Source organism: Gardnerella sp. c11Ua_71 (assembly GCF_055818025.1).
In genome coordinates this window covers 1-57,671 of the sequence record NZ_JARFVR010000003.1, presented here as the reverse complement: position 1 = coordinate 57,671, position 57,671 = coordinate 1, and the positions used below count along the sequence as shown (strand labels likewise).

Annotated in this window: 28 protein-coding genes (1 of these 28 running past the window's edge); 4 read left to right on the top strand and 24 right to left on the bottom strand. The window is 40.9% G+C overall.

The genetic code is table 11. From position 1 onward, the window contains the following. A protein-coding gene (locus P0106_RS02900; RefSeq protein WP_473730414.1) for a Rib/alpha-like domain-containing protein crosses the window boundary here: on the top strand, positions 1–4,423 show its final stretch. It extends 5,129 nt beyond the left edge of the window; the window shows 4,423 of its 9,552 coding nt (coding positions 5,130–9,552); the start codon falls outside the window, past its left edge; its stop codon occupies positions 4,421–4,423. Positions 4,424–5,627: 1,204 nt separating this feature from the next. Here P0106_RS02900 and pulA read toward each other — a convergent pair. The 4 genes from pulA to P0106_RS02880 form a co-directional block, all read right to left on the bottom strand. Beyond that, on the bottom strand, positions 5,628–11,663 hold the full coding sequence (pulA, locus tag P0106_RS02895) for a type I pullulanase (protein WP_473730457.1): 6,036 nt from the start codon (positions 11,661–11,663) through the stop codon (positions 5,628–5,630). A gap of 595 nt (positions 11,664–12,258) precedes the next feature. Further along, on the bottom strand, positions 12,259–21,807 hold the full coding sequence (locus P0106_RS02890) for a fatty acid synthase subunit beta domain-containing protein (protein WP_473730413.1): 9,549 nt from the start codon (positions 21,805–21,807) through the stop codon (positions 12,259–12,261). Between the two features lie 171 nt (positions 21,808–21,978). Continuing rightward, positions 21,979–23,631 carry an acyl-CoA carboxylase subunit beta gene (locus P0106_RS02885; protein WP_473730412.1) on the bottom strand — a complete coding sequence of 551 codons (1,653 nt, stop codon included), beginning with the start codon at positions 23,629–23,631 and terminating at the stop codon, positions 21,979–21,981. Continuing rightward, positions 23,628–25,475 carry an ATP-binding protein gene (locus P0106_RS02880; RefSeq protein WP_410309774.1) on the bottom strand — a complete coding sequence of 616 codons (1,848 nt, stop codon included), beginning with the start codon at positions 25,473–25,475 and terminating at the stop codon, positions 23,628–23,630. Before P0106_RS02880 ends, P0106_RS02885 begins: the two co-directional genes overlap by 4 nt. 150 nt (positions 25,476–25,625) lie before the next feature. On the opposite strand from P0106_RS02880, the gene P0106_RS02875 reads away from it, so the two are divergent. Then, complete coding sequence (locus P0106_RS02875; protein ID WP_473730411.1) at positions 25,626–26,291, top strand: biotin transporter BioY; 666 nt, start codon at positions 25,626–25,628, stop codon at positions 26,289–26,291. 503 nt (positions 26,292–26,794) lie between these two features. On the opposite strand, the gene P0106_RS02870 is transcribed toward P0106_RS02875, so the two are convergent. The 8 genes from P0106_RS02870 to P0106_RS02835 form a co-directional block, all read right to left on the bottom strand. Beyond that, positions 26,795–28,123 carry an ABC transporter substrate-binding protein gene (locus tag P0106_RS02870; protein WP_064623451.1) on the bottom strand — a complete coding sequence of 443 codons (1,329 nt, stop codon included), beginning with the start codon at positions 28,121–28,123 and terminating at the stop codon, positions 26,795–26,797. A gap of 114 nt (positions 28,124–28,237) precedes the next feature. Then, positions 28,238–30,373: a glycoside hydrolase family 43 protein gene (locus tag P0106_RS02865; protein WP_473730410.1), complete on the bottom strand. Its 2,136-nt coding sequence runs from the start codon at positions 30,371–30,373 to the stop codon at positions 28,238–28,240. A gap of 22 nt (positions 30,374–30,395) precedes the next feature. After that, entirely contained in the window at positions 30,396–31,166 is a 771-nt protein-coding gene (locus P0106_RS02860) for a carbohydrate ABC transporter permease (RefSeq protein WP_225622792.1), read from the bottom strand. 49 nt (positions 31,167–31,215) lie between these two features. Then, positions 31,216–32,199: a carbohydrate ABC transporter permease gene (locus tag P0106_RS02855; RefSeq protein WP_020759438.1), complete on the bottom strand. Its 984-nt coding sequence runs from the start codon at positions 32,197–32,199 to the stop codon at positions 31,216–31,218. Between the two features lie 296 nt (positions 32,200–32,495). Continuing rightward, the gene (locus tag P0106_RS02850; protein WP_473730409.1) at positions 32,496–33,524 is read right to left on the bottom strand and encodes a LacI family DNA-binding transcriptional regulator; all 1,029 of its coding nucleotides are present in this window, start codon (positions 33,522–33,524) and stop codon (positions 32,496–32,498) included. A gap of 409 nt (positions 33,525–33,933) precedes the next feature. Continuing rightward, on the bottom strand, positions 33,934–34,956 hold the full coding sequence (locus tag P0106_RS02845; RefSeq protein ID WP_004114441.1) for a linear amide C-N hydrolase: 1,023 nt from the start codon (positions 34,954–34,956) through the stop codon (positions 33,934–33,936). A 46-nt stretch (positions 34,957–35,002) separates the two neighbouring features. Further along, a complete protein-coding gene (locus P0106_RS02840) occupies positions 35,003–35,974 on the bottom strand; it encodes a DMT family transporter (protein ID WP_004114440.1) in 972 nt (323 codons plus the stop codon). 65 nt (positions 35,975–36,039) lie between these two features. Next, a complete protein-coding gene (locus P0106_RS02835; RefSeq protein ID WP_004114439.1) occupies positions 36,040–36,783 on the bottom strand; it encodes a glutamine amidotransferase in 744 nt (247 codons plus the stop codon). 275 nt (positions 36,784–37,058) lie between these two features. On the opposite strand from P0106_RS02835, the gene P0106_RS02830 reads away from it, so the two are divergent. Further along, entirely contained in the window at positions 37,059–38,045 is a 987-nt protein-coding gene (locus P0106_RS02830; RefSeq protein ID WP_116692303.1) for a LacI family DNA-binding transcriptional regulator, read from the top strand. Positions 38,046–38,355: 310 nt separating this feature from the next. Here P0106_RS02830 and P0106_RS02825 read toward each other — a convergent pair whose 3' ends face one another. The 3 genes from P0106_RS02825 to P0106_RS02815 form a co-directional block, all read right to left on the bottom strand. Next, entirely contained in the window at positions 38,356–39,210 is an 855-nt protein-coding gene (locus P0106_RS02825) for a hypothetical protein (RefSeq protein ID WP_101887708.1), read from the bottom strand. Between the two features lie 170 nt (positions 39,211–39,380). Next, complete coding sequence (locus P0106_RS02820) at positions 39,381–40,673, bottom strand: hypothetical protein (protein ID WP_473730408.1); 1,293 nt, start codon at positions 40,671–40,673, stop codon at positions 39,381–39,383. 493 nt (positions 40,674–41,166) lie between these two features. Further along, positions 41,167–42,402, bottom strand: a complete 1,236-nt coding sequence (locus tag P0106_RS02815; protein ID WP_102720818.1) for an ROK family transcriptional regulator — start codon at positions 42,400–42,402, stop codon at positions 41,167–41,169. A 235-nt stretch (positions 42,403–42,637) separates the two neighbouring features. Here P0106_RS02815 and P0106_RS02810 point away from each other — a divergent pair, with 235 nt between their 5' ends. Then, a complete protein-coding gene (locus P0106_RS02810) occupies positions 42,638–44,146 on the top strand; it encodes a xylulokinase (RefSeq protein WP_473730407.1) in 1,509 nt (502 codons plus the stop codon). 195 nt (positions 44,147–44,341) lie between these two features. Here P0106_RS02810 and mmsB read toward each other — a convergent pair whose 3' ends face one another. From mmsB to P0106_RS02765, 9 genes are all read right to left on the bottom strand, one after another. Beyond that, on the bottom strand, positions 44,342–45,571 hold the full coding sequence (gene mmsB, locus P0106_RS02805) for a multiple monosaccharide ABC transporter permease (protein WP_004116257.1): 1,230 nt from the start codon (positions 45,569–45,571) through the stop codon (positions 44,342–44,344). Between the two features lie 66 nt (positions 45,572–45,637). Further along, positions 45,638–47,182, bottom strand: a complete 1,545-nt coding sequence (locus P0106_RS02800) for a sugar ABC transporter ATP-binding protein (protein WP_032834003.1) — start codon at positions 47,180–47,182, stop codon at positions 45,638–45,640. Positions 47,183–47,313: 131 nt separating this feature from the next. Next, on the bottom strand, positions 47,314–48,426 hold the full coding sequence (locus P0106_RS02795) for a substrate-binding domain-containing protein (RefSeq protein WP_032836459.1): 1,113 nt from the start codon (positions 48,424–48,426) through the stop codon (positions 47,314–47,316). A gap of 220 nt (positions 48,427–48,646) precedes the next feature. Further along, on the bottom strand, positions 48,647–49,996 hold the full coding sequence (gene xylA, locus P0106_RS02790; RefSeq protein WP_473730406.1) for a xylose isomerase: 1,350 nt from the start codon (positions 49,994–49,996) through the stop codon (positions 48,647–48,649). 757 nt (positions 49,997–50,753) lie between these two features. After that, positions 50,754–52,874 (bottom strand): glycoside hydrolase family 36 protein, encoded by a 2,121-nt coding sequence (locus P0106_RS02785; protein ID WP_285060154.1) that lies wholly within the window; start codon positions 52,872–52,874, stop codon positions 50,754–50,756. 49 nt (positions 52,875–52,923) lie between these two features. Beyond that, the gene (locus P0106_RS02780; RefSeq protein WP_004116267.1) at positions 52,924–53,973 is read right to left on the bottom strand and encodes a LacI family DNA-binding transcriptional regulator; all 1,050 of its coding nucleotides are present in this window, start codon (positions 53,971–53,973) and stop codon (positions 52,924–52,926) included. Positions 53,974–54,057: 84 nt separating this feature from the next. Further along, positions 54,058–54,831, bottom strand: a complete 774-nt coding sequence (locus P0106_RS02775) for a carbohydrate ABC transporter permease (protein WP_020760477.1) — start codon at positions 54,829–54,831, stop codon at positions 54,058–54,060. A gap of 128 nt (positions 54,832–54,959) precedes the next feature. Continuing rightward, positions 54,960–55,847, bottom strand: coding sequence for a carbohydrate ABC transporter permease (locus P0106_RS02770; RefSeq protein WP_004116271.1), 888 nt, complete (start codon positions 55,845–55,847; stop codon positions 54,960–54,962). Between the two features lie 133 nt (positions 55,848–55,980). After that, on the bottom strand, positions 55,981–57,324 hold the full coding sequence (locus P0106_RS02765) for an ABC transporter substrate-binding protein (RefSeq protein WP_119676137.1): 1,344 nt from the start codon (positions 57,322–57,324) through the stop codon (positions 55,981–55,983). Positions 57,325–57,671 lie beyond the last annotated feature (347 nt).

Below are 57,671 nucleotides of genomic sequence, written 5' to 3'. Positions count from 1 at the left end.
TGTGGAAGAGCCGTATGGCACTGGTAAAGAAAAGACCAAGAAAGCTGTTACGGATGCTGTAACTGTTCCTGATTTTAAGCCAAAGAAGGATGGCGATAAGCCAAAAGTCACCATCACCAGCAAAGATGAGGATATTCCAGACGGCACAAAGCCTGGCACTTATCACGTTAAGGTTAAAGTCACGTACCCGGATAACACAACTGATGAAGTTACTGTTGATGTGACTATTAAGAACAAGCAGTCGGATACTTTCGAACCAAAGGTAACACCTGTTGTTAAGCCGTTTGGCAAGCAGGTTACATCTGATGATGTAACAGGCAATGTAACTGTTCCTAATTGGTCAAAAGATTCAAAGGAACAACCAAAGATTGAGTTGAACGAGCCTAACACAAAGCTTCCAGATGGTAAAACTCCTGGAAACTCTACTGTTAAGGTTAAAGTCACCTACCCAGATGGCACAACTGACACTGTTGACGTGCCAGTAACTATTAGCAATAAGCAGTCTGAACTTTACCCACCTAAGGCAGATAATCTTGAAAAAGATAATGGTCAAAAGCCTTCGGACGACGAAATTATTGGCAAAGTAAGTGTTCCTACCTGGCCAACGAACGAAACAAATAAGCCAACTTACTCTATTGCTGAGGGAGATAAGTCTAAGATCCCTAATGGAGATAAGGCTGGAAAGTTTGAGGTGCCTGTAACAGTTACATATCCGGATGGATCAACAACTGTTATCAACGTGCCTGTAACTATTAAGTCTCCAACTGCTACAGCTAAAGTTGTGACTGTGCCAAAGGGCGTGGAGCCTAAGCCAGAGGACAGCATTGCCAATAAGGATAAGTTCCCTAATGGCACTAAGTTCGAGTGGGATAACAACGGAAAACCAGACACATCTAAGGAAGGTAACAGCGTAAAAGGCAAAGTAAAGATTACTATTCCTGGATCTGATACTCCTCAAGAAGTTGAAGTAACGGTTAAAGTTGTTGACCCAAGTGCATCTGAAGTCAACGTGCCACAGGGCAAGGATTTGCCAGAAGCTAAGGATGTTATTAAGGATTCTCACGATACTAGTAAGTTCCCTAATGGCACTACGTTCGAGTGGAAACCTGAAGATAAACCAGATACTAACAATCCTGGCGCAAAGAATGGCAAGATTATTGTTACCCTCCCAGGTCAATCCCCTGTAGATGTTCCTGTAACAGTGAACGTTTTGCCAAAGCCAGAAGCGAATGTTGTGAACGTTCCACAAAATGGCACACTGCCAGAAGCTAAAGATGCTATTAAGGATTCTAGCGATAAGAGTAAGTTCCCTAATGGCACTACGTTCGAGTGGGAAGATAGTGGCAAACCAACTACAGATACCGTTGGAGAAAAGACAGGCGGTAAAGTAAAAGTCACCATTCCAGGCGTAAATGGCAAGTCTGGTTATACGATTGATGTTCCTGTAACAGTGAACGTAAACCCTGCGCCTATAGCAAAGGTAACCACCGTTGCACAGAACAGCAATCCTGATCCTAAGAACAGCATTGATAACAGCACCAAACTCCCTAAGGGAACCACCTTCGAGTGGAAGAAAGATGCTGCTCCAAAGACCGACAAGCCAGGCACTGCTAGTGGCACAGTGATTGTCAAGATTCCAGGGCAAGCACCTCAAGAAGTGCCAGTAACAATTACTGTGACACCAGAACCTGTCGCAAACGACGTAACTGTGTTGCAAAAGAAGAATGGTGACACAACTGACACTACTCCTAAGCCAGAGGATGTTATTAAGAATCATAAGGATCTACCTAAGGATGCTAGTATTTCTTGGAAGAAGAAGCCTGATACATCAAAGACTGGCAACCAACCAGGCGTTGTGACCGTTAAAGTGCCAGGCGAGCCAGATGTTGACATTTCAGTCAATGTGTTCGTTGTGCCAAATCCAGCCGGTAAAACGGTGAGCGTACATGTTGGTGATTCTCCAAGCGCAGAAAACAGCATTGCCAATAAGGATGAGTTACCTAACGGAACCAAGTTTGCTTGGGCAACTAACGGTACTCCAGATACCAAGACAGCTGGAAACAATAAGAGCGGCACTGTCGTGGTAACTATTCCGGGTATCGCAAATCCTGTGAACGTACCAGTAACAGTAAACGTTGTGGCACAGAACAAGCCATTTATCAACGATGGTAAAGCCGAAAACAAGCCTGGTGATAAAGGTTCTGCAGATAATGGCAAGACAACTATTACTGGTAAGGGAACTCCTGAAGCCACTATCAAGGTTCAAAACAGCAATGGCACCGCATTGAAGGATGGCGATAAAGAAATAACTGTCACTGTAGATAAAGATGGCAACTTTACCGTTGATGTTCCTCATCAGACCCCTGGCACAACACTCAAGCTTGTTCCAAACAAGGGTGGAGTTGATGGTGATGCAACTACTGTAACCGTCACTGCTAAACCACAAAAGCCAACGATTACGGTACCAACCGACAACCAGAAGAACGACGGAAACGTAACTGTAACTCCGCCAACTGATGACACAACGGTTGTAAAGATTGAAATCAATGCTAAGCCAAATTCAATCAATGGTCCAGAACAGCCAGTTCGCACAATTATTGCTAAGAAGGATAACAATGGTAAGTGGAAGATTGACGGAGACGCTCCAGAAGGCGTAACCGTTAATCCGCAAACTGGCGTTGTTACGATTCCAGCAAAGAATTTGGAGGATGGCAGTACTATTACTGCAGTATCTAAGAACAAGACGGACAAACCATCTGATCCCGCTACTGCTGTAACTGGCTTTAAGACTCCACAGATTAGTGAGCAAACGCTAAAAGACAATCCAGATGATTCTACTAAACAAATCATCACTGGAAAGACTCTTCCGGGCGCAACAGTAACTGTTACCGATAACAATGGCAATCAAATCGGAACTGGTACCGCAGATAAAGATGGCAACTTCACTATTACTATCGACAAGCAAAAGCCTGGTGCCATCGTCACCCTCACACCAACCAACGGTAAGGGTGATGGTGCAAAGACAGGCGATAGCGTAAATATTACTGTCAACGGAAATATAACTAAGCCAAAGATTGACACTCCAGCCGAGGGTGGTGCTAGCGTGACGCCTGATCTCACGGATACGCGCGTGAACAAGGTTGTAGTTACTTACACTCCAGAAGGCAGTGAAACAACCGCAACGATTACTGTTGTTGCTGAAGGCGACAAGCATGAGTGGAAGATTGACGGAGACGCTCCAGAAGGCGTAACCGTTAATCCGCAAACTGGCGTTGTTACGATTCCAGCAAACAAGATTAAGCACGGTAGCACTATTACTGCGCAATCAGAAGACAGTAGCGATAAGACTGGCAAGAGCAAGTCAGAAGTGGTAACTGCTAAAGTTGGCGAAAAGGAGAAGCCTGCACCAGAACCAACGCCAACGCCTGCGGGTGAGCCGACTATACTCACGCCACAAGATGGTGTTGAGCAAGGTTCCGCAACTGTTACCCCACCAGCAGATGCTGATACTCTAGAAATCACGTATATTCCAGAAGGCGATACAACGACTCCTGTAACAATTACCGTGAAGAAAGATAAGAATGGTAACTGGACTATTAACGGTAATACTCCAACCGGCGTGACTGTTGATCCTAAGACTGGTAAAGTCACCATCCCTGCAACCCAAATCAAGGATGGTAGTACGATTACCGCGCAAGCCAAGAAGAATGGTCAACCATCCAACAAGGCAAACGGTAAAGTAGGAAATAACCCAACCAAGAAACCAACACCAACGCCAACGCCTGCGGGTGAGCCGACTATACTCACGCCACAAGATGGTGTTGAGCAAGGTTCCGCAACTGTTACCCCACCAGCAGATGCTGATACTCTAGAAATCACGTATATTCCAGAAGGCGATACAACGACTCCTGTAACAATTACCGTGAAGAAAGATAAGAATGGTAACTGGACTATTAACGGTAATACTCCAACCGGCGTGACTGTTGATCCTAAGACTGGTAAAGTCACCATCCCTGCAACCCAAATCAAGGATGGTAGTACGATTACCGCGCAAGCCAAGAAGAATGGTCAACCATCCAACAAGGCAAACGGTAAAGTAGGAAACAACCCAACCAAGAAACCAACACCAACGCCAGAACCGGCACCGACACCGGAACCAGCACCTGCGCCAACCCTAGAACATGAATCTGGTTCTCATGATTCTGATGAACACACTGGCAACAGTGAAAACAACAGGAATAAGAGCAATAACACTCAGTTACAAGCTCCTAAGTCTCCTGCACATCACTCCTCCGGTCATGTTGCGCAATCAAAGTTAACCAATACAGGCTCTGCAATTGCTGCAGCAAGCACTGTTGCTGCACTCGCAGGCGCAATAGGTGCTGCACTCGCAGTCATTATTCGCAGGAAGAAGCGCGACTAAACGTTGGTGGTGCAACAAATATTAAAATTGAATAAATAATATACATATGCTCCGTGATAAAAGGGTTCGCAAGATTTACGACAACTCTTCAACCACGGAGCATTGTTATATCTGTAAAGCTATAGAACTGTAGGCTACAGAGGTATAAGCTACAGAGATATAGGTGCGACAAATAGATGCCGTTAAATGATCTGGGTACTGGTAGCGTGTACTGGTAGCGAAATAGCATACCACTGCGATAATGACAGCGTACTACTGGCATTAGGTAATATCAGGCGACATACGCAATGCTACACGTACTAAATATGGCATACTGAACTACAGAGCTACTTACGTAATTTTTAACGCAACTCCAATCGCCTTACATTTTTCCTGCAAATGTGGTCAAATAAAGCCAGAGCGAAAACAGATGCCGTGGAATAACACAGCAAATGTTTCCACATAACGCCAAAACGACTACAAACGCCGGAGAAAATTCCCCGGCGTTTGTAAGTAAGCAGCAGCTCAGCAGTAGCAGCCGCTGGCATCTAGGCGAGCGTCTGGGTTTAGAGCGTAGTACGGTTTCCTTACTTGGTATTGCGCGAGGTTTGAGTATTTCTCTCCTCGCAAATCCCGTCGCTACTCTCCTCTTTTATTGCTCGTATAGAAATACATCAAACCTTCTGAATATCTAGAACTTTTGCGTGGTTTTTATCACCGAGATTCTCGATTTTTCTTGCTACTTCAGCGAATCACCATCAAAGAGCTGCGAATCGACTTGCTTGAGCGCTTAAAGCGTAGCGCGCGAATGCACTTCGATTCGCTGAGCTTGCTCAAAGTTGAAAGCACAGTGTGCTTTCAACGCAAGCGAAGACGTGAGCGCGCTGTAACGCGCGAGCGATACGCTTCATTCAGTGCGAAAAATCTCGAATCTATACCTAACTTGGCGCAACCTTGTAGTGCGTTTGTACCTGATTTACGGCGTGTCGTCATACAATCGCACTACAAGGTTGATCGTCGTTCGCGCGGATTAGCCGTGTGATTCCGAACGTCTATTAGTAGCCGCTCGGCTGATCTGGCGCGTAAAGTCCACTGGACTTTACGTTTAAGCCAAATCACGCTTTGAAGGAGCTTGAAATGCGTTATGAAATTTCAAGCTCAGTCAAAGCAAACGCACTACAAAAGTGCTCTCGCGCGCGACGCTTTAAAACTCAAAGCCACAAATCTATCTAAATGCAACTTTATAACGAGCAATAGCTGCAACAAATGTAAGTATAATGAACAGCGCAAAAGTATAAACAATGTTGCTTCCTGTTTGAAGCATAGATCCACCACGCTTTGAAACACCATTATCTACAACAGTTACTTCAGTCCATGCGATTTGTTTGCCACTCTCGTCTACAAGTAGAACAGTGTGTTTACCAGAGTATCCAGCTGGGAATATTGCATCGAATTGAGGCACGCCATTCACCATTCGTACAGTAACATACTTTGAACCGTCGGAGCCTTTAAGCAATCGCGGAGACGAGTAGATGTATGCGTAAGCATATGCAATACCTTCACGATTCAGACGTTCAATAAACTCGCCGTTTTGAATGCGAATGTTTACTTTGTTCACAACTCCAGCATTCGCAACATTATTGTCTCGTACTAGCAGAGTTCCTCTTAGCTCTGACTTAAGCTGCTGCACTGTTGCCGGTGCAGTAGGAGTTGGAGCAGCTGATGATGGCTTAGCAGGCGCAGATACAGCAGAATTTGAGGAAGATTCAGGTTTTGTTTTAGCTGGTTTAGACTGATCTGAATTTTCATGCACATTCTGCTTAGGTTTTGAATGAGTTTGATATTCAGAAGTAGAGTGAGACTCAGCATTAGGCTTAGATTCAATACTATTATTAGGTTCATGAGCAGGCGTATTAGACTTAGAGCCTTGCTGGGATGCAGAACCTGATTCGGAATTACTAGGAGCAGTACCCACATCTGGGACTAAAGTATGTGGAGCAGGATGATTTTCAGTATCAGAGTCTCCAGGAGTTTGCTCACGACCAGGCGTAGATGAATTTGGCTCATGAGTTCCAGGATGAGTTTCTCCAGGAGTTGGAGTTGGAACTGGCGCTGGCTGAGGAGCCGGATTCACAGGATTAGAACCAGGCTGAGGATGAGGGCCAGGCGCTGGAGCCGGATTTGGCACTACAGGACCAGGAACAGGTGGCTGAGGTGATGGAGTAACAGTACCAGGAGTTTGTTCATGCCCAGGAGTAGATGGATTCGGCTTCTGCGTACCAGGCTTAGATTCATCCTTCAACTTATTGATATCCAAAGGATTCATCTTATATTTGAGAACATCATCAACATTAATATTTGCAAAAGGATTGTCGTTCTTCTTTTCAGCATCCTTCACAAGTACTGAAGTCGAAAGAGCAGAAACCTTGTAATTTCCATTGTCATCTACAGATGCTTCAGGACACACTGACTCATCATTGCTGTTAGCTTTCCCATCAGCAATGCGCACGCGATACTTTCCTTTGCCAATATTCACAGTAAATTCACCACTATTAGCATTGAAAATAAACACATACGTTTTACCGTTGTTGTCAACACTAAATGCGTTAATACCATCGCTGCTCTTAATCCAATGCATATTATTGTTAACATCAGAATATTCAGAATCTCGTAAAGCTGGAATCTCGTTTCTTAGCTTTATCAACGCTTTGAAGTACTCGACAGCATCTTCATTCGTTTTAACTAGATCCCACTTAACGGAATTGTCACCGTCGCCAGCATTGTAACTATTAGCATTACCATTCTTGCTTCGTAAGAACTCTTGACCAAGCTCAAAGAATGGCATGCCATGCGCAAACATTACAAGCGAATTAGCAAGCATTACTCGCTTCTTAAGATTCTCTTCTGTCTCATTAGGCAAGGATTTCTTCAACTTATCGTAAAGATTAAGATTGTCGTGAGCTTCAACATATTGCACAGTCTGACCAGCATTCGCGTAGCGCCTACCAGTGCAGCTTGCGTTTCCAGGCTGGCAACCGTAAAGATTTTGCATTACAAGATTGTCGCTGCCTCTGTTTCCAGACACGAATCCAGCAACATCATCATCTCCTTGACCCTTTACAGCATCACGGAAGGAATCGTTAAAGAACGCAACGCCATTATTTTCAGCAAGCTTATACGCATTAGGCTGAATAGTGCGGTTTCCATAAGGCAATTGGCTCATATCCCAGCCTTCGCCAAGAATAATCGAGTTCGGGTCAATTGCATGAACAGCTTCACGCACTTCCTTAATGGTTTCAAGGTCAATCAATCCCATCAAATCAAAACGGAAGCCGTCAATACCGTACTCTTTAGCCCAATACTTTACAGAGTCAACAATATACTTTCGCATCATTTTGCGCTCTGAAGCAGTATCGTTTCCGCAACCAGATCTATTAGACAAGCTGCCGTCATCGTTGTAACGGAAGTAGTAGCCTGGCACAGTCTGTCCAAAAGCGTTCTTTTCTGCGTTATAAACATGGTTATAAACCACGTCCATAATCACGCGCAAACCAGCCTTATGTAGACCTTCAACCATTTGCTTTAGCTCAGTAATGCGCGTAGCAGGATTTGCTGAATCAGACGCATAGGAGCCTTCTGGAACGTTGTAGTTTATTGGATCATAGCCCCAGTTTTGATGAGGATTATCTTTGTCGTTCTTATCAACATAACTCAAATCTCCTGCTTCATTAACAGAACCAAAATCATACATTGGCATGATTTGCACATGAGTGATGCCGAGGGACTTCAAATAATCAAAGCCAGTTGGCTTGCCATCTTTTTTAGCACCAGATTGAATTACACCAAGATACTTTCCGCGCTTTGCAACATCTACGCCAGAACTTTCATGAATCGAAAAGTCGCGAATATTCATTTCTGCAATAGTCGCATCAGTTGGACGCTTTCCAAATGATGCCTTACGAGATACAGGTGTTGCCATATTGCCACCGAATACAACGGATCTCATTCCATTTCGCACAGCAGCTTTTGCATAAGGGTCTGGAGAATTATTAACAGTGCCATCTGCAAAATAAACCTTGTATGTATAAGCAGTGCCAGCTTTTGCATAACTCGTAGTAATACTCCACACGCCAAGCTTTCCATCTTCTGTGCCAAGAGTCATATCTTGCTTTTTATCTTCTTGCGCTTTTTCATCAGTTGACTTATAAGTTACTAACTCCACTTTTGCAGCAGTTGGCGCCCAAAGCTTGAAAGTCGTAGAATTACCATTTACAACAGCACCCAAGTCATCGCCTATGTACGCATACTTTTGATCAAACTCATCAGTGCGAACAATCTTAGAGCCTTTAACAGTTGAAGCAGAAACTGTCTTAGGCATTCCACCAACACCCTTAATGTTGATTTCATACATTTTCTTAAGATCTAATTCGTTCTTTGCAGTGATTACGATCCTATTATCCACAACAGCAACTTGTGAGATATCTATTGGTTTATGACTGTCTTTCTTTGAATCTGTAACATCAGTTACGGTAACGCTATCTTGTTTTACTTCCGAAGGGTCGCCGCTCACATTTACAGTAAATTCCTTAAAAGACGTAATATCAGCGCTAAAAGCATTGGCCTTAGTATTGATTACATTTGGGCCTAAGTAAACTCTACCATCGCCCTGCATAAGCCAGATTTCAGCGTTACCAGTGTTACCATCTTGGCTTAAAGTGATTGCCTTTGCAGGAATCGAACGATCGCCTTCACCTGGATCTTTAGCAACCCAATCGTTTCCTTGCATGGAATAGCGCACAATAAACTTCGGATCTTTTATGCCAGAATCATTGTGGAACGTATATTCTGCAATCTTTCCGAAATCATCCGATGCTATAAAATCTCGCTTTACGCCCTTCTCACTACCGTACCAAGTCCAAAGATTCCAACCAGCGTAATCCTTGTTTGTTCTGCGATAGTGAACAGTAACGTTTAACGTTTTAATGTTATTAAGCTTGTTAGAGACTTCAGATGGAGGTTCGGCAAAAGTATTCGAATCTCCTCCGTAAACCCAAGCTTCGCCAACACCATCTTCGATTTGCCAGATCTTACGATCTCCGCCGTCCTTCTTATCATCACTCCAACCATTTGATATGTCTTCAACGATAATAAATCCGACTTTCCCGCTCTCGTAAGTGCCATCAGCCTCAACTATGTAAGTCTTACCAAAAGCGTCTTGACCATTGAACTCATGCCAAGCACCATCTATTTCCTTACCTTGAGCATCTTTAAGACCCCAGATATAGACTCCCATATGGCGATTGTCACCAGATTTTTGCTTATAGTGAATAACAATCTTCGTCTTTAATGCAGAAGGCTTTGAAGATGTGTCCTCAACCTTGCAAGGAATGCTAGCAGATTCAGAACCTTTCAAATCGGCATCTACTACATAAGTTTTCGAACCAGCTTGAATTTCAAAGTTTGCTTCAGGCTGATTGTTATACCAATTACTTCCACCGTCATTAAATACAGCAGTAATTTGCTTGCCATTATTAGGAATTGTTCTTGCAAACCAATCATTGCAAACTTTGCGCATTGGCCTACCAGGAACTGCAGTCCAAGATCCATTGCCGATTTGATAATGAATATTTACAGAACTTGGATTACCTGCTTTATTTTTAGCATTAAAATAGACAGTTGTTGACTGGTCTTTAGCATCGTCAACATTGTATTTTGGATCAGATTCATCACGTGCTGGACCAGCTTTACTAGCGCTATCTGCTTTAGAATCCACATGCAAAGCAATTGCAGAATAAGGAGCAATAGTCGCAGCAACCTTGCCATCTGTAACTTTAACAGTCTTAGAGCAATTCCCCGCAGCATAAACGTTGCAATACTCACCATTTGGCAAATCAGTAGTATACAAAACTTTCTTTGCGTTTGGAGTATTGTTAATTGCTAAGAAGCCCTTGCCTGCGCGGCTAAATGCAATGTTATTATTGTCACTCTCCTGCCAATTAGTGACTTGAGCACCATTTACAGCATTAAAGAAGCCAACCATTCCACGAATCGAAGTCCAACGCTGAGTGCACTGCCAACCAGTTATTGGAGAACAATCTACATCTTCAACTTTATCTTCAGTCGCTCCAGGCGCACCATCATCCTTATGACCATTCTCAAACCTATACCCCGAGTAAATGTTTGGGTTTCCATATGGGTAGCCAAGCATAAACGCGTTTGCAAGCTCGTAGCGAGGACCATCCTTATAGGTAAGCGTGCGCACATAATTTTCGCGAGGAGTATCCCAATTAGTAACAAAAATCGAAGCTTTATCACTTGGAACAAGTCCATTAGTAATATTCTTTAGATTCGAAATTGAACCATAAAAATTGCTCTTTAATCGGTAGGAATACTGGAATTCGTTGACTTCACCTTCCTTTAAATGCTGATCTGGCTGTATTTCTTTAGCTTCAGAAGGATCACCAATCGTCTCCTGCATCCACCAAATCTTGTCAGGCGTAGTGTGCGCAGCATCAGCAGCAGCTTTCTTAATCGCAGCCATATCTGTTGGAGAAATATGCTTTACTGCATCGATACGGAAGCCAGCAACACCAAGCTTGAGCAAATGAGCAAAGTACTTACCTAAAGTCTCTCGCACATGCTGCTTTGACGTATCCAAATCAAGCAAGCCAACAAGCCTGCGATTCCACACTTCCTCCGCATTGTTATAGTGCTCAATATTCCTAGCATCTTGATGGAAATCATCCTTCTTATATCCAGCATCTGGGAAATATTCTTTAGCAGCGCTATATTGGCTCCCACCAACACCCTCTGTATGAGTATCACCAGCACCAGTCATGTGATTAATAACAGCATCCGCAATAATTCCAACACCTGCAACTTTGCAAGTGTCAATCATGCTCTTAAACTCATTTTCAGTACCGAGTTTTGACTTTAATTTATAGCTCACAGGCTGGTAAGAAGTCCACCACTGAGTACCCTTTACATGCTCATTTGGAGGAGACACCTGCACATACTTAACACCCTCAGGACCATAAGTTGTTTTGCATTCTTGAGCAATACTCTTCCAATTCTGCTGGAATGCAGTAACAATAACGCCCTTACGGTTAAGAGTTAGATTGCTAGATTGAGGATTACTAGATTCACTACTAGACTCACTACTAGCGCTTGCATTGCCAACAACAGCAAAACCTGTTATTAACATTGCACTCGCTGCAATCATAGAAACTATTTTCGACGCAAGGTGGCGATGAGCGACCATCTGCATATCCTTTCCTCCGTTGGCACAAACATGCTTCTATATTGTTTTATTCCATGCAAAACATGAAAACTATAGGTGACACAACTATGTTTCACTTCTTATTACAACCAACTTTGGTTTACACATAAGATTGCTTATTTTGAACGCAAATCGCCATAAGCACATTGAATTTTTCGCAATTTTGCACGTAAGGAGCTATTGTAACACTTTTGCAATTTTTACAAAAGTCAAAAATACAACTGCGATATTAGTTGCACATGTAGTGCGAACCCGCACAAGCTTGTGTGCGAATCGACTTGCATGGGCGCTTTGACTGATCTTGAAATTGCATAACGCATTTCAAGCTCCTTCAAAGCGTGATTTGGCATGTAAAGTCCAGTGGACTTTACATGCCAAATCAGCCTAACGGCTACTAATAGCCGTTAGGAACAGCGCGGCTAATCCGCGCGAGCAACATTTCCGCATTTTGTTGTTGATTTTGCCGTTTTGAGCAACATTCTCGGGAAAAATCTCCCGACTTTGTAGCTCAACACGCCGATTTGAGCAACATTCTCGGGAAAATCGCTATTGCAGATTAGCCACACTCATGTCTACGCTAGCAATAGTAGCCGCTTGCATCTAGGCGAGCGTCTGGGTTTAGCAGCATAGCTTTTTCTGCTTCGTGACCATCGTAGCGAGTGCCATCCGGAAGGCGCGTGCCATCCTTCAGCAAGTGACGATTCTCAACAGGCTCGAACAAAGCAGATCGACCCATCATGCCTTCCTCAAATCGCCTCTGGCCCGCAGCCAAACGCGCATTCGCCTTGGTACGCCAATTCTTAAGCGCATCCGCACCAGCGCTAGCTGCCACAGCAGCCTCAAACGCACCAGGGTGAACTAATGCCACAAATCCGCTAACGTGACCGAAGCCGAGCGAAGTTGCGAGAGCAACCTTCACTGCACAAGAACCTGCACAATCGCCAATGCGCATCGGCTCACGCAACCAAACCATGTGGTCGTCGCGCGCAAGCTTAGGATCCACGCAGTCAAGTGATGCGTTTCCAGGGATTACGCCACTTCTAAACAGTTGTGTCAAACCGTTGATTTGGAAGATGCACGCACCACCCTTTGCATGTCCGGTCAGCGTCTTTTGGCTGATTACGAACAGTGGATTTCCGTCCGTGCGTCCGATTGCGTGCGCAAGAGTATTGTGCAGCTCGGATTCGTTCGGATCGTTTGCATTCGTAGAAGTATCGTGCTTAGAAACCACAGCAATATCGTCCGGAGTAACGCCGAGAGCTGCCAAATCACGCACGAGCTTAGACTTAGCTCCACCCATGCCCGCAGCCAAAGCACCCAAGCCCGGAGCAGGAATAGAAGTGTGAATGCCGTCAGCGTAGGAGTGAATGAAACCAACCACACCAGCAACAGGCAAGCCAAGCTTCAACGCAATATCGCCGCGCGTAACCAAAATCGTACCGCCGCCTTGAGCTTCAAGGAAGCCGCCGCGTCTGCGATCGTTTGCGCGAGAGAAGAATCGTGGATCGATGCCCTTCGCATACATTTCTTCGCTATTGGCAGTTGCGTTCATATTGCCGAAGCCAACTACGGATTCCACGCCGATATCGTCAATTGCGCCAGTTACTACGAAGTCAGCTTTGCCGAGAGCAATCTTGTCGACGCCTTCTTCGAGCGAAACCGCCGCAGTTGCGCATGCAGACACCGGCTGAACCATATTTCCGTAGCCGCCGATATAGGTTTGCATTACGTGAGCTGCAACAACGTTTGGAAGTGCCTCTTGTAATACGTCCGTAGGAATTTCGTGGTTAAGGAAGCGATCCAAATACAGTTTTCGCATTGAGCTCATGCCGCCGAAACCGGTTCCTTGCGTGGAAGCAACCATTGACGGATGCACAGATTGCAAAATCTCCGAAGGCGTGAAACCAGCAGAAATATAAGCGTCTACAGTTGTGACAATATTCCACAGCGCAATCGTGTCAACACTTCCAACCATTGAAGCTGGAATACCCCACTTCAGCGGATCGAAGCCCTTAGGGAATTGTCCACCGACGGTTCTGGTCATTGCAGCCCTACGCGGCACGCGAATCATAGAACCTGCCTTGCGCGTAACAGTCCATTCGCCAGATTCTGCATCGCGAGCAATCTCAGTGTGCGATTCGTCAAGCGCCACGTATTCGCGCGCAATTGTTTCTGTTGGAACGCTGAAACTCACGTCGTGATCGAGGAAGATTTCTGCTTCTTCTTCGTTCGCTCCATCCTTGTAGTCGCCGCCCATGCCGGTTTCGAATGGTCGAATACCGGAGCGCGCCACTACTTCATCGCGATATTTCTCTGCAATATCTTCTTCTGGAACAAGCGTGCCGTCCGCATCATACCAGCCTGGCTTTGGTGAATCCTGCCAAGTAAGCAAGCCCATATTCCAAGCCAATTCCAGTACTGCTCCTGCAGAAAGCTCCACGGATCCATCTTCGCGAATTCCAAGTTCTGCTTCGAAACGAGTACGTCCAGAACCCCATGGTCCAAGTTCGCCGACTGAGACGATTACAATTTCGTCTTCTGGACGCGCTGTTACGTTCTTCCAATCAGCCAAGTTGACTCGCGGCTGAGTTGGCACGTAAGGCGTTGGAAGTGCTTTGTTGGTTGATTTAGCAGTTGATTTAACAGAAGATTCTGCAGCTTCTTCTGCAGCTTCCGCAGCTTCAGCACGCTTCTGATCTTCCAGTGCTTCTGCACGAAGAGCATTCAAATCAAGAGGCTCCTTGCCTAATCCGCCCGTAAAATCAACATCCAAAGGCGCAATTGCTGCCTGCTCTCGCGCTTCCTTCGTGCACAAATCGAGCAAACGATCTGCCATTTCTTGCGTAGAGTAGGTAGTTAATCCGTGACGCTCAACTACAGCCACAAGCGGATCATTTCCGCCCATTAAGCCGGTTCCACGCACCCATCCAATCTTAGGATGCGCGAAAGTCACGCGATCCGACCACACGCTTTCCGCATGCGCACGGTTCACAATAGCGTCAAAAGCGCTCTTGACTTCGCCGTAGGCACCATCGCCGCCGAACATACCGCGGTTTGGAGAGCCAGGCAACACAACGTGCATACGATGTTGTACATCCGTATCTGCTCCAATTTGTGCAAATCCGGCGATTGCACGCTCCACACCCCACAGCATCAAGCGCGATTGCGATTCAAAAAGCGAACCAGAATCAGCCAAAGTACCGTGAACTGGTGGAGCTGCAAACGGGAAGAACATGCTCGGCTCGTAAGCAGGCTTCAAAATAGTAGTAGTTGCGCCGCTAACTTTCTTCGAAACTGTGCCAACCCACTTTACAAGCGCATCGACATCGCGATAACTAGACAAGTTTGCTGGCACAAGCCACAACTTTGCGCCCATTTGAGCGTTTTCGCGATACGCTTTCTTTGCCCAAGACTTAACGCTCGGCTTGAAACTGTGCGAAGTTGCAATAACCGTAGCTCCACCCTTAAGCAAGCCCATTACTACGCGAGCAGCAATCGAGTTAGGAGCAACGCCTGTAACTACTGCAACTTCTCCTGCAAAACGAGTTGCTTGAGCAGTATCGACGTTGTTTTGCGCAAGTTTAGTGCGAGAATCGCGAGCAATACCATTAAATACTGTTGCAAGATTGTTTAATTCGCGAGATTTAGAAAGACTTGCAAACCACTCAGCTTCCGAAGCTACTGCTTCCCCTGCACCAAGGAAACTACCAAAATCATTTAAGATTTCAGAAACTTCATTTACCTGAATATCAACATTCTTTCCAGCATACTTGTAGTACAAGCGAGCAACGTCTTCGCGAGCCGAAGCCCAGCGGTCGTCGAAAAGAATTGCCTTTCGCTCATCAAATCGAGGAGCCACCTGCTTTGGCCAATCTGCACCAAGCTCAGCTTCAACAGCAGATACAACAGCAGCATTTTCGTCACTTTCAGTTTCTGCTTTAGGAGCCTCAACACCAAGCTTTGCTAGCACAAACTTAGCAGTTGCAGCAAGTATGCCATCTGCGCCAACAACCTGCTGAGCGAAAGCGTCAAGAGCTGCAGAATCAACAACAGCACCGCCGGCTGCGCCAGCAGCACCAGGCTGAGAAACGCTAACGCCGTGAGCTTGAGCAACTTGTGCAATTGCTGCGTCGATTAAAGCGTCAGCTGCAGCAGTATTCTTTGCAGGATCAGTTGAAAGTTGCGCAAGATTTTCACCGCGCACGCTAGCACCTTCACGCGTTTGCAAAACCAAAGCCGCAAGAACGTGCGCACGCCAGCCTTCTCCAAGTTGCCAGACTTCAGAGATTCGCTTGTCAATTTGCGCTGGTTTCACACCGGCTGCACCGAAAAGCGCACGCAAACGTTCGCGCACAATATCGGAAAGCACGGCACCAAAAGCTTTATAGCGAGGAGCAACCGAATCAACTAACTTTTTAAGCGCACTCATTGGAGCTTCTGCAGCACCGTCCACGCTTGCCACGCCAAGCTCGGAACTAATATCCATAAGAAGCTGGTTTCTGCGCGAAGATACGCCATTTGTAAGCGTATCAGTTGTATCAGTGTCGCCGATTTGGTCAAGACGGATTTTTGCACTATACGCAATAAGCATTGAGATTGCGTCGGATGCTTTGAATGGCAAGTCTGCTACAGGTCCGCTTGCGGCTGCATTAGCTGCAGGAGCAGCAGAGACAACATTTGCTGCAGGAGCTGCAGGAGCAGTAGTCGCATCAGCAGTGCTACTTGCTTCTTGACTATCTTCCTCAGTAAACACTTCAGGCACAAGCGAATCAGTGTCAGTCATATAAACGCGACCTTCGTCACGACCAACGTTGTAAACAGTCACTTTTTCGCCACTAAACTCCGGCAAAGCAAGAGTTTTAGCACCAAGATTTGCCAAAGTTGGCGCGTTTCCTAAACCAACTTCAACGTACTCTTCAACGCCAAGACCACCGCGAGCGCGATCGGCAAACATAAGAGCCTGCGTTTCAATCCAACGAACTGGAGAAGCGAACTGCCATGAAAGAAGCTCCGTAAGAAGCAATCTACCGAGCTTCTGCTCATCCTCTGCATAAGATTTCCACGTAGTTTCATCTTCCAAAGCTGCTTCAATGCGCTCAGATGGCACAACATCCAAAATCTTTTGCGCAAATTCTCGCGTAAGCTCAAACGGGCAAGCCACGAGGTTTGGAATGTAACGGCCTACAAGCACAGAGTAATCAATATGCTTCGGCAGCAGCGAATCGAGCTTGTCGCGGAATTCTGGCACACCCTTTCGAAGAATTCGAGAGTGGAACGGCACGTCAATTCCTGGAACAAGCATAAATGGAGGCTTACCGCCATACTCTTTAGCCCTCTTGGCAGAATCTTGAGCCAAAGCTTTCAAACCTTTTATTGTGCCTGCTATTGCGTATTGTTGACCTGCCAAATTGTAGTTTACGATTTGCAAGAATTCGCCAGTTTGCTTAGAGATTCCTTCAACGTACGCGTTTACACCATCATCGTCCACACCGAACTGGTTTGGACGCAAAGCGCCCATTCGATAGTTGGATCGTCCTTGCGCATCTCGCTCAATCAAGTGATGCATTGTAGATCCGCGGTGGAATACGAGTTCCAACACGGTTTCTAGCGGAATAATTTGAGCGAAAGAGCTTAGCGCATTGTATTCGCCAAGCGAATGACCAGCAAAATACGCAGGCCAAATATCGCATCCTGCTTCTCTTAAACGCGCGGTTTGCGCAAAAGCAACAGTAGCGAGCGCAACTTGAGTAAATTGCGTTAAGTTGAGCAAGCCTTCTGGATGACGATATGTTACGCCATTTGCTGTTAATTCCTTAGGATTATCTCGCACTACAGCAAGAATTGAGAATCCTAGTTTTTCGCGAGTGAGTTTGTCTGCGCGCTCCCAAGTTTCGCGCACAGCTGGCGATTTGGCGCGCTCATCCAATGACATTCCTTGTTTTTGAATACCTTGACCTGGGTATACGAATGCTGCACGTGGAGCGCGAGTAAGTGCGCTTGCTTTAGACACGATTTGCCCATCAACTCTGCACGTAACTTCCAAAGCAAGTCCGCCGCGACGAACTTTTCCAACGCGTTCAACTGTGATTTCTACTTCGTCATCAAGCTGCACCATGCCGTACATGTTGTACGTCCAGCCAACAAGATCATAGCGTGCGCCTTTTTCATCCAATGCTTGAGCAACATGCTGAGCTGCTGCTGAAAGCCACATGCCGTGTACTAGAGGTGCGGAAAGTCCAGAGATTGCGGCTCCTCTTTTGGATGTGTGTATTGGGTTAAAGTCACCTGATGTGCGCGCAAAAGCTGTCATGTCTTTAGGTGCGCGAATTACGACGCGTCTAAGCGCTCTTCTAGGCGTGTTGTCTACGCTAAATCCGTGTAATTCTGCCGCATCTCCGTATTCTGGAGCAGACTTTGGTAGTGCTGCACTGTAGCTTCGCCCACGAATCGCGAATCGTTCTGTTTCGTGCGCGATTTTTGTTCCGTCTTGCGCATTGTGAATTATGTGTATTGTCACTACTCGCCCAGAAGCTGATTCGGCGTAATCTTCTGCCCAACCAGTGAGGTTTATGCGTGTTCCAACATATTTTTGCAGGTCGTCTGTAGATAAATCTAGTTCTATTAGGTGGTCTAAATGTACTGCGTTGAGTAGTCCTTCAATTACTGGGTATCCGTCTACCATTACGGATCCTAGTGCTGAGTATATTGTTGGCCATGCTGGACCTACTAGCGCGTCTGGCACGATTCTTGATGCTTGCAAACCTTCTGGCAGGCGTCCAGCTGTAGCAGATTCGTGGTCGATTCCTAGGTTTCTAGAAAGCGTGTATGCTGATTTAACCACGCCAAATGGTATTTCGCAGGCTGTTTCACATGTTGTTTCACAGGCTGATTTGTTAGCTTTTCCACAAGCTATTTCTTTTTTAACTTGCTCGCACGCTTCTTGGCTTGCGTCTACTTTTGGCATTTCACTTAAAACATCTCCAGTAATCGCAGTATTTCCAATGCCTGCGGTTGCTGCCAACATGTTATAAACGTGTTTTGGTAGTCGCTCGCGGTCGACTACTGGTATGCTTCCAGCACGCTTTGCATCTACAATAAGCGGAATTACGATATCTCTAACAGCATGATTTTTGCCGCTGTTCTTTACGCTATTTTTACCACTATTTTCATTGTCGACTTCGTGCTCATCCCAGAACGTGTCTAGTTTAATGTCTAGATCAAGCTTAATTACGCTATTTTCTTCACTTATTACGGTTATAACATAGTTTTCACTATTATTTTGCGTCTTATAAGCAGGATTATTGGTTACGTGACCAATCCAAGAAATATTCGGACATGAGCGCACATATTCTTCAACATTTTGCGCACAGTCTATTTGGCTAAACGCGTTTTGATTAAAGCCCAGAGGCAAGTCGCCAGCAACCGAACGATTTATAACCGCAGCCTCAAATCTTCCTAAAATATCCGCGATTGGTTCATCCATTGTGGTTATGCCTGCAACAGAAATAGGTCCTGGAATTACTCGCACAGCATCCGCAGAATATCGCGAATCTTCCGACTGCCAAAGCTGATCCTGACCCCACCAGCGAAGAAGATCATTGTCAATTACTGGCACAAATGGCATTGGCTTAGGATATTCACGCACCAAGGTTGGGAACCACGCAGCATCCATTGGAACAACGTTCATCGTGCTCGCATTAGGAAAAACTTGCACAAGAGAATCGAGAGCAGACTGAGGATTTTCAGCAACCTGCTTAATATCTGGCAAAATCGAAGTAAATTCGCCAGAATCTTGGCTTATTAAACGCGCTTCAATTCTCTGCAACAAATGCAGGTAGCGATCCGCGTAAGTAGGATCTGCCCAAGGATAGCTTAAATCAAGGAATCGCTGCGCAAACTGGGTATATGTCATATTTTCAACATCGCCAAAATATGGCTTTGCTGTAGAGTTAAGCGCGCGAATCACTTCATCTCTGCGGCTAGAAAGCTCTTCTGGATGCTTCATCATATGAACAAGAAGACGACCACAGCGCGCGGACGCATTCTCAATCTCGTAAATATCCGCGTGCAAATGGCTTAATCCGCTTGTTACTCCGCCAACAACCTTTCCAGAAGGTACCCAGCGCTCTCCAATCGGAGCAAACGGATCTTCACTCGCGCCAAGACCTTCCACACACGCATCATTTGCTTCTGTGATTCCAGGCGTTTCCACCAACATGCGCTTAACTTGCGCGCTTGTGTGCGCTTCCTTTGCCGTCATTGCTGCAGTGCCAATCATCACAGCATCTACAGGCATATTTGGCAAGTCGTACTTATTGGACCATTCGCCACTAATGTAATCGGCAGCGCGCGAAGGGGTGCCGATTCCGCCACCTGCTACAAGCACCAAATTATTGCATTCGCGCACTTGAGCATAAGTGCTAATCAGCAAATCATCTAGCGACTCCCAAGAGTGGTGGCCACCTGCAGATCCGCCTTCTACTTGCGCAATAATTGTTGCTGGCTTAACAGCTTTTGCAATGCGAACTACTTGGCGAATCTGCTCTACTGTTCCTGGCTTAAAAGCAACATACGGGAATCCGTCGGCTTGAAGAGTTTCAACAAGTTCCTTCGCTTCGTCTAACTCTGGGATTCCTGCAGAAATTACTACGCCGTCGATTGGCGCTCCAGAAGCACGCTTTTTTGGAACTATACGTTTGCTGCCAAATTGCAAATTCCACAAATAGCGGTCCATAAACATGGCGTTGAATTCTACGGTTGCTCCTTCTTGCAATTGCTTGCTCAAAGAGTCCATGTGCCTGTCGAATACTTCTTCTGTTACTTGTCCACCGCCTGCAAGTTCTGCCCAATATCCTGCGTTGGCTGCGGCGGCTACAATTTCTGGGTCTACTGTGGTTGGAGTCATGCCGGCAAGAAGCACAGGAGCTTTGCCTGTTAGCTTGCTGAATTTTGTTACAACTTTCTTTCCAGCTGGAGTATCGATTACTCGCGGCGCAAAATCCTCCCAGCAGCCAGTACGTAATAATTCAGCTTCTGCAGCGCTAGTTGTGCTTGCTTTTGCGCGCGCGTTCATTGTCCCGACTTCTACTACGCCAGCTCCGCTTCCTTGTAGTAGCACGTTTGTTAGCTTGCCAAGCACTTCTCCTGGACCCATGTCTAGTACGTATAACTCTCGCGCATTCACGTTATTTAAAACTTTTGCTATTTGCTTCGCCCAATCTACTGGCTCTACTAGCACAGCGTTTGCAAGCTTTAGTGCAAGTTCAGCATCTAATCCTGCGTCCTTTGCCCAGGCTTCAACTTGCTCTACAGCAGGTTTCATGATTGGAGAATGGAATGGCACTGTAACATCTAAATACTCTGCAATTGGCGCAAAAACCGATCCGCCTCGTTCCTTCATTTCGCGCATTTTTTTGGAGCGCTGCGACTCTTTCTGTGCCTGATTTTGCACGGCTTCCATGTCTTCTGGATATCCTGATAGCACAATGTGATTTCGCGAGTTTTTAACTGCGATTGATATAACGCCTCTGGTTCTTTCTACTCGCTTAATCAAGGCTTTTGCCTGTTCAAACGTAACGCCTTTTAGCGATAGCATTGGTGTTTTTTCGCCGTTTCCACTGATTTCTAACATTCGCGCTTCGCGGTCTGCTGCTGCTCCGATTATGTATGCGATTGCTATAAGTTCAGCTATTTGGTTTTGCGCGTTTTGCCATGACCCTGCTTTTATACGAGCTTCTACTATTTTTGCGGCTATTATGCCTTGAGAGTGTCCAAGGCTTGCAATTGGCTTGTTTACTTCAAAGTTGTAGCCTAGGTTTGTTAAGTCTTTTACGCTTGCAAGCTGAGCAATTGTGATTCCTGGTACGCTTAATTGTGCGCTGGCTGTGTTGATTTTAGAATTTTCTAAAGCATCGAATACGTTTATGTCACTTCCAGCATTTGCTAATAACTGTGGATATATGTTTGATAGTAAAGTTTTTGCTAATTTGTTATATTCGCGTAATTCTTTATTTAATTCTGCATCGTTTTGTGTTTCTTTTAAGGCTTGCACCCATGGTGTGGATTGTCCTGCGAAGGTAAGAATGTGTGGTGTTTGTGCGAGCTGGTCAAATAAGTATGTTGTCATTTTATTTTCCTTTGTTCGTGGGTTTAAGTTTTATTTTTAAAATTTATTTGTGCTTTTTGGATTATTTGTGTTTTTTGGATTTATTTATCTTTGGTCGCTTTATGCGCGGTTGCTGGCGACTTTTGAGTGCTTTCCAAATCATTCCCAAATTATTCCCGAATTATTCCCAAATCACATTGGCTGGTTTCCATGATGCTTCCCCGTTCTCGAAACACGTTTTTTACTTCTTAAAATCTTCAAAGAATTAGCAATAACATCTCTTGTTTGCTCTGGATCTATCATTGCGTCAATCTGACCAGTTTCCAGCGAAAGATTCGCGTTTACAGTGGTATTTTCGTAATTCTCAACAAGCTTTTTTCTTAAAGCGTCAACATCTTGACCGCGCTCTTTTGCTTTTTGCAAATCCTTGCGATGAATAATGTTCACAGCTCCTTGAGCGCCCAAAACCGCTATCTGGCTAGTAGGCCAAGCGTAGTTAAAGTCTGCTCCCATAGACTTTGAGCCCATTACAATGTACGCTCCACCAAAAGCCTTGCGTAAAATCACAGTAACAAGCGGAACTTGCGCGTTTGCATACGCGTAAATCACTTTTGCACCTCTGCGAATAATTCCAGCATGTTCCTGATCTGATCCCGGCTTGTATCCAGGAGTGTCTACAAGAGTTACAACAGGAAGATTAAACGCGTCGCACAATCGCACAAATCGCGCTACTTTTTCGGAAGAATTAACGTCTAGAATTCCAGCATTGACTTTAGGCTGATTTGCCACTATTCCAACAGGATGACCTTCTATGCAAGCAAAACCAACTACTGCGGATGCCGCGTAAAGCTCTTGAACTTGCACAAATTCGCCATAATCTACGATTGCGCGAATAACGTCTAAAACGTCGTACGGCTGGCGATCATTGCTTGGAACAATAGTCGCAAGCTGCTTAGCGGTTTCTCTGTCTGCGCGCGTGGCAGCGTATGCGAATGTTGGCGGATTTTGATTGCAATTTTGCGGCAAATAAGCCAAGATTGTGCGCGCATAGTCAATGGCGTCTGCCTCGTCTTCGCCCAAATAGTGAGCAACGCCCGAAGTGGAGTTATGCACATATCCACCGCCTAAATCGTCCATGCTAATCGACTCGCCTGTGGCAGCCTTAACAACATCTGGACCAGTTACAAACATGTTGGAATGTTCGCGAGTCATGATTATAAAATCCGTAAGAGCAGGGCAATAAACTGCACCACCAGCGCAAGGTCCAAGAATTAGTGAGATTTGCGGAATTAAACCGCTTGCTTCACAAGTTTTTTTGAAGATTCTGCCATATTGCGTAAGCGCGTTAACGCCTTCTTGAATGCGAGCGCCACCCGAGTCGATTAGCGCAACAACTGGAACTCCAAGCTGCAACGCCATGTCTAGAAGATGACAAATTTTCTGACCTTCAGTGTGTCCAAGCGTGCCGCCACGAACGGAAAAATCCTGCGCATAAACTGCCACTTTTTTGCCGTACACTTCGCCAAAGCCAGTGATTACAGCACATCCTGCAATATCGTTATTTATGTCTCCACCGTTAAAGCGGCCGATCTCTTCAAACGTTCCCGTATCAAAAAGCAAATCCAAACGCTCTCTTGCTGTGGATTTTCCCTTTGCATGCTGGCGCTCTAAAGCATTCTGCTCGGCGTCTCTAGCAAGGCGAGCCGCGTGTTCTACGGCTGCTTTTCCACGCTGAGGCTGCGTATGCTGCGCATTTTGCATAGTTTGTGCGTCTTTACTAACTTGCGCAGCATCTTTATTAACATCTTTTGCAACTTGTGTAGCATCTTTAGTAAGCGCACTCATTTTGCACTACCGCCTTTAGTCACGTCAATTGTTACAAGCTTTTCGCCTGCTTCTACACCATCTCCAGGCCCCACAAAAATGCCAGTAACTACGCCAGCTGCAGGTGCATAAACGTAGTTTTCCATTTTCATAGATTCAAGAACAGCAAGTAAATCGCCTTTAGCTACGTTCTGACCTTCCGCAACGTTTACGCGTGTAATCACAGCTTGCATTGGAGCAGAAATCACGCCAGGAGCATCCTTTGGCGTTTCCGACTTGTGAGTATCTCCTCTTAATCCTCGTCCTCTAAGCGGCTGCGATGCGCGAACTGTGCTTCTAACTCGCGCAGAGCCAGTAAGATTGTCTACAATATCTTGCGGAATCGTAAGTTTTACGCGCTTATTGTCTACTTCTATTACAAAAGACTCCATTTTAGTTGGCTTATTTTGCGCGTCTTCACCAGACTTATTGGAATCCAAAGAAGCAGGCTGTCCGCCATTTGCCGCTGCAGCAGTGCGGTTCAAATACTTGCGTTCAAGCCATTTTGTAGAAATATCAAAATCGTGATCTTGCGCTGTAAAATCAGGATCGTTAAAAATTTGCTCAAAAAGCTTAGCAGGAGTAGGCACTCCCTCGATGCAAAGCTCCTTAAGCGCGCGTCTTACGCGAGCAATCGCCGCATCGCGATTTTGAGCCGTAACAATAAGCTTGCCCATCATGGAGTCGAATTTTGGAGACACACTATCTCCAACTTCTACTCCAGAATCCACACGGATTCCAGGTCCAGATGGCCACTCGATTTTTGTTAGTGTGCCTGCGCTAGGCGTAAGATTCGTTGCTGGGTCTTCCGAAGTGATTCTAAGTTCAAAGCTATGCCCGCGCGAAGGGTGATTTTGCGTAAGCTCACCGCCATCGGCAATCGTAAGCTGTTCGCGCACAAGATCTAGTCCGCTAACTTCCTCACTAACTGTGTGCTCCACTTGCAATCGTGGGTTCACTTCCAAGAAGTAAACTTTGTGTTGAGATGTCACCATATATTCGCACGTGCCCAAACCAACGTAGTCAACAGCTTCAAATAGGTTACGAGAATATCGGTGAAGCTGCGCGTTCTCGTCATCGGTAAGGAATGGCGCTGGTGCTTCCTCAACCAACTTTTGGTTTCGGCGCTGCACCGAGCAGTCGCGCGTGGAATATATGGTGAAGTTTCCATGCGAATCGCGGCCAACCTGCGTTTCCACGTGGCGCGCCTTGTCTATAAAACGCTCAATAAAGTACTCGTCAAGGTCGCCGCCTTGCAAAGCGTCGTGGTTCATGTAGAATCCGCGAAGCTCGTCATCGTTGTGCACAACGGTTATTCCTCGGCCACCGCCACCATCTGTGCGCTTCATCATAACCGGGTAGCCGTGTGTTTGCGCAAAAGTCAACAATTCTCGAATGTCTTTTACAGGCTCCGATATGCCTGGTACGGGCGGCACTTTAGCGCGAGTTGCCACGCGCCGAGCGGTTATCTTATCCCCTAAATCAATAAGAGCTTCTGGCTTCGGGCCAATCCACACAGCGCCAGCATCAATCACCTTTTGCGCAAAACTCGCTACTTCCGATAAAAATCCATAGCCAGGGTGTACAGCATCCGCTCCGCTTTTATGCAAAATGTCTATAATCGCGTCTTCATTTAAATAAGTGTCTCTATACGTGTCTCCAGAAAGCGCGTACGCTTCGCTTGACATCTCAACATACTGTGCTTGGCGGTCGGATGCCGCATAAATAGCTACAGTTTGTATTCCCATTTCTTGAGCAGTGCGAATCACTCTAAGCGCGATTTCGCCGCGATTTGCAACAAGTATTTTTTTGATATTCGTAACCATACGTTACAAGTTATAGGAAATTTGGCTTATAGTATCCGTGAATTTGAACAAAACATTATGCGATTTTTTGTAAACTTCTCCAACGCGCAGCTGGTGATTTTTGTCTAATCTTTGATTCAGCAACGAAAAACAATACGAAAGAAGGATATCGTGGCTAATTTTGAATCTAACTCTGGCGCAAACTCTGGCGCAAACTCTAGCGCAGTTGCATCTAAGGCTTTTGGCGTTAATCGTTTGGCTGTTCCATTTGCTAAGGCGTTTTTGTTTACTGTTCTTATTAGCGCTGCTACTATGGCTGGCGCATTGCCGATCCCTGGAACTCCTGTTCCTGTAACTTTGCAAACTTTGGTTTTGGCTTTGGCTGGTCTTACTTTGACTTGGCGCCAAGCCGTTAGCTCTGTGCTTATGTACCTTGCGATTGGTGCTGCTGGAATGCCAGTGTTTGCAGGCGGAAAGAGCGGCGTTGTGGCTTTTGCAGGTCCTAGCGTTGGATTCCTTGTTGGATTCGTGTTCGGTGTAGCTGTGATTGCGCTTGTAAAGTCTGCGCTCGAAGGCGTTGTTAATGCCGCTATGCCAGAGGATTCTGTTGCTAAGAAATTTGCACGATTTGGCGCGTATTTTGCCGCATCTGTTGTTGGTTCTCTTGTGATTTACGCATTTGGATTTGTAGGCCAATCGCTTATGATGCACTTGCCTGTTTGGGCAATCGCCGTTGCTTCTACTGGCTTTATTGTTGGCGATATTATTAAGGCTGCAATCGCTAGCGCCGCTTGCGCAGGATTGTATGGCGCGTTTAAGCGCAATCACAATGCGTGATTAATCGTAATGCGTTATGCGTTATGCGCTAATCGTAATGCGTTATGCGTAATGCGTAGCGCGCTATTCGTGATGCGTGATTCGTAACGCGCTAACTATCTAAGACCGCAGTCTCGTCGCTGCGGTCTTTTTTGTTCTAAACGCTAATCGCGCAATCCCTCCTCCCGCGTTTGTTCCCTTTTTAAGCAAATATGACTACAAACGCGGGCAAAAATAAACGATACTTAATACGACGCATACCCTAACTATTCATATGCTATAGGAAAATTCATCGATTTTGTAGAAACTAGATAATAGTACCTATTATGCTTTCTTGAACTATTTTATCTCAGGTACAGTTATACGTACAAATGCCAAAATAGATATTGTGCAATGAACAAAATATCTTTCAATATGCGTATTGCCAACTACTTCATATTTATTTCAAAACATGTAAGGCGCCACATTGCATATGCATGAAAGCGCCTTACAATTTGAAAATATATATAAAATGAAATCAGAATTTACCGACTAACACTCTCACTTACTGTCTGAATTGCTTTCAACGCAGATTCTACAGTAGCGTCTCCTGTATAGATTTTCTGCATTTGCACTGCAATTTCATCATTAATCTCCTGATAAGCTAACTTTCGCGCAAGTTTTGAACGAGCCTGACCTTCAGTGACAAGATCAATAGAAATCTTAGCCGATTGTGTCGCATCATCTGGAATTTTGACCTTCATGTCTTTATCTACTGGAGCGCCTTGCAAAGTGTTAATCCACTCCTGTTGTCCATCGCCAATAGTCATAAACTCAATGAATTTCATTGCAGCTTCCTTCTTTTTGGAGTCTTTGTTAACACACAAACCGAAGTCAACGCCAGTAGTGGAACCAGAATTTTTATTTCCTATTGCAGGAAATTCAATCATACCTAATTCATCTTTCTCAATTGCAGTTCCCTTAGTCTCTTCATTTGGTAAAACAGCAGAAACATGCCAAGAACCTGTAGGGAAAAATGCGGTTTTACGAGCATAGAAGTAATTATCACGAGCATCTGGATATGTGGATGTTCCTACAGCACCATCTTGGAACAATCCATCAGCTATCATCTTTTTCCAAGCCTTCATGGTTTTAACAAAAGTTTTGTCAGTGAAAGATTTCTTTCCAGCTGCTGCAGAATATATGTCACCCTCTCCATACTGATTTGACAGCCATACAAAAATGTCATCAAGATGCCACCCATCTTTAGCACCAAGAGCAAGAGGCATTAATCCTTTGGATGTAAGAATTTTATTTGTTTCCAAAAGTTCATTGTATGAATGAGGAACCTTAACACCATTCTCGTCAAGAAGAGTTTTATTGTATAAAATATACTCAGATCCAGACGTGATTGTAGGCATTGCAACCATTTTTCCGCTCATATTGGTTGTTTGTTCAACAGCTCCTTTAGAAACTTTAGAATCCCATTCTGGCATGTACTTGTTAGCGAGCTTTTTCATATCCGCAGCAAAACGACCATATTGTTCAACAGTAGACCCAGCCTGTACTCCGAATATATCTGGGCCATCGCCCCCTGCCATAGCTGTTTGTAGTTTTTTCTGATAATCAGACATTTCAGAGGTACGCCACCACTTGATTTTAATATTCGGATATTTCTTATTAAAAACAGAATAAATTCTCTTCCATTGAGCATCAGTAGGCTGCCATGTCCAAAATGTCAAAGTGATAGGCTTATCAGTTGTTCCTAACCCCTCATCAGATTTACTAGCAGAACTTGAACCGCATCCAGCAAAGAGTCCAATTGACATGGCAACTGCTCCTAAAGCTGCAATAATCTTATTCTTTTTAAACATAGTATTCTCCTTGTTTTATTAGCGTCTTTCATCAACGCAATAGTTTTCACTTCTTTGTGATATCTACTTAACCCTGACAAATTGCCAAGATTATAGTGCAATTTATTCAGTTTTTCACACTCCTTTCTCCACGTGTTCTACGGATTTATCAACTGAAATACCTAATGAGGTACGAGTATATCCAGTTATGGAAGCTTCACTAAGGGTAATATCTACTACTTTGTTTCCAATAAATGGCAAGCGCCAACTATGATTACGCACATGAACAAAAAGCATCCTATCAGAAGCAGCAAGGCGCACAGTCCTCAATACTCGTCCTCTAATATCTCTTCTTGCATCATCTTGCAAGTTCAATCTCGACGGTTCTTCACAAGCTATAATAGATTTTCCATCACGCAATAAATCAATACAATTCATACATACCACTAAGCTGTATTTGCCTATATTAATTACTGACTCCGAGCGATCATTAGTAAGCGCAAAGTCTATTACACAACGGTTACCATTAAGCAAATTGCGTAATCTCATTCGCGATGAAGTAACATTAAACGGTTCCACCTCATTGCTTGTAAGACGAAAACGATCGACAACATTAATCTCGTTCACAATATTGCATAGAGACTTTCCCCATAAATTAACATGATTTACAGCAGAGAAAGACGAAATTGCAGAATCATTATCTTTTACAATTACACCACAAAATCCTTGTTCTGAGCTAATATCACTTATCGTCGCTACATATCGACCATCAAGACGAGCTGCCAAAATTCCGTATTCACGTGATACAACTAGCTCATGCCAATAAGATAAATTTATGTCAGAAGGCAATATAGTATTTATCTGTCTAACTATTCCAGATACACTATCTATCACTTGCAAACAATGCAATCCAACATCAACCAGAACGTAAGTGTAATTATTGTTATCAAAATAACGAGGGATTAAGCCAAATCTAGATCCTAACGGACCATTACCACCCTTCACCCACAAACTAATAGTTAACGTTGAAGAAATAAGAGGAGAAATTGCCGAAAAACCATCACGATCATAAGAAGATATAGAAGGTTGTCCATCAATTTCCAGAACATGTGCAGAACCAGATATTATATTCCAATCCGATGGAATTCCATCAGTAAAATCAGTGCATACATCAGCAGATAAAGGAGCATCACATACGCAATTTGAAGGTCCAGTAGTATCGAGCAATCCCTCTGAATAGTATAGAGGATCTATACGCATAACACGTTTCTCAGTACCATCATGCAATTCATCTGAAGCATCACGACCATGATAAACCACCCAATCATCAACCCCATTTGGTGCTTTTACTATAGAGTTATGACCAGTACCTTCAACTTTATCAGAACGTATAATAAGTGGATCAAAATGACCATTATTACATTGCTTTACCCATGAAAGCTTGTCTATATGCCTATCAGAAGGAACCTTAGGTAATGTAGCAACTGAATACCCAACAAAATAATCTTCATGCTCATAAGCATTGGCAGAATAGGTGATAAAACCTTTGTCTCGGAAAGTAAAGTATGTAGCACCTTCTACAGTATGCCAATCTCTCCCATCTCCAAAACGATTACGAGCAAAAATTTCTTCATCCATTGTAGGTAAAATTAATGGCTTCGGAGATCCTTCTCGCTTGTATGGGCTTACCATTCTGTCAATCATCACAGAAGTACCAGGTCGTAAATTAGATAAACCACATGCCTGATTATCCGCATACAGCATGTATAACTGATTATCATCTCCAACAACAACCTGTGAATCAATAGCGAATGTATCAAATAGTTCAGCTTTCTTTTCAAATGGACCAAGAGGATTTTTACTTACAGCAACACGCATAATTTCTGTATGAGTATCATTTTCACACTGTGGCATATTTGAAAAATACATATAAAAAATACCATTAATCAAAATTACAGAAGGTGCCCAAAAATTCTTTCTATTATTTTCTGTGTAACAATAACCATGTGATACCCAACGAACCATGTCTGTAGATGTTGAAACTAAAACACCATTTTTGTCAGTAGCATAGCAATAGTACAAATTACGATATCGAATCACAAATGGATCAGGAGCAGTATGTTTTTCACCATCAGAATACTGAACTGGATTACTATAGTGTTTTTCAGTCAACAACATGTTTAAACAAAAATCGGAATTGCACTCATTATGTAATGCACTTGAATTCACATTATTGCTAACATCGACGCATCCTACGTTTAATGAACCCATAGTATTACTCCTATACATTTGCTTAGTTCTTTACTGCTCCAGCAGTAATACCAGACTGAAGCCATTTTTGACTAATCATGTAAACAATTACTGACGGTATTGTCATAAGAATCAATGCAGCATATTCTTGTGAAATCATCTCTGGAGTTTGACTTCTTGTTTCCATAAAATATGTTGATGCCAGAGTGACAGTGTACTTACTTTCATCTCGTATAAGTAACAGAGGAATTAAATACTCATTCCAGCTATATACAAATGTTAGAACTCCAGTAGTAGCTACCATAGGCGTGGAAATTGGTATAAGTATGCGTGAATAAATACTCCAAGTAGAACAACCATCTACTCTCGCGGCTTCAATGATTTCGTTAGGTATACAATCAAAATAATTTTTCCATAGCAAAAGCATTTGCAAAGCATTAAATGCAACAAGTGGAATAATCATACCAATATACGTATTGATCAGTCCAAAAGTTTTTATTGTGAAGAATAATGGCATTGTTACCGAAGCAATTGGAACAGCCATGCAAGCGAGCATTAATATATAAATAACTTTTCTTCCAGTGAATTTCATTTTTGAAAAAGCAAAACCCGCAAGCGATGTTATAAATACAACTATTACGACAGTAGATATAGATATGAGGAATGAATTAAATACTACTTTGAAATAATGTACATTTTCATTAGTTATTACTGACTCATAACTTTTAAAACCGTTGAAGTTAAGAGATTTAGATATTGCAGTAGCTATTGGAAAAAGCCAAATCAAAAGAAAGAATACAAGTACAACATACATAATAGCGGTCGTGCTTACTTTACGTTTCATTGTAATATCCTTTCCTTAATCATCTGTTAGATCGATCATTAATAACAACTTGAATTATTGATAGAACAACAGAAATAATCAGAATCATTACTCCAATAGATGCAGAGAGACCCCCATTAAACTGTTGAACACCTGTCTTATATAGGTAAGTGTTTAGGAATTCAGTAGAACGGCTAGGACCTCCACCAGTGGTTTGAATAACAATATCAAAAGTTTTAAGAGAACCCACAATGCCTAAAAGAATCAAAGTGTTAGTAGTTCCAGAAAGATTTGGAATAGTTATTCTAAAAAGAGTATTCCAAAAACCACATCCATCGATTTTAGCTGCCTCGTAAATATCATCAGGAATTGACATAAGACCTGCGTAATAAATAATCATTGAAAAGCCCATCCACTCAAATATATTGATAGCGCATATAGAATAAAGTGCTATACGTGGATTACCCAACCAACTTTGCGACAAGAAACCAAGATGTAGAAAACGCAATGCTTCATTAATAGCACCTACATTAGTATCCATAATTATTCGAAAAATAGCAGCAATAATAACAGGAGCCATCGCAATCGGCATAAAGAAAACTGCTTTAAATAAACTAGATCCTCGTAAACGTTCCTTGAGAATAACAGCAAGAAGCAGACCAAGTGCAGCCTGGATGAACACAGTAACTACCATAAATATTATATTGTTTTTTAACGCTATCCAGAAAATAGAATTTGGAACAAGCAACTTAATATAGTTTTTTAAACCAATAAAGTCCATCTCCTTTGAAATACCATCCCAGTCAGTGAATGAAGTTGCAATTGTAAAACCTATGCAATAATAGATAAAGAAACCTGAAAGGATAACCAATGGAGCTATGAATAAGTATGGACGAATCTTAGTTTTCCAAGAGCCAATATTATTCCCACTATTTTTCATCATCATTTTAGACAAGTCGTTACGATGAACAGCAGTATCATCTATAGAGCCTTTAGTCGTGCAGTTTTCCATTGCTGACATCATGAGAAACCTCCGTTGGTGTTCAGTAAATTTCTGTATCGTTTCAGATTTATTGAACAAAAACTCGCAATAATTAATGAAAAAGCAATCAATAAGAGCAAAACATCTACAGCAACAAACTTACTACTTCAAATATCTTACCCATATAGCCGTTTTCATATCTTATCTCTGAAACGATTCAGTTTTTATTTACCTATTTTAAGTATAGGATAATTCAAAATTTTGTCAATACATAATAAATAATATTGAAAATGAATTATTGAAATATATAATATAACTCTCTACTACAGATACACGCGTTAAATACTTGGAGAAGATTTACGGCACACAAGACAACAATCAACATCAATACGCTGTCGAGGAAAACGTCCACCTGATACAACTTGATCTACGATGGATTTAACTGACAATTTAGCAATCTGCTTACGACATGGGTTTACACTTGTCAAAGACGGAATTGTGTACTTTGCCTCATCTATATCATCAAAACCAACTACACGAACACTTTCAGGAATACTCACTCGCATCTCACGCAACTGACTCACTACGCCCAGTGCTAATAAATCATTCAAAGCAAAAATACCATCTGGCCTTATTCCTTGTGAATACATATCACGTACAGCTTTTGCACCTTCTTCACTAGTCCAATCACCACATTCACGAATCATTAACGGATCAAATGCTATTCCATGATCAGCCAAGGCCATCATATATCCCTTAGTACGCATTGAACGCGAAGATGGTATAACTTCATCTAGCGTTCCACCCACTACTGCTATAGTACGACATCCTGAATTTATAAGGTGATTAGTAGCCTCCATAGCACCAGAATCATTGGCTATTACCACATGCGGGGCTGGGGCATTAAAAATACGCTCACCCAATATCACCAAAGGATAGTTGCCTTTAAGCTCATCAACATCAATCGATGTCATGCATGTTGGGCTCAGTATTAATCCATCTGTCATATTACGTGACATAGCTTTGATTGAGCTAATTTCATGCTCACGATCATTTCCAGTAGATTCGACTATTATTCGATAACCATACTCTCGAGCAGCTTTAATTATTTCCTCGGCCAATTCAGCAAAATATATCTGCGTAAGATCTGGTATTGATAATGAAATCAATCCTGTATGACCACGACGTAAATTACGAGCTTGCTGATTAGCAGAATAGTCCAACTCTTCAATTGCATTCTGAATCTTTTGTTTCGTTGTAGACTTCATAAACGGATAGTCATTAAGATAATTAGAAACTGTGGCCATAGACACATTAGCAAGTTTGGCAACGTCGCGTAAAGTTGATCTGCGTGATTCAGCAGACATAATATATTTCCTTAAATAATCGTTTTATATAATATGAAATTAAAGTTCTGAATGGTTTTAGAAGTAAGTGTAAATCATACCTAAGATTTACAGGATAATCTAAATTTAAAATAAATAAAATATAACGTATTAATTTGTTTATACATTACTTAATTAAAGAAAAATGGGCATATAAAGTTGTTGCGCGTAAAGAACTACAATTCGACTACAAAACCAAGAACACTTCCCCGCGTTTGTTCCCAAAATCGCCAAATATGACAACAAACACGAGCAAAAATAAACGAACGCGGGCTAGCGTGATCAACAAAAACACAATTATATTAAAAACTTAAATTAATACGACAATACAAGGGTGCGCATGCTATGCATATTTGTTACGCAAAAGCATGCACACCCAACTTATTTCTAATTACAATTCTTCTTCAAATGGTTCATATGTCTGTTTCAAAACAAAATCAAAATATCTTACATGACCCCATTCGTCAGGATTACCAAAATGTAATACTTTCAAATTGTGATTATCATACGAAAATGCGTATAAATCTTTATTACTTATATCGTATGCAGACGTATATTGAGTCCATGGAACCAACATCTCATCATCTACCGATATTCGTAGAACTCCCTTAGGGGTGTTCTCCATTGACAACAATTGAAATACTTCATTAATCGCATTCCCGTCATCAACTGGCATAGACATTAATTTTGCATAAGCCGCTCTCAAAAATCGACTTTCTGGTTTATAGTCGCTAGGTATATCGAGTAATCCACTTATGTTCTCATCCAATCCTACATTATTCACAGCTTCATTGTTGTCATAAAGATATTTGCGATTGGTAGAACGTTCAAGATGAGCCTTCAAATTATTAAGATGCCAGTCAAAGGTCGGAGCATTTGTAAATACACCAACTGTATTTTCAAATATTTTAAAACCATTAGAAATAGAAGGTTCTACAACTATAGATCTCCCTGTTTCGTCGGAAAAAACAGCATGTTGCGGAACAGACATCCCCATCATTGGACCAGGTTCATTAACTATTCCTAAATCCGAATTGAGTGAATTAATGATCTCATCGAGAGAACGATACTGAGTTAATATCCATGTAACTAATTCTTCTCCACGAAGCGCAATTTTATTAGAATCATCAATTTCTTTCTTACTCACATATCGGAAGAAGTGATCGAAATAGAAAGACCCACCGCATATTCCGTATTCATTTATTCCATCTAAAATAACAGGGTTCTTATGCACATCTTTAGCCCAAGCAACACCCATTACCGCACATTTAGTAATAAATGGTGTATAGGTTGATTCTATAGAGGTACCAGACGGTATCTTCATACCAGCATATTCAAACTCTTGTTCAAAATCTTGGGTTCTTCCCCAATATGAATTTCCTTGTTTGCTTCTTATTCCAATTCCAGTACACATTGTTATTACTCCTTTATAATAACTAACTGAAAATAAAAACTTTTTATCAATTGACTTGTGAGACTAATTCATCCTGATCATTACGAGCAGAAGGTATTGCAGCTATAACAGCACCTACTAGTGCTACAACTGTTCCAATAAGTGTAATAACGTATACTTTTGCACCTAACGCTGGAACAAGCCAGTCGATCAACACAGACCCAAGTAATTGTCCAGCCGTCGAAGCTAGTCCTAGAAGAAGTAGACCTAATCCTCTCACCAATAAAGCCATTAATGCTATAGACAATAATCCAAGCGGACCACCTAAGTACATCCACCAAGTCAATGGAAGATGGAAAGAAGTCTGACCTGTAGCGATTCTAACAATAAGAGCAATTGCTAGTACGGAAAAACCTACTATAAAGTTCCAAGTTATAGAAACTAACATAGAACCAGTTTCATTAGCCACTGCCGAATTACCAGCAGGTTGCCATCCCGCTAAAAGACCAGCAGCAAATGGTAGAACAGCTAGAAATACAACTGACGGAGCATGCCAGCTTGGTGAAACAACCATAATAGTTGCAACAATTGCAAGAATTGCACCAGATATACGAGGTAAATTAAACGGTTGCTTTGTATCTACACCTATTCCAAATCTATCACATAATAATCCAGACAAAACCATTCCGCAGATTAAAGTTGTCTGGAATGTTGCAACACCAAGTACGGATGCAGATGCTCCTTCGGAAAAAACAACCATAGCTCCACATAATCCAGCTAACCAACTCCACCAAGGTATATTATTAGAGCGAATTTTCGAAGGAATTGAAGCAAATTGTTGTCTTGTAGACGCTCGAGAGAGAATTATGATAAACATAACAACAAGTCCCGAACCGAATGATACTACTGCGCAAGCATTGCCATCAGCTAATTCTTTTCCCAATTGTCCATTCACAGCAGATTGCATTGGAGAAAGCATACCAGCCAATACCGTTCCAATGAACAATAAAGGAACCATGTAACGTTGTTTACTATTCATAATGATTATCTCCTTTCATATAATTCTTCACTCTTATAGTGAATAATAATTTTAATTTGCAATTATTAAATTTCTTTAGAAAGCCACTTAACACAATTAGAAAATAGTTGACCATATCCACTCCATTGCATAAACGCTTCCGGAGCCCAATGAGGAGCTATATCTGATGCAAAAGCAATACTTCTGCCTTTATCTACCTCATTAACAATGAGCAAAGGATTATCATCAACTTTCATGAGAATATTAGAACTTTCTTTAGCTAAAAGCTTTTGATATCCAAGAAGAATTGGAATAGGACTCAAATCATTCACAATTGGATGATTGGATACTATTTTAGGAATTACACCTTGAGGTTTTTCAGCTCTATCATCAAATGGACTTATTTCAACAGGAAGCACATCTTCAATAGATGTACCATGATAATGAGCTTTACCTTCAAATCCAGCAAAGGAAAGATATCCGCCTGCCATCATCAGTCCATGGCCTTCACGAACCCATTTAGCTAATAAATCTAAACGATTTACGCATCTTTTTCCTTCACCAAATACCCTATTAGGTAGTAAAAATGAATTACTTCCTATATCTGAAAGTATCACAACATCGTATTTGTTTAATTCATCCATTGTCCATGGAAAGTTTTCTGGAACATCATGAGCTTTTAGATGTGTAACATCGTGACCGAACTTTCTAAGAGCATCAAGAAATTCCACGCAACCAATTTCTAATTTAGTGGATGTGAATTCATCAAAACCTTTATATTCTGTAGTGGATGAAATCCAAGATTCTCCAGCTAGTAAAACTTTTGTCATATAAACAGCTCCTTTGCTTTTAATGAATAAAAACATCTCTACTTTGTAAATCTCACACATTAAGGATGTTCTTATAAAAAATAATAAATCTTTTGCGCAAATAAAACAAACACAAAAAACGCTAAAAATATGGGCTAAAAGGGCTTCATTGCTAGAATACTATAATATTTTTGCGCAAATTTTTCTATTGTAAAAGTTTTTGCGCAATAGTAGCATTAACAGTATTAAATTACTTATTAAACTATTGCTTTTTCAATAAAACTTATGGAGTCTATATGTCAATTGTTCAAGTGGCTAGAAGAGCAAATGTATCTACATCTACCGTATCGAGATATTTGCATGGTACGTTAAACGTAGAAGACTCTACAGCACAAAGAATTGACGAGGCTGCACATTTCTATAAATACACAACTAAAATAAACTCAAAGACAACTTACAAAGCACTGGCGCTTGTTATTCCTGGATTAAATAACCCATTCTATAGTGAACTATGTCAACAACTATCCATGGCAGCAGATGGTTTAGGATATGCATTAAATATTAAAATATCGCAAGGAAATCCAATAAAAGAAAGAAATATTGTTGAATCCATAATTAAAGAGCAAAAGTATATTGGACTTATATACGCCGGATTAAATAACAATAATATAGCTTTGCGTAAAGTAATACCTTCTGGAATGAATGCCGTTCTAATAGATGAGCAAATGAATGATGAAAAATTATCTAATATATCAACAGTAACTGTTGACAATTACTCTGGAGCATACCAAGCTGTCTGTTATCTACTTTCCCTGGGACATAAGAGAATAGCCTACGTGTCAGGACCAGATGGATTAAGCACAACCTCAGACAGAAAACATGGCTATTTATCCGCTTTATCAAATAGCAAAATATTATACGATGATTCTTTAATATTTTCTGGTCCATATACTGAGGAATTTGGAGAAAGTATATTCCCATACATAGTAAGTAACCCAGATCCACCAACCGCAATATTCTGTAGCTCAGATATTTCAGCACTAGGGTTACTTGGAGCAGCTGAAAGATATGGATTAAAGATACCAGATGATTTATCTGTAATAGGGTGCGATGGAATTCATATTGGCAAATGGGCGCATCCTAGCTTAACAACATTGCAGCAACCATTTGAAGCTATTGCTAAATCTACTTTAGAATTAATAAGTTTTAATGGAGAAACAAAACATATTCAATTACCCTTAACGTTAACTATTAGAAATTCTACTTGCAGAATAAAAAATTAGATCATCTGAAATATACGTTTGTTACAAGCTCTCGTAAAAACAGTAATTCATATTGATACCCACGAAAATATTGGAAATAAGCTCATATACAACGGCTTATCCGACTACAAAACCAAGAACACTTCCCCGCGTTTGTTTATCAAATCACCAAATCCGAAAACAAACGCGGGCAAAAATAAACAAATACAAGAGCACACGCCAACATAACGACACACACTACAACCACTTACTTGCGTAAGATAATTCTTTCATTAGAGTCCCAAAAAGGATTAATTCAATTCATTGTTAATGCGAAACAATTAGCTACGTATTAAAAAATGTTAAAAGATTTTAAGCTAAATACAGATGTTAAAAATGTAAAGAACAATAATAACAACTGATAATTTGTTTCCATTGTTTTATAGTACTTTAGCATAGATTTTTTAATAAAAAGTTCACCTTCTTTATCTTTATCATCAGATTTTAAATATTTATCAGTTACAGTCATATCATCCAAATCAATTTTTGTTGAATAAGATTTATTTTTATAAATATTCATACGAACTCCAATAAAACAAGAAATTAGAAGAATAGCTACAGCCACTATTTGCCTAGAATCTACAACTGACTTATTAATAGCAAAATCGTTGGAAATAACAAAATCATCATTAACAACGAGATTTTTAACAACAATAGAATTATTAGGAATAAGAGAATTTCTATAACAAATAAAATCATGAACAGTAATAGACATAAACACAATCATCGTAGAAGCATACATATACATGCGATTATCTCTTAAATCATCATATAAATAATCATAAATTTCTTTACAGCAAACTTTTTTTATTTTGTAGTGGGAGTAAATAAAGAAAAATAAAATAATTACAACATAAAAAATCAAAACAAAATAATTTACATAAACAATAGAGAAATACGAATAATCATGAATCGCATAAATATTAAAACCACTGAGAAAAAAGCAAAAACAAAATAAAAAAGAAGAAAATTGTTTATTTTGCGTATTAAAAATAAACATCGCTGATAATGGTATAGCAACTAGAATAATATAAAAGAATCCTATATAAGCACCAATAAGGTCTAGAATTTTTTTACACATACATTCTTTATAAGCTTTAATCTGCAAATTAGAGCAATCCTCACACACAGGGATTTTATTAAACATAGGCAGCGTCGCCTCGATTCAATGAGTAATTTATTTAGATATGAAAATGGGGGCTGAGAGAACCCAGCCCCCGAGTGGCTTAGTAAAACCAAACCACTGGAAGTTGCAACTTACTCAGCTCTACTGCAAGAGCATACGCTCTTAGTTTAGTAAAGCCAAGTAGGTAGTGCTTAGTGACGCATCTTGCGAACAGCAGCACCCATACCAGCAAGCATAGAAGCAGCCAAAGCAGTCAAAGCAACACCAACACCAGCATTACCAAGCTTCTCGCCAGACTTACCATGACCCTTAGCACCCTTAGCAGCAAGCTCACCCTTAGCAGCAGCCTTACCAGCCTCCTGCTGAGCAGCCTTACCAAGCTTGCCACTAGCAGCATCCTTCATAGCCTTAGCAGCACCTGGAACATCCTCAAAATTAGGAGCCAAAGGATCAGAAGTCACAACAGGAGGAAGCTGAGAAGCCTCAACACCGAAAGTCACCGCATCGTTATAGCAAGCCTTGTACTCAGCCAAAGCAGCATTATACTTAGCAGTAGAAGCAACAGCCTTAGCCTTAGCCTCAGCATAATCCTTATTAGCCTTAGCAGTCTCAGCAACAGCAAAAACAACCTTAGCCTGAGCACGATCTACAGCATCAGCAAGACGCTGAGCCAAAACAGAATCATTCTTAGCAGAAACATTATAAGCTTCCAAAGCATCCTGAGCAGCCTTCAAAGCCTTCTCAGCAGCTTCCTGAGCAGCTACCTTACCAGCCAAAGTAGCCTTAGCCTTCACATACTCAGCATAATCCTTAGTATAAGCAGCAAAAGCATCATCAAGATGCAACTTAGCAGTCTTCACAGCCTCAACAGCCTTAGCCTTATCAGCAGCCTTCACATGAACATGCTTTGTTTCACCTGGCTTAGTTGGCTGTGAAGTTGTAGTTTTACCACCAACGAGTTTAGCAAGCTCTTCCTTCAAAGCCTTAAGATTAGCAACATCCTGAGTATAACCAGAATTATATGCCGCTAACGCTTCCTTGGCTTTATCAAATGCAGACTTAGCCGTGTTATACGCGTCTTGGGCACTACCAATTGCCTTACTTAAATCCTCACCACTCTGCTTATTATTCTCAGGTCCGTAAGCCTTATCAGTATCTTTGTCGAAGTCGTCATTACCCTTTTTCTCATTGCCTTGCTTTGCCTTATACGCAGCAAATCCAGCGTCATAAGCAGCGTAAGCAGCAGTAAGAGCATTACCAGTCTTCTCAAACTCAGCCTTAGCCTGATCATAATTGTTCAGAACATCCTCAGATGGCTTAAGATTGTTATTCTTCATCTTTGCTTCAAGAAGAGCAATGGACGTCTTAAGATCTGCAATCTTAGCATCAGTATCAGCATCAGCCATTGCTGGGGTTGCCATTGCGAAGCCGGCAAGCAAAGTAGCGCCAGCAGCGAAAGCGGCGACAGCCTTCTTATTCATCATTTTAATTTCCTTTCTTCTTCTCCTCCGTGCTAGGAACACGAAAAAGAATTTGCCTTATGCGGTTTCCCGCGTAGCACCAGTTGAACTAGGGATTCACTGGTTGCTGATTCAAAAGATACAACATGCTTTAACAAAAATCAACCAAAACATTCAGCTTACATTCAGGTTTGTTTTGAAGTTTTTCTGAAAATTCACAATAATATACACAATAAAACGTAAAAATTACGACTAATCATATTTAAAAACAGAAAAATATCCAAGACACGCCGTATATAGAATTTTTTTAAGATTCTTTCAGGTTTTTTTAAGGTTTGCATTTAATTGGCGTGTCGTCTATGACACACTGCCAAAGTTATTGCTATTAAAAACTACACAACAATATCTATTCAGACTCATATACACAACTACAATCAAACAAAATTACGATAAAAACAAGAAAACTACTATAAAAACAAGATAGTTATTGCAAAAGTTAAAATTATAAATTCTCACTTCATTCGTCAATGCTTGATTGCTCAATATAATCTAATGGTTTATCAATAAACCTTCGAAGCGCGACTTGTGCTGCTCCAAGCAATGCAGACCTTCCACCAACTTCTGACATTAATACTCTAACATTCACAGCTTCGCTGCATAATACTTCAGAAGTAAGTTCTTTACTAATTCTTTGCGTAAGACAAACACCAAATCTCTGCCAAATGCCACCCAAAATAACCGTATTAATATCCAGTAGATTCACAGCAGACCCGATTACAGACACTAAAGCTTCTACTGCTTTATCGACAGCGCTAACAACTATCTCATCACCAGATTTCCAACGTTCAAGTAAAACATTTACAGCTTCAATTTTTGTTGCATCACACCCACTGGCAATGTGAGCAGTTTCAACCAATGCTCTCCTACCAGCAAACGCCTCTAAGCATCCACGCCTTCCACACCTGCAAACAGGACCATCTAAAGACACAGACACATGACCTATTTCTCCAGCAAAACCATTTTCACCATAAACAACATGTCCATCTCTAACAACAGCACCACCAATACCAATATCTGTTGATATGTATATAAAAGAATCTGAAGGCTTCATAATGCTATCGTTTTTACGCTGCGTAGCAAAACCAGGAATCTGCGCTATAGCCGCAAGATTAGCTTCATTTGCAGCAAACACATTAAGTCTCTTAACAAGCTCATATTGTCCAAGATTAAGGTTTTTCCATCCTAAATTCGGCGACGCCAACAAGATAGATCCATCAATCACAACACCAGGCAAAGCTAATGCACCGCCGAGTATAATGTACCCTAATTCTCTAGCTTTTGTTTCACTACCAAGCACAATATTATTTAGATTATCAAAAACTTCATTAGCAGTGAGCTGCTCCATATCGCAATCAACCCATTGCTCGTCAATAACATCACCATTTATATCAACAGCAGCAAAACCATAACCATCAGTATTTATTTGTAATCCAAAAGCACAAAAACTTCCAACGCTAACAGCCAGTGAGGTACCAGGACGACCATAATGCACAGAAACACTATCTGCCTCATGAAGAACCTTACTAGATATAAGTATTTGCACAAGCAAAGATATCGTAGCCTTGGTTAAACCAGTTGCGCGAGCCAATTCCGCACGAGTCATAGGCTCTACAGAGCGTAAAATAGTGTCTAAAACAACAGACAAATTATGATTGCGCAAATCATCCTGATTTATACTTCGTAAAGCTGACATGCTACCTCTTTCATTACTGGACAAATTCTAATACGACACATAAATCTAACGCACAAGTAATCAACCTATAGGTCACAATACTAATAGAAAATTCTCCTAAACCGTGCTAAGCTTTAGTTTAGTTCATTCATCTAACTAATTGCAAATCAGCGAGTGCAATTTTTGCGCAATTGCCTTCAGATGAATAGAAAAAATAAAAATGTCAAAAAGAATAACAGTCTACACAGGAGTAACTATGAAACAAATACTTGTTGCTGGAATTGACACATCAACTCAATCAACAAAAATACGAATTACAGATGCCGAAACAGGAAAATTAGTACGTTTCGGACAAGCAAAACATCCAGAAGGAACTAGCATACACCCAGATAGATGGTGGGAAGCGTTCCTAAAAGCAAAAGAACAAGCCGGAGGACTAGATGACGTCAGCGCACTGTCAGTCGGAGGTCAACAACATGGTATGGTACTTCTAGACAAGCAAGGAAACATTGTTAGAGATGCACTACTATGGAATGATACTCGCTCAGCACCAGAGGCTACACAGTTAATCGAGAGTCTACAAGGTAAATCAGAAAAAAACACTGATAAACAAAGCCAAACCCTTGAAGGAAAGCGTAACTGGGTTCGTGCAGTTGGATTATCCCCTGTAGCGTCATTCACTGTAACAAAAATTGCTTGGGTAGCCAATCATGAACCTGAACTAGCAAATAAAGTAGCGGCTATTTGCTTACCTCACGATTGGCTAAGCTGGAGAATTGCAGGATATGGTCCATCTAGCTCTTCTAATCCTTCTAATAGGGATACTATTGGACTTGATAAACTTTTCACGGATCGCTCAGATGCTTCTGGCACAGGATACTTTGATTCAACCACTAATAACTACAGACGAGATTTGATAAAACTTGCATTCGGTAGAGACGATGTAATTTTACCTAAAGTTTTAAACCCTAACGAAATAGGAGCATATGCAGATCCAGAAATAGCAGGTAAAAATGTGGCCGGAGGATGCTTAATAGCTCCTGGAGGCGCAGATAACGCTATGGCTGCTTTAGGCTTAAACATGGGAATTGGAGATGTATCTATATCACTAGGAACATCAGGAGTAGCCGCAGCCGTTTGTCAAACACCAATATACGATATGACTACTGCAGTTGCAGGTTTTGCCGACTGCACTGGACACTGGCTTCCATTAGCATGCACAATTAATGGTTCGAGAATAATAGACGCTGGATGCAAAGCACTAAGCGTCGACTACGAACAATTCGCAAATCTATCAGCACAAAGCATACCAGGAGCACAAGGAATTACACTTATACCATATTTTGACGGAGAACGCACTCCAGATAGACCAAATTCTACGGCTAGTATATATGGGCTAACATTAGCAAACACAAAACCTTCTAACATAGCGCGCGCTTTTACAGAAGGATTGTTATGCTCTCAGCGCGATTGTTTGGAATTAATAAAATCACTAGGAGTCACAGTAAAAAAGATTCTACTAATTGGAGGTGGCGCAAAATCATCAGCAATACGAGAATTAGCACCATCTATATTAGGAAGTGATGTCACTTTACCAAAAACCGACGAATATGTTGCTATCGGTGCTGCAAGACAAGCAGCTTGGACTCTTTCAGGTAAAGAGTATCCACCTATTTGGCAGAATGAAATAGAAACAACTTTGTCCGGAGAACCTAACGAAGAAATATATAAAAAGTATTTACATTACCGCAACTTAGAAAAATAAATAAAATAAATATTCCAATATGACATTTATTTGAAAATGCTCTGTTATAGCACATTGTTCAATGTAATATAACAGAGCATTTAATATATGCATGTGTATTTAAAAATATAAAAAGTGCATGCACCTTACGGTACATGCACGATTTTGATTACAATAATTTGATTACAACAATTACTAAAGCTACAATTACTAAAATTACTTTTTGCGCTTCTTGCTAATCAAATCATAGGCAACAGCAGCCACAACCACCAAACCTTTAATAGTTTTGACAATAGCGGCATCCGCACCCATAATAGACAAGCCCTGATTGAGAACACCCATAATTAATGCACCAACCATAGCGCCAGGAATCGTACCAGTTCCACCAGAAACAGCAGCACCACCAATGAAGCATGCAGCAATAGCATCCATCTCAAATTCTTGCCCAGTTGCAGCGGTAGCAGATGCAAGTCGAGACAATGTTACAACAGACGCTATTGCTGTAAGAACACCCATCGTTAAGAAAATCTTGAAATCAACCAATTTAGTATTTATGCCAGAAAGAATAGCTGCTTTTCTATTTCCACCAACAGCATAAATATCACGACCAAAAATCATGCGATTCAACACGAACCAAAAAACTCCAACGAGAACCGCAATAATAACCAATACTATTGGAATACCGCCTTGCTGAGAATTTCCAGAAGATGCCAATAAATAAGTAATAAAACCAATAGCTGCAACGGATACAACAATTTTCGTAATAGTAAACGAAAGTGGCTCAATCAATAATCCAGTCTTCAACGACTTCGCTCTCTTACGCAGTTGCACAACAATTACACCTACAATGGCAAGAGCACCTACAACTATAGTTAATCCATCATATCCGCCCCAGAATCCAAAAATATTAGGAAGATAATCTTTTGCAATAGCTCTGAATTCGCGAGAACGTAATGGAATAGACTCGCCTGCAACAACAGTTGCCAAACCTCTAAAGATCAACATGCCACCTAAAGTGGTTACGAATGCAGGAACTTCAACATACGCTACCCAGAATCCATGCCAAGCACCTATTAGTAAACCTATGAAAAGCATGAAAGCGATTGCAAGCATCCAATTCATTCCCCAATGCTTCATAGCAAAGGCACCTAAGCCGCCAATGAATGCAACAGCAGATCCAACAGATAAATCAATATGTGTAGCAACAACAATCATAAGCATCCCGATTGCCGTAATCATAACATATGCATTTTGTTGGAATAATGCAACAACATTATTTGGATACAACAACCTATTTCCAGTCAACACTTGGAAAATAATGATAACAGCAACGAGAGCAAGATAAATACCGTAAGAACGAGCATTCCCCAGCAATAGCTCTTTTAATCCAGGAGCACCAATAGCTGTATTTTTCTTCTTTGAATAAGCAGATATTGATCCAAACATAATATCCTCTTTCTTTGCTACGCAACGATGCGAAGTTTAATTACTAATAAAATCTGATAGATTGAACTATTCAACGGTAAATGACTTCTCATATTCCAATGGAACATCACAAGTCATATACTTCATTAATTCTTCTTGATTTGTCTCATGAGCATTCAAACAAGCTGTAATTTTGCCTTGACTCATCGTGTATATACGATCACATATACCAAGCAATTCTGGCAATTCCGAAGAAATAACAATTATTGCACTACCAGAATCCGCTAACTTGTCGATAATCTCATAAATGTCATACTTAGCGCCTACATCAATGCCACGCGTAGGCTCATCAAGGATAAGAAGCTTAGGCTGAGTTGCCACCCATTTTGCCAATACAACCTTCTGCTGATTACCACCTGAAAGATTGCCAACAGGCATTTCAATAGTGTTACACTTCATACGAAAATCGTGACGATATTCTTCAGCAACTTTCGCTTCCTTATGTCTATCAATAACACCCAGATTACTAACTGACTTTAAATTAGCTAACGACGTATTTTCTCGAATAGAAGCTAATAAATTCAATCCGTAAACTTTACGATTTTCTGTAGCGTATGCCACAGCATGATCAATTGCAGAACGAACAGAATTGAATTTAACCTCTTTGCCATCTAAGTACAATTTACCAGACGCATTAGTGCCATATTGCCGACCAAAAACACTCATCGCAGTTTCAGTTCGTCCTGCACCAATCAATCCAGCTAAGCCAACAATCTCACCCTTACGCACATTGAAACTAACATCATTAGCAACTAATCGTTTTTCATCCAACGGATGATGCACTTTCCAATGTTCTATTCGAAAAGCCTCATTACCAATTTTTGCAACATGCTCAGGATACCTATTAGTAAGAGGACGACCTACCATATGGCGAATCAACTCATCTTGATCCAATGGATGCTGATCATCAACATCAATATGAGTAATTGTCTTACCATCACGTATCACTTGTACAGCATCAGCAATATAAGCTATTTCATTAAGTTTATGGGAAATAATAATAGCTGTAATACCACGCTCACGACGCAAACGATCAATCAGATGAAGCAAATTTGCAGAATCCTCATCATTTAAGGCTGCAGTAGGTTCATCAAGAATTAAAAGTTTTACATCTTTAGTCAAAGCTTTTGCAATCTCAACAAGCTGTTGTTTACCGACACCAATGTTAGCAATAAGATTACTTGGATCTTCATCCAATCCAACAGTTTTCATAACTTCGCGAGCAATACGATATTGTTCAGTATCATCTATAGCAATTCCCTTTTTAATCCTATTGCTGAGGAAAATATTATCAGCAATACTCATATACGGCACTAAAGCTAACTCTTGATGAATGATAACAATTCCTTTTGCCTCAGAATCACGAATCGTTTTAAATTTACAAACATTACCTTCATAAATAATGTCTCCCTCATACGTTCCATGAGGATATACACCAGAAAGAACATTCATCAACGTTGATTTACCGGCGCCATTCTCTCCACATATTGAAAATATTTGTCCACGTCGGACTTTCAATGTTACGTCTTCAAGCGCTGTAACCGAACCAAAACGTTTCACGATATGACGCATTTCAAGGATGACATCTTGTTTGTCAGTCACTGATTTTTCCTTTCTTAATGAAATACGATATTGTCGTAACTGAACCAGTATCAAATGCACTCAGCTACATAATTGATTAGCAGCCGAGTGCTCGACTAGTATCACAAACCAGCATCAGCTGCCGAAATATAGCCAGAATCAACAAGCTCTTTCTTGGCATTCGTTTTATCTACAGATACTGGTGACAGAAGAACAGAAGTAACATCCTTATTACCGTTATTAAAGACATCCTTTGTATTTGGCTTCTTACCATCAACAAGATCTTTAATCATTTTTGCTGTAGCCTTAGCGAGCTTACGCGTATCTTTATACACTGTCATCGCCTGTTTGCCTTGAACAATTGCAGCAACATTAGCCTTTTCAGCATCTTGACCAGTAATAATTGGGAAATAATTCCATCCAGCAGACTCAACAGCGTTAACAGTACCCAACGCAATAGCATCATTTGGAGCAAGAACTGCATCTAACTTCGTACCATCGTTATAGAAGGAATTAATGCGGTTTTCCATTTCAGCCTGTCCCTTTTGCCTGTCCCAATTGTCAATACCTATTGACTTCCAATCATCAAGACTCTTTGGAACTTTGCCGGACTTAGATTTCAAGACACCAGATTTAAAATAAGGCTCTAGCACTTTCCAAGCACCTTCATAATAATATCTAGCATTATTATCTGTTGGAGATCCAGACATCAATTCGACATTAAATGGTCCTTTTTTACCTTCTTTAAGACCAAGCTTGTCCACAATGTACTCTCCCTGCATACGACCGACATCTGTCAAAGAGAATGTAGCATAATAGTCAACAGCATCGGTGTTCATAATCAAGCGATCATAGGCAATAACTTTTGCACCATTAGACTCAGCAAGCTCAGCAGCGGCTCCAGTAGCAGTTCCATCGATTGATGCAATAACTACATAATTTGCACCTTGATTTGCCATATTCTGAATTTGAGAAGACTGTAAATCAGTTTTACCATCAGCATATTGCAGAGTGACTTTATAGCCAAAATGCTCAAGTTCTTTCTTAAGATTCTCGCCGTCAATCTGCCAGCGTTCCAATTGCTGTTCTGGCATAGAAATTCCAACACTAATCTTTCCACTCTTATTAGCAGCTCCACTAGCACCACCACGCGTAGAAGGAGCTCCACAAGCAGCAAATGGCAACAACATAGCCAACGCACCAGCGATACCAATGATCTTTTTCCACTTTTTCATCATTATCCCTTTCGGCTTTGAACGGAATATTATTTAGTAAATAACGACAAATTGTAAAATATCTTTTTCAAATACTTACATACAACCAAGCGTGTCACCCCGAAAAATCAGAGCGACACGCCAAGTTAGGAGGAAGGAAGAGAATGACGCAATAACTCTAACAAATATTTTGTTATTAAATATTCACACTTTTACTCAGTTATACTAGATACAGTTTGAATCACCCTTCTCTTAGAGCATCAATAATGTAATTGTTAATCGTTGCCTTCACTGATTCAAGATGATCAGATTTAGTTGCAGCGATCAACTTTTCTTGAGGAATATCCAAAGCATATTCTTCAAGAGATGACAAGCTGGCTGTGCCATTTTCTACAGTTAATCCAATACCAGAATCGTATGAAGAGTACCGATCTGCCTGTAAATTCTCAATGAATTTATCTTCATGCATTTTTGCAGCGACCAATAAGCCTGCTGCAAATGAATCCATACCAGCAATATGAGAACGGAACAAATCCTCAGCATCAAAAGACGTACGACGTGGCTTAGCATCAAAATTAAGACCACCATGAAGACCAATCGACCCTTCTTGCAAAACTTCCCACATCACAGTTGAAGTTTCATAAAGATCAGTTGGGAATTCATCCATATCCCACCCAATGAGCTTGTCCCCTTGGTTTGCGTCCAAAGATCCAAGAACACCTGCTTCTCTAGCAGTACGAATCTCATGTTGATAAGTATGACCAGCTAAATTAGCATGATTACCTTCGAGATTCAGCTTAAATACATCCATCAAATCATATGTTCTCAAGAATGCAATTGCAGTCGAAGCATCAAAATCATACTGATGCATCGTTGGCTCTTTAGCTTTTGGCTCAATCAAGAATTGCGCATCAAAACCAATTTCCTGCGCATAATCATGGCACATGTGGAAGAATTTTGCCATATGCTCTTGTTCGCGCTTCATCTGTGTATTCCACAAGTTCTCGTATCCTTCACGACCACCCCAGAATACATAATTTTCAGCACCTAAGCGCTTGCCAATCTCTAAACTATGCTTTAGCTGACCTGCAGAGTATGCATAAATATCTGCAAATGGAGATGTTGAAGCGCCAGACACAAATCTAGGATTTGTAAACAGAGATGAGGTATTCCATAGCAATTTAATACCTGTTGACTTCATGTTCTCTTCAATTTTATCAACTACACGATCGAGATTGCGATTTGTTTCACGAAGAGTATCGCCTTCTGGAGCTATGTCACGGTCATGGAAGCAGAAATATCCCACAGACAATTTCTGGAAAAGCTCAAATGCATAATCGACTTTAGCTAAAGCCTCATCCATAGGATCACTATATTTGCCATAATACGGTCTATGAGCTGTACCAGTTCCAAATGGATCAACAAGAGTTTGGTCGAAAGTATGCCACCATGCAACAGCAAAGCGCAACCAATCTTTCATCTTTTTTCCAGCTACAACTCTATCCGCATCGTAGTAGTGAAAAGCTAGACCCTCCTTTGGACCTTGCGCTCTACCTACATATTCGATCTTATCAATATTCCATAAACTCATATTGCTCCTTTGCTCAAACCAGCACGACTTCATGCCGATATCAATATAGTAAAATGATTAACCTAAGTTTGTCAAATGATTTTACTATTTCGGCGTTTCTTACAAATTTACTTGAGACTAGAAAAATAGCTTAATTAAATCAGCAAGCAACACACGCCAATGGACCGATAACTCACAAATGTAAATTGCACACAAAATCAATGAATTATACGATACCAAATACACAACAATATGATCAAAAGGTCAAAACATAAGAACATAAACCCGCGTTTGTTCCCTTTTTTAGCAAATATAGAAACAAATGCGGGAATACTTGCCCGTGTTCGTTTACGCATTTGGCGATTTTGGGAACAAACGCGGGCGAATCTACGACTTCGAGCTTAAAGCGCAGCACGCGAATGCACTTCGATTCGCTGAGCCGCTCAAACGTAAAGTCCAGTGGACTTTACGTGCAGCGAAGACGTGAGCGTGCTTAAACCGCGCGAGCAGCATGACCACACTTTACACCAGATTCAACACAAAACATGCACAAATACAAGCAAAGCGGCATGAAGCTCATGTAAAACACAAACTTCATGCCGCCCTATAGGAGAAAGCTACGAGAATTTTGGTTTGCCACTTATACTGTCCACCATAAATCACTCGTAGCCGCGATGACAATGAATCAATAAGTCACATATATAAACCCTTAATTCCGGATTATCAAAAACATATCAATTTTTAAACGCTGCATTAACTCCTGCAAAATTTTCTCATTCTAGTCAAAAACAATAACAGCCGCTTCAAAATCATGAAGATTACTTATACACAAGCTATCGCCATCGAACGATATTTTTATACTTTCTGACATAAAAGTTTCTATATTTTTATCCACAAATTGATGTGGAATAGGCAATATAACTTTACAAGGTGATTTAGCAAAAGTATGCAGCACAACAAATAGAGGATTATTACAATCCATAGGTTTCCTTATGATTGCTTGCCAACCTTTAGGACTACGATAGCTGACTATTCCACTACCAATCCAACTACTTATACCGCGATCAATTGTTTTATTAATTTTTTGATACAGACCTATAGCCTTATCTATTAACCTCCATTGCCAATCAGATAAACTTTCAACATCCCCAGATAGGCACAATCTACCTAGAAAACCCGTACAAAGCCTATAAATGACAGCATTCTCATCGAGATTTTCCCTCATCACTGCCCAAATTTGCGATTGTCTCGGCAAAATCATCCTATGCATATTGGCTGCAATGATAGGAGATTCAATACATTCATGTGCATCAGAGAAGCTGGCCATTGAAGCAATTTGCATAAAAGATTGAACTAATCTATGACCACCAGCTGAGCATATTTCAATAACAAGATTAGGTAAAGATTTTCGTATTTCATCAAAGAAAGACATAGTAGCTTGAATATGCGAGTAAAGACCATCACCAAGAGAGTTATAATCACACCTATAATCGCAATCTACGGTTTCACAACCTATGCCTATAGAGTCATTGTAATCCACTTTAAGGTAATCAATTTTATTTTCTTTCAAGAAATCAATTACTCGCACACGTAAGTATTCTCTTACATTTTTATTTCTCATATCCCAAAAACGACGTTGCCCTGACGTTATAGGAACACCATCCCTTTTAAGCAGCCATTGCGTACGATTGAATAAGGATTCTTCATCTTCTCCCACTGCTTCAAATTCAAACCATATTCCAACTTTTAAACCTAAGTTATGAAGCCTTTCTACAACATATTTCATACCGTGAGGAAAAGATTGTTTATCAACACACCATTTACCGAACCTTATTGCAGTATCAAACGACTCATGATCAAACCAACCAGCATCAATAACAACATAGTCAATATCATGCTTACTTATTATTTTAGATTGCGAAAGAACACTTTTCTCAGTAGGCAATCCCCATGTTGAGCAATATTCATTAAAAATTATAGGAAGATATGCCTTCTCATTTTTCGGCAGAGATAAATTCTCACGAGTATGTTCCAATAAACATTGAGATGCTAAGTCAACTCCACCTTGCACTACAGTTGCGATAGCAGAAGGAGCAGTAAAAGATTCCCCAGGGTTAATTGTATGCATCCAATGACCAAACTCACGATCTGCAATACCTCCAGATATAGAAAGACCATTATCGCGCCTATATATTTCCATCTGCCAGCTAGAAGCATGAGTTGTTGATACAGCCCATGTAACATTATTTACAATATCTTCTATTGCAATAAAAGGAGCCCACTCTCTCACGGGGAAAGACCCTACACTTCCAAACCGTAAAGAATTTGCACTATGCTGTTGCCAATCAGGCTCTAGCTGAAGATCTTCTGGTCTTTCTGTGATTAAACGTCCCTCTGCACTCCAAGTACTATGAAGTCTGTGTATTCTCATGCTTTCTGCTGCAAGACCTGTCAATAATGGCGATAGAGAACCTAAAGTAAAACTCGACAACATCTCTAACGTAACGGGTTTATTTCCACAATTTTTTACTTCTGTAGTGATCTCTATAGTTGACGAACAAGCTCCAAATTGCAAATTATGAATATACTGTACATGTCTACTGTCTTCTAATACTGTAGTAATAAACGAAGATTTGCCTCTCATAACGCAATTCTGAGAAACGAAATGCATGCCCTGCACCGTAGATGAATTTCTCATTGTTCTGCCTTGCGCGAAACCATCTGGATAAGAATCACCAACGATTTTCGCTTGTATTAATGGTTCTGGCTTGCAATCATCACGCATTGCTTTATCGGCAAATTTCTCTGGAACCAATATAAAATCAACGTTATCGCAACCTATATTTCGATAAATAACCGATATCCCATTATTTGTAAAAATTTTAGTTTTCAACATCATATTTATTCTTTCACCTGATTAACCACTAGCAACACAAAAGCCATATAAACTATCCATTTTTACGATAACGAGTAGATTCACGAATAACTAATTGCTCTGTATTATGACCTATAAAATGTGGCTCATCTTTATCTATTACTGCTTTACCATTTGACTGATCTAGAATTATCTGAGCAGCATAAGCTCCAAAAAGTTCAAAATCTTGGTGCCATGTCGTTAATGCTGGAACAGATAATCTAGCAATTGGGTTATCGTCAAATCCAATAACATTTATATCTTCAGGAACATGTTTACCAACTGAATATAAACCACGCATAACTCCTAAAGCAATTTCATCATTACCAGCAAAAATAGCAGTTACATCATTGCGCCTGCCAAGAGATACACCAATTTTTTCAGCATCTAATGGATCCCACGAGGTTTTATATGGATTTGGTATTACTGCTCCAGCTTCCTCTAAGGCTTTTTTCCAACCAGATTGCCTAGTTTGCTCTTCATCTTCTTCTGGAGGCGCAACATAATAGACAGTATCTGATCCAAGAGATAACAAATATTTTGTTATCGCATATCCACCCTGATCATCGTGAGTGAACAATTGATACTGTCCCTTACGTCTATTCCCACCAATAAGAACAATTGGTAAATCTTTCTGCGCATTTCTGATAATTTCATCACACGCTATTCCATATCGAGGTTGATCAATTATTATTCCCAATGGATTAGTACTTAATGCTGACTTAATACATTGCTTAAGAGTATAAGGAGATTGATGCTCATCAAACAAAATAACGTTAACCACAACTCCTGATTGCGAAGCTATTCTTTCAACGCCTTTTATGCAACCAACAACGCCATATAGTAAATCTTGACCAGCGAAAAATGTTATTACATTAGATCGCTTTGAAGCTAAACCTTGCGCAAGCAATGACGGATGATAATCAAGTAATTTAATAGCATTAGCAATACTTTCCCTCTTAGCTGGCGTTAAACTCTCAGAATGATTAAGATACCTAGATACAGACGATGTAGATACTTCAGCAAGCTTAGCCACATCACTAATAGATGGCGGTTTATTATTATTGTTCGACCTCTTTGTCACAATATAATCTCCCATCAAAACCACAATTTAATATTAAAACTACTAATTAAATCTAACAACCAATGCAACCACAAATAGCAGCTACTACTTTACTGCACCTCCAGTAATACCACTGATTATCTTTCGCTGTGCTATACCAAAAACTATAAGCAATGGCAGACTCATAAGAACTATATACGCAAAAATCAAATGCCAATTATTAAGATACAATCCAGCGCTAGCAACATTATACAAATTAAGAGGCAATGTACTCATCTTTCCAGAAAGTATAAATAGAGCGTAAAAAACGTCATTCCATATATAGAGTATAAGAAGAATGGTTGCAGTAGCAATTGTTGGTGCAAGAAGCGGAAGAATTAGCATGAAGAATATTCTAATAGGCGAAGCACCATCTACCCTCATCGATTCTTCTAAAGCCGTAGGTATAGTACGAATAAATCCAGTTACAAAGAATATAACTGTAGACAAATAAATACCAACATAAACGCAAATCATTCCTACTGCAGTTCCAGAAAGACCAATCATTTTCAACAGCATCATTACTGTAACTACGGCAGGAGGCAATATTAGCCCAGATATACCTACAACATACAAAGCTGCAACAGGCTTAGTTGCACGTCTTGCTAAAACCCACGAAGCCATTGACCCGACAAATATAGCAATAAACACAGATGGTAATGTAACAATTATAGATCCAAAAAATGCCGCTAACATTTTCCCATCACGTATAACAGTCAAAAAATTTTCAAGCAAATGCCATTGTTTAGGAACAGACATACTAAGTTTCAGTGCTTCACTCTGTGTTTTACCAGCGGTAATTATCAACAGCCAAAATGGAATTGCAAGAAATATAATCATGATAAAAATTACAAAAATATCATGAACTACACGTCGAGCAACGCGATTAATCTTTGATAATCTAACAGAACTATTGGAATTTACAATCGTCTGATTGCGAAAACATAAATTTAACAAACGCATTAACATCAGAAAATATTCCTTTCCCTACGGCGTAGAATATATATAACAGGTAAAGCAATAAGTGCTACTAAAATGAAAAGAATCATACTCATTGTTGTCGATTGAGCATATAATCCTTGCCCAAATGTACGCCAAATAAAGATGTTAAGAATTTCTGTAGAACCACCAGGTCCACCCTTTGTCATAGCCTGCACCATATCGAATCCATTTAATGAACCAAGTAAACTTGTCGCAACATTAAACGTGAATGCGGGAGCTAACAGAGGGAATTTAATTTTCCAGAAAATCTGACCGCTACTTGCACCATCAATATAAGCAGCTTCAAGAACATCTGAATCAATAGTTTTTAATCCTGCAAGGAATATAAGCATTGACAAACCCATCCACTTCCATCCTTGAACGAACGCAATTGTAATGATTGCAGTATGGGTATTAGCCAATAATCCAGTAGTTATACTATGACCAAATATACCTGAGAGAATCTGATCTAGCGCACCTGAATTTTTTAAAACTGCCTGCCAAATATATCCAACAGCTAATGCAGACATAATTACAGGTATAAAAAACATTATTCTTGCTAATCTATTTAACAGAGTATCCTTTTCTAATAAAACAGCCAAGAATAATCCAAATACATTTTGAAAAATAGCAATACATATAGCATAAAACAATGTTATTTGTATATCTTTCATTAAGATTCCGTTTTGGAATAATGAAAGAAAATTATCAAAACCATTAAAATTAATAGTATTTTTAAAAGCAGACCAATCAGTAAATGCATAAACAAAATTCATAATTGTTGGAGCAATAAAGAAAACTGTCAGCATAATACCTGCAGGAATCAAAAAAGCTAAGGGGTAATTTTTTCTCATTAAACTACTATGAGTACCCATAATAAATACCTTTCAAATAACTTCACGCAGACAGATAAATATAATTCAATACCCGCTATAGGTGATTAAGAGATTTAAAAAATAAATCTCTTAATCACCTCATTAATGAATATTTTTAAGAATCAAAACTCTGTTAGAATCCTTTTGCACCCTGGGCTTTTGCAATCTGGGCAAACTGATCTTGCGTTGCTTTAGCTACTTGTTCTGGATTCACAGTTCCATTTATCATGTTAGCGAGATTCAAATAAAGATCTGGATTAGCAATAGCAGCTGACTGCATAGATGGAGCACTATGACCAATAGAATTAGCAGCATCAATCAAAGCTTGAGGAACAGTTGACGGAGAGTCAACAGTCTTAAGAGCGGAAACAAGGTTACGATCATTAACAAAATTCTTATAACCAACAGACATCCAGAAATTCAAGAATTGTCGTGCTGCAGATTCACGTTGCGCGTCACCAGTCTTGAAAGCTACTACTGCGCTTGAAGCTCCAGGAGACAACGACGAGATATTACCAGAAGCAGAAATCGGCAAGAACCCTAAAGTATCATCTATAACTTTCTTATCATTATTGGCTAATGCAGCAGCAATATTAAATTGAGCGTTATTACCAAAAATCATACCTGCTTTGCCTTCAAATAATGCTGCAGCTTGATCATTAAGCGTTGCAGAACCAGCATCATTATTAAACAATCCATCATCAAATAACTTCTTATAATTCTTTATAGCAGTCATAATGATCTTGTCTGTAAACTTCTCTTTGCCGCTATTTACACGATTCCAAAGTCCAGCACGAGCCGATTCTGCAAGTTGAACCTGAACACCCCACTGAGTACCCCATTGAGAACCACCCATTTCGAAGAATGGAGACTGTGCTGCATGCGTCTTTTGTATTTTCTTAGCAGCCTCGAGCAGCCCATCCCATCCTTTAGGAAGATCAGTAATACCAGCTTTTTCAAATACTTTCTTGTTGTACCAAACGCCCATAACATTAACTGGGGATATCAAAGCTGCATATCGATGACCCTTTGTTTTCCCTAATTCAGAAATACCAGACGCATAATTTTTAACCCATGGAGCGTGATCCAACTTCTGTAATTTTCCTGTACTAACAAACCCAGCAAGCATAGAATTTGTAGGTTCCCAAGTCGCTAAATCTGGCATATCTCCAGTAGTAATCTTTGTTTGTACATTATTTTCATAAGTGTCTGGAATTGTTTGTAAATCCACTTTTGCGCCAGTAGCATGTTCAAAATCTTTTATAACACGCACAGGTACTTTATTATCAGATTGACCAACCCAAAAAGTCAGCTTAACTCCTGATAATTTCCTATTTGCATTCGGCCAATAATTTGCAGAAGTTGTAGACTCATCAGAATTATTACTCATAGCAGCAGGATTACCACATCCCGACAAAGTCAATCCTAGACTGAGTACACCAACTAATGCCAGCTGTAGAATAGTTTGCCTTTTCATTGAATTCTCCTTTGAACCTTCTTGGCAATAAACTCATACGCCACTCGACAAAGCTTGTGACACCTTTATAGTAACGCATATTGTTTGAAAGCGCTACCAAAATAATAAAAATAATAAAAATATGATTTTTTCTTTATATATAATGGCTTTATTGCAGTTAACGATAAACTTAATAATAAATTTGAAAACGTTTTCAAATAAAAATCGCTGCACTAGTAAGATCAATAATTATTATTAAAAGCTCAAAATTTATATAAAAATTAATTTTTAAATTCATCTATCGAAAAATTAATACTCATAGAGTATTAATTATAAAATCTATCACACACAATAAGCCCTTAAAAAAC

Coding starts and splice junctions, on each gene's coding strand:
- pulA (WP_473730457.1), bottom strand. CDS start 11,663: ATGGTCGCTCATCGCCACCTTGCGTCGAAAATAGTTTCTATGATTGCA.
- P0106_RS02890 (WP_473730413.1), bottom strand. CDS start 21,807: ATGACAACATACTTATTTGACCAGCTCGCACAAACACCACACATTCTT.
- P0106_RS02885 (WP_473730412.1), bottom strand. CDS start 23,631: ATGAGTGCGCTTACTAAAGATGCTACACAAGTTGCAAAAGATGTTAAT.
- P0106_RS02880 (WP_410309774.1), bottom strand. CDS start 25,475: ATGGTTACGAATATCAAAAAAATACTTGTTGCAAATCGCGGCGAAATC.
- P0106_RS02870 (WP_064623451.1), bottom strand. CDS start 28,123: ATGTTTAAAAAGAATAAGATTATTGCAGCTTTAGGAGCAGTTGCCATG.
- P0106_RS02865 (WP_473730410.1), bottom strand. CDS start 30,373: ATGGGTTCATTAAACGTAGGATGCGTCGATGTTAGCAATAATGTGAAT.
- P0106_RS02860 (WP_225622792.1), bottom strand. CDS start 31,166: ATGTATGTTGTACTTGTATTCTTTCTTTTGATTTGGCTTTTTCCAATA.
- P0106_RS02855 (WP_020759438.1), bottom strand. CDS start 32,199: ATGATGTCAGCAATGGAAAACTGCACGACTAAAGGCTCTATAGATGAT.
- P0106_RS02850 (WP_473730409.1), bottom strand. CDS start 33,524: ATGTCTGCTGAATCACGCAGATCAACTTTACGCGACGTTGCCAAACTT.
- P0106_RS02845 (WP_004114441.1), bottom strand. CDS start 34,956: ATGTGTACTGGAATTGGAATAAGAAGCAAACAAGGAAATTCATATTGG.
- P0106_RS02840 (WP_004114440.1), bottom strand. CDS start 35,974: ATGAATAGTAAACAACGTTACATGGTTCCTTTATTGTTCATTGGAACG.
- P0106_RS02835 (WP_004114439.1), bottom strand. CDS start 36,783: ATGACAAAAGTTTTACTAGCTGGAGAATCTTGGATTTCATCCACTACA.
- P0106_RS02830 (WP_116692303.1), top strand. CDS start 37,059: ATGTCAATTGTTCAAGTGGCTAGAAGAGCAAATGTATCTACATCTACC.
- P0106_RS02825 (WP_101887708.1), bottom strand. CDS start 39,210: ATGTTTAATAAAATCCCTGTGTGTGAGGATTGCTCTAATTTGCAGATT.
- P0106_RS02820 (WP_473730408.1), bottom strand. CDS start 40,673: ATGATGAATAAGAAGGCTGTCGCCGCTTTCGCTGCTGGCGCTACTTTG.
- P0106_RS02815 (WP_102720818.1), bottom strand. CDS start 42,402: ATGTCAGCTTTACGAAGTATAAATCAGGATGATTTGCGCAATCATAAT.
- P0106_RS02810 (WP_473730407.1), top strand. CDS start 42,638: ATGAAACAAATACTTGTTGCTGGAATTGACACATCAACTCAATCAACA.
- mmsB (WP_004116257.1), bottom strand. CDS start 45,571: ATGTTTGGATCAATATCTGCTTATTCAAAGAAGAAAAATACAGCTATT.
- P0106_RS02800 (WP_032834003.1), bottom strand. CDS start 47,182: ATGCGTCATATCGTGAAACGTTTTGGTTCGGTTACAGCGCTTGAAGAC.
- P0106_RS02795 (WP_032836459.1), bottom strand. CDS start 48,426: ATGAAAAAGTGGAAAAAGATCATTGGTATCGCTGGTGCGTTGGCTATG.
- xylA (WP_473730406.1), bottom strand. CDS start 49,996: ATGAGTTTATGGAATATTGATAAGATCGAATATGTAGGTAGAGCGCAA.
- P0106_RS02785 (WP_285060154.1), bottom strand. CDS start 52,874: ATGATGTTGAAAACTAAAATTTTTACAAATAATGGGATATCGGTTATT.
- P0106_RS02775 (WP_020760477.1), bottom strand. CDS start 54,831: ATGATTATATTTCTTGCAATTCCATTTTGGCTGTTGATAATTACCGCT.
- P0106_RS02770 (WP_004116271.1), bottom strand. CDS start 55,847: ATGGGTACTCATAGTAGTTTAATGAGAAAAAATTACCCCTTAGCTTTT.
- P0106_RS02765 (WP_119676137.1), bottom strand. CDS start 57,324: ATGAAAAGGCAAACTATTCTACAGCTGGCATTAGTTGGTGTACTCAGT.